Here is a 56,882-nt window from a genome sequence, read left to right as displayed (position 1 = left end):
GGATGCCCTGTTGCGCCTGGAGACCCTGGTGGGCCTGACCGGTCGCCAGATCGCCGAGCGCACCTTGCGGCAGATGATCTGCGCGGCCCTGGATGTGGTGATCCAGTTGACCCGCCTGCCCGATGGCCGGCGCTGCGTCAGCGAAGTGGTGGAGGTGGTGGGCATTCGCGATGACATCTATGTCACCAACACCCTGTTCCGCCTGGATCGCCGCAGCGGCTTTGGCTTCGGTTTCCTGCGCGAGGCGCTGCACCCGGCGGGGGACAAACTGCGCCGCGAGAGCGGGCTGAGCGTCAATTGAACCGGCGAGGTAGCCCATGATCGGCCTGCTGCTTACCTTGATCTGCCTGATTCTGCTGGGGCTTTCCGGCTGGCTGTTCTACCACGGTGTGCGCAAGACCGAGCGTGAGCGAGTGCTCAACCGGCTGGCCGAAGGGCAACCCGAGCTGAGCCCGCAACGCAGTCCATGGATCGGCCTGGAGCGCGCCTTCGCCCGCGCCGGCCTGGGCCAGCCCAGTGAGCGCCTGGGCCTGTGGCTGGCGGTGTGGGCAGTGCTGATGTTGTTGGGCTACCTGCTAGGGGACTGGCTCGGACTGCTGGGCTGCCTCTTCGGCCCACCGCTGCTGTTGCGGCTGTATATCGCCTGGCTGTACCAGCGCCGGCTCAAACGCATGATCGAGCAACTGCCGCCCTTGCTGGATCACAGCGTGCGCAGCCTGAAGTCCGGACGCACCCTGGCAGACGCCGTGCTGGGAGCCATCGAGGCCAGTAACGATCCGCTGAAACAAGCCATGGGGCGTATCCAGCGCAACGTGCAACTGGGGGTCAATCTGCCGGACGCGGTCAACGATTTCGCCGAGTTCTACGAACAGGACGAGTTACGCATGTTCGCCCTGGGCCTTAAGGTCAATCACCGATATGGCGGCAACGCCAGCGAGCTCCTGGAAAACCTGATCAAGCTGATTCGCGAGCGGGAACAAGGGGCCCGACAACTGAGCGCGATGACCGGCGAAACCCGCATGACCGCCTGGGTCCTGGGAACCCTGCCGCTGCTGCTGGTGGGCTACTTCATGCTCACTAACCCAAGCTACATGCTGGGCATGTGGCACGACCCTTCCGGACAGAAAATGCTGATCACTGCCGTGTGCTTGCAGATCTTCGGCTGCCTGGCCCTGTGGCGCATGTTGAGGAGTATCTGAAATGCTTCTGCTGGCCGCTGCGATGCTGTTTTTAGGTGCCTTGCTGCTGCTTGGCAACGGCGTGCTGGAGCAACGCCGGCGCGAGCGCCAGGTTGCCCAGCGCCTGCAAGGCAACCTGACCCGTGACAACCGCCTGGGCAGTTGGCTGCGACAGTTGGGCGACAGCCGCTTCGGCCAGCGCGCCGTCAGCATGGACAGCGAGACCCAGACCCTGCTCAACCGTCTGGGCTGGCGTCGCGCCAGCCAGCGCTCGCTGTTCGCCGCCAGCCAGATCGCGACCCCGGTGCTGGCGGTGTGCCTGGTGATCTTTGTCCAGGAAGTGGCATTCCCCAACGCGCAAAGCAAATGGCTGGTACCGATGCTGGCGGCCGGGGCCGGTTATCTGCTGCCCAAGCGCGCCCTGGCCTACGCCGCTCACCGCCGGCAGAAACAGATCGCCCTGGAGATTTCGACCTTCATTCCCTTGCTGCGCATTCTGTTCGAGTCGGGCATGGCCGTGGAACAGGCCCTGCGGGTCCTGAGCAACGAAGCCGGGAAGCTGCTGCCGGAACTGACCCACGAGTTGCGCCTGATCCTGGCACGGGTCGATTCGGGCCTGGAGCTGGGCCAGGAGCTCAGCCAGACCGCGACCCTGCTGGCGGTGGACGAATTCACCGACACCTGTGTGATTCTCCAGCAACTGGTACTGCAAGGCGGCGGGGCGATGAAATCCCTGCAGGCCCTCAAGCAGTTGCTCGACGACCGGCGCCTGACTCGCCTGCAGGAATACATATCGAAAATGTCGGCCAAAATGTCGGTGGTGATGATGCTGTTTCTCTTCCCCGCCTTGTTGATCGTGCTGGCCGGGCCGGGCTTCACCGCCATCGCCCGGGCCTTTGCTGCCTAGAGGGAATTTGATGAAAGCCATGATTGTCGCCACCAGTTTGTTGCTGCTCGGCGGATGCGCCAGCAACGGCCAGGTGCCGTGGGCAGCCCTGACCCAATCCGCCAGTTGCGCCAAGCTCAGCTCCGAGCAGGAGCTGGCGGTGAACCTCGCCGATGAGATGGCCAACGACGGCAAGCTGCACGCCAGCCTGGCCAACCTGCAGAACCTGCCGGACAACCTCGCCGAAGTGCGGGTGCGCAAGGCCCGGGTCTACCGCCTGTTGGGCCGTAATGAGGCCGAGCCACTGTACCGCAGCCTGCTGGGCTCCTGCCTGGCCGCCGAGGGCGAGCATGGCCTGGGCCAATTGGCGGCGGCCCGGGGGGACAACGGCCAGGCTCAGGCTCACCTGCAAAGGGCGGCGCGACTGGCACCGACCAATGAAAAAATCCGCAACGACCTGGGGGTCGTCTACCTCAACCAGTTGCGCATCGAAGATGCACGCTTCGAATTCCTCACCGCCATCGAGCTCAAGCAGTCCGAGCCGCTGGCGGCCATCAACCTGGTGACCCTGTTGCTTTATCAGGACAACTGGAAGCAGGCCGCCGAAGTGGTCAGCCAGGCCAACCTGAATCCCCAGCAATTTTCCCAGGCCCAGGCCCGCGCCGAGGCGCTGGGGAAACCCGCGACAACCACGGCCTCCGTGCCCCAGGTGGCGAAGGGTTCCACGACCCTGCAGCCCGAGGCCACGCCGTCCAAGGAGCGCTGAAATGAAACTGCCCATGCTCTGCTGCACCGCCCTGCTGACGATGCCTCTGGCTGCCCAAGCCATCGATGCAGGCCCCGCCTCGCCCCAGCAGCAGGAGACCGAAGGCTGGCTGCTGTTGCAAAGCCGCAACCTGGCCGCCTCGCCGCAGCCACAGTCGGCGACCCCCACGGAACGTGAGCTGGCGTTGCAACGCTGGTTGAAAAAATACCACTACGAAATTCCGGACCTGTACGACCCGGATGCCGGTGGCAAGGTGGAAACCAAGTAGCCAGGAGGGAATCGAGCGGCGGTGAGCTCATCACCGCCGCCATGCACTGCTCGTTATCAGTGGGCGGTGACCCGCTGGCGCAGCCCCGAATTGCTCGGTGACAAGGCCAGGGCCAGTTGCGTGCGGTTGTGCATGTGGGTCAGCCGCAGGACCTGGGAAACGTAGAGTTTTACGGTGTTTTCGGTGATCCCCAGTTCACAGGCGATCTGGTAGTTGGTCTGCCCCTTGCCCACCAGTCGCGCCACGTCCAGTTGTCGTGGCGACAGCTGGTTGAAGATGGCCGGAATCTCGATGGCATCAGCGTCTGCGCTGTCGCCCTGAGACTCCTCGCTGCGACTGGCGGCGGGGGTACGCCGGACCTTGTCCAGGTCCTGGTAGAGATCGTCTATGGACTCCGAAAGAAATTGCAGCTTCTGGTTCAGGTGCCCCAGGTGCAGGTTCTTCTGCCGCTCCTGCAAGGCGACTTCCTGACGCTGCAGGCCTTCGAGGAGTTCGTCCAGGTCGATGGGTTTCTGGTAGTAATCGGCAATGCCGGCGCGCAGGGCCTTGATCACGTCCTGTTTGTCCGCCTGCCCGGTGAGCATGATGGCTTCGAACACCCGATGCTTGCCGGCCAGTCGCTGCAGTTCCTGCACCAGCTGGATGCCGTCCATATCCGGCATGTGCAGATCGCAGAGCACCAGGGAGATTTCCGGGTCCTTGTTGAAGCACTCCATCGCCTGGAGGCTGGACTCGCAAGGAACACAACGGTAACCACTGCTTTCAAGAAACTCGCATAGTTCTTCGACAATCAGTGGCTGATCATCGACCACGAGCACTTTCATCTGTGAGGTGAGCTTGTTCACGTGCTACTCCGTGCGGGCCATTCGTCGACTGGCCACTCCTGTCCTGCCTCGCATGATCCAGGCAGCTACACATAAAAACCTAGACCCACTTTCCGACTATGTACATCGCATTAATCAGTCCGGCGACTAATGGATCACGCTCACAGTTAAGACCATTCCAGCCAGTACAAAGGGGGCAAATGGGTATTTTTTTGACAAGCGCCTGCCGGTCCCTCCCGCTTGGGGGTCAAGCCCTTGTTTCTGCTGAAACCAGAGCCTGGGCGCGATCAGCAACCACACCAGGCTGCAGAGCCCAGCGCCGATAAAGGCCCCCAGTAAGTGCTCTGGGTCGCAGAGCAGTCCCAGGGCCGCCATCAACTTGACGTCCCCCGCCCCCATCCGCCCCATGGCATACCCGGGCAAAGTGAATAGCAGGGCCAGCAACAATGCCCAACCACCCTGTGCGGCACTGGCCCCCAGCCAGGTACTGCCGGTCCACAACAGGTACAGGCCGGCCAGCAGCGCGACGCCCAGAGTCAAGCTGTTGGCGATCTGCCGCTGACGCAGATCCTGCAGCGCGCAGATTGCCAACCAGATCCACAAAACCCAGAAATGCATCGCCGAAGAGGGTTCCTTTTGCCGGATTGATCCTATGCTCAATGGACATAGTGGTTGTCAGGGTAGACGCACTCATGAAACCGGGCCTCCCTAGAAAGCAGAAAGGTGCTGTGGCGATCGAATTCGCCGCCGTGTTCGTGATCTTCTTCGCAGTGTTTTACGGCCTGGTCAGCTACAGCCTGCCGCTGCTGCTGATGCAATCCTTCAACCAGGCGACCGCTGAAGCGGTGCGCCGGGCCGTGGCGGTCGACCCCAATATCGACGACTACGCCACCACGGTGCAGGACCTGGCCAACACCGTGGTGCAGAACCAGACCAACTGGATTCCGCCGGCCTTCAACTTCGCCGCCGCCGACCACAGCGCGGTGTACGCCAACGGCGTACTCACAGTACGGATCGACTACCCCACCCAGAAACTCACCCAGGTACTGCCGCGCCTGGTGTTACCGGTGGTCGGCCCGGTGCCCAACCTGCCCACCAACCTGAGCGCCATCTCGAGTGTGCAATTTTGACCTCTGGTGACAAGCTGCTTGGACGCTTGCTGGGCCGTCAGCCACTCCCCGCCGACGAGTCCCGGGTCCCGCCCCAGGCTGTTGGCCTGCAACTGGTACTCGACCCCCAGGGCCGGGTCCTCACCAGCAGCGGGCCATTGCGTCATGGGCTGGCCCAGTTGCCCCCCAGCGCCGAACCACCGCACCTGCTGGACTACATCCTGCCCGGCAGCACCCTGGCCCTCGAAGGCCGTCCCGCCGACTGGAGCGGACAAGTGCTGGACCTGGACCTGCGCGGGCTGGGTGGCAAGACCTTGCACCTGCGCGGCTGGCTCCAACCCTGGGGCTCGCAATGGTTGCTGCATCTACTGGACATCGGCGACCTGATCCAGCAACGCCAACAGGCCCTGAGCCGTGAGCAATGCCAGATCTTCGCCGCGCAGATCAGCGAACAGATCCGCCTGTGCAACCTGACCCGCCTGCCGGACGTGCTGCACGACCAGCTCGCCGACCTGGCCCGCTACTGGCACATCCCCTGCCTGGGCCTGGCCTTGCTCGACGAACAGGAACAAAGCTGGGTCATCCACAGTTGCTACAGTGCCCATGACTCACCCCGGTTGTGGCATGACGACCAGGACCTGGGGACTGGCCTGGATAGCCTGAGCGGCAATACACCGCTGCATCTGAATCAAATCCAGGGCCTGAATGAACACCCGCGATTGCAGGGCATCTTCGGTCATCGCGAAGGTTTTCTGGTGCCCTACCGGGACGACCATGGCGTCGCGGCCTGGCTGCTGTGCGGCTGTTACGCCGTACAGCAACACGCGCCCAACCTGCTGGACCGCGACTGGCTGGCGCTCACTGCGGCCCTGGCCGGGCCACTGCTCAGCCGCCTGCGGGAACAGCGTCATCACCTGCACCTGGAGCGCCTGGAAGCCCTGCAAGGGCTGCTGGGCACCGGTTGGTGGGAGCTGCGCGCCAACACGGCCGAGGTGTTGCTGGCCAAGCCACTGGCCGCCAGCCTGCAACTGCCCGCCGACAGCAACAGACTCAGCGTCCAGGATTGGCTGGAACTGATTCACCCCGCCGACCGCGCCGAACTCAACAGCCGCCTGCAGGCCCTGAAGCTGGGCAAGCCGCTGCTGCTCTGCGTCCGCCTGCACGAAGCTGACCCGAGCGCAGCAACGCGCTGGTACCGTTTGCAGGGCCAGGCCCTGGGACGAGGGGAACAGCAACGGCTGGTGGGGTTCATGCTGGATATCAGCGATATCAAGAACCAACAGCAACAAGCCGCTGCCGCCCATGCCCGCCTGGATAACCTGATCGCCAGCTCGCCGGCGGTGATCTATGTCCAGCGCTACCTGGAAGGCGCCCTGCAACCGAGTTTTTTCAGCGCCAGCCTGCAACCGCTGCTGGGCTGGAGCCTGGAAGACTGCAACGAAGGCGCCGTGGCGGACTGGGTCCATCCCGAGGACCGCGACCTGTACTTCCAGCGCTGTCGCCAACTGCTGCGTGAGGGCAATGTCCATGCCCGCTACCGACTCCGGGATCGCCAGGGGAACTTTCACTGGGTACTGGACGAAGCCCGGCTGCTGCGCAATGACCTGGGCCTGCCGGTGGAAGCGGTTGGCCTGTGGCTGGACGTCACCGAAGCCACCCTGGCCGCCGAGCACGTGCGCCAGAGCGAAGAGCGCTACCGGATTCTGGTGGAAGACTCACCGGCGATGATCTGCCGCTACCGCCCGGACCTGACCCTGACCTTCGGCAACCGGCCGCTGGCGGCCTACCTGGAGTGCGCCGCCGAAGATCTGCCGGGGAGCAATCTCGGACAGTGGCTGTCCGCCGAGCAGCGCGAGGGTTTTGAACGGCGGCTCACGTTGCTGAGCCCGGAGTTTCCGGTCAGCACCGCCGAGATCAACCTGCAACTGCCAGGGCGTGAACACGCCTGGTGGGTCTGGTCGGATCGTGGGGTATTCGATGAACAGGGGCAGTTGCTGGAAATCCAGGCCGTGGGCCGCGACAACACCGAAGTGCGGCGTTCCCAGCAGCAACTGACGCAAAGCGCGAAAATGGCCACCCTGGGGGAAATGGCCACCGGCCTGGCCCATGAAATCAACCAGCCGCTCAACGTGATGCGCATGGCCATCGTCAATGTGCTCAAGCGCCTGAACAGTGGCGATATCCAGGTCGACTACCTGACCGAAAAACTCCATCGCATCGACGCTCAGGTCCAGCGGGCCGCTCGAGTGGTGGACCACATGCGGGTATTCGGCCGGCGCTCGGAGGTGGAGCAACAGCCCTTCAATCCGGCCCAGGCCATCGAGGGGACCCTGTCGCTGCTGGCCGAGGGCATGCGTGGCAAGGGGCTGGAACTGCGTATCAGCGAGCTGGGTTTCGAGGTTCAGGTGCTGGGCTTTGTCGACCAGTTGGAACAGGTGCTGATCAACCTTTTGGTGAATGCCCGGGACGCCCTGCTGGGCAAGCAAGGGCAGCAGAAGGATTTCAAACCCTGGATTGCCGTACATGGCCAGCGCGACGAAGAGTGGGTGCGCCTGTGGGTCGAGGACAACGCCGGTGGCATCGACCCGCGGCTGCTGGAACGGATTTTCGAACCCTTCTTCACCACCAAGCCGGTGGGCGTCGGCACCGGGCTCGGTCTGTCGGTGAGCTACGGCATAGTCCAGAACATGGGCGGTCGCCTGAGTGTCAGCAACGGCCAGGACGGCGCGCGCTTTTGCATCGAGCTGCCAATTGTCCAGGCGGATCAGATCACCAGATAGGCCCTGCCCGTCTGCCCGCAGGTGAGGTTGGCACCGACCTGGACGTCCATCAGGCTGACCCCCAATGCCGCCAGCAGGTTGTTCAACAGCGGATCGAGCAAGGGGCTCAGCAGATTGCTGATCAGCGGCATGATCAGGCTGGTGACACCATTGATCAGCCCCCCCGCGCCCGCCACTACCGAACCCAGGAGGTTGGCGCTGACCGGCTGGTAAACCTGCAGGCTGATCCCGGAGATAGTGCCCGACAGGCTGTTGACGAGGTTGTTGGTCGGGGCAGCGTTCTGGTAGCTCGGCGTCTGGTTGACGTTCGGGGGGACAGCAAAATCCGGCGCACCGCTTGAGTAAGTCAGGTCCCGCCCCACGTTCGGCCCGGTCTGGCTGAGCCCCAGCGAACTGTCGACCTTGATGCCGATGCCCCCGGCGGCGAAGGCTGTGCGCGCCGGCCCGCAACTGCCGATCCCGAGAATCTTGCGACAGGTCCAGATGCCCAGGTCGATGATCGGCAGCGGCGTCACCACAGGTTGCGTCGAGGAAGAGAACGTCGTGTTGGGATCAATCTGCCCGACCTTGATGTCGGCCAGGGACGATTCGCTGTACGCCGTGAGGCTTTTGGTTCCGGTGTTGCCCGTCGGACAGCTGTAGTTGGTGACGTAGGCCTTGGCGCCCCCCAACTCCAGGTTGATGTCGATTCGCGGAGAAGGCAGCACTTGTGGGTCGATTTGCTGGCACCCGGCGCCCAGCAGGCAGCCCACGGAGTTGATGGTGGCCGCCAGGTCCAGGCTCAGGACACTGTTGAGGGTCGGCGTCAGCGAACCCACCAGCCCCAGCACGGCGTTGGCCAGGCCGGTCACCCCGGACAGGCCCGTGAGGTTGACCGAAATCAGCGTCCGTACCTGGGCTGTGCTCACATAGATGCGATTGGGCCCCAACGGATCGAGGATGGCCAGCCGAGGGTCACCGACCGCCGAGAACTGCGGCGGCTCGATGACCTTGACCCTGACCGTCACATTGGCCAGGCCCAGCAGGTTGGCCGGTATTACCGCCGCCACCGCGCTCTTGCTGTTGGCCAGTTGAACCATCGCTTGCAGCAGTTGGAACAGCTGCACGTTGGCATCCAGCGCGGTGGACACGGCACCGGTCTGCAGTTTCAGGATGTCCCCCAGTTCCAGCTCCGGTATCTGAGCACTCACCGCCGCCTGCAGGCTCCCCAGGGCCGCCAGTAGGTCGGCGGTAGCACCATTGGCCTGGACCATGGTGGCGGCAGTCTGGATCAGTTGGGTCAGGCTCGCCTGGGTGTTGAGCAACTGGGTGTAGTTGCCGGCGGCGACGCCCAGGTCGATGGCCAGTTGGTCGAGGTAGCTCAGCAAATTGATATCGCTGTTGAGCAGGCCATTCCAGCCCACGGCACTGATGTTCACGCTGCCGCCGAGCATGTTGCCCACCAGGGCATTGAGCAACGCTGAGTTGGCGCTGTTGACGGTGGCGATGGTGCTGCGAATGCTCAGTTGCGCCAGCGGCGGCGTTGGTGCAGCCGCAACGGCTGTGGCCGTGAGCTGCGTGGTGAGGTTGATCGGACCTGGCGAGAACAGCGCAGCAACCCCCGAGGCCACACTGATGGGGACGGTATTAGTGGCGATTACCTGCACAGCCGCCGACTGCGCCGGGTTGGCATTGAAGGTACGCAAACCGTCGGCTCCGGTGCTCAGGAAGCCGCAGTTGGTGGTCAGGGTATTGCCGGCGGCGACGACGAAGCCATTGCGCACTGCACTCTGCCCGACATAGGTGGCGGCCGTCAGGCCGGCCAGGCAATTGCCGCCACGGCTGACGGCTTCCAGCGCCGCGTTGTCCGCTACCCGCTGCAACTTGCGCTGCTCCATGTAGAGCCGGCCGCTGTCCACCACCAGCAGCATCAGCAACAGCGCCAGGCCCAGGGTCGTTGCCGCCATCAGGCCAATGGCGCCACGTTGACGGGCCGGGCCGGTAAACCGCTTCAGAGGAGACATCGGGGCACTCCTTTACCGGCTCGCAGCCGAGCGCACTCTCCATCGATGCACAGCAGTGTAGTCAAAGGCCCGGGCCTGTGCTGGCAGGCTGCCAGCTCGCCTGACTGTCGGCGCAAAGGCGCGCCACAGGCTGCCTGTGGCGCTTGCCAAAGCCGGTGCTCCTGCCTGGTAAAGGCCTCAGTGCGGCGGGTAGTTCTGCAGGATTCGCATCACCGTAGTACGCACCGCAGTCGTGCGGTCGGCGGGATTGGGCGAGCTGCTGAGCATTTGTTCATCACTGCCACGCCACACCAGCCTGCCGTCCTTACCGTCCAGCAAGTCGATCTGAAGGGTCGCCACCTTGTAGGTGATGTTACGGGTCTCGTTGTACATCGGGCCGCCCCAGTAGCCATTCCATGGGCCACCCCAGCCTCCACCATAGTGGGTGGTGACCTGTTGCTGACGGTCCTCGACGATCAGATACGCCTGGACATTCAGGTCTGCCCGGCTCCCGCCCTGGGCCGGGCGCAGACCCCGCTGGTCCAATTGCTCGGCCACCGCCTGACGGATGCGCTGCTCGGTCAGGTCACTCTTGATGCGCGGATCGTCGGGGAGATATTGCAGGGCGGGTTCTTTCCAGCTCCAACTGCGGTAGGCGCCAAAGTCCCGGCTGGCGTCAAAGTCATGATTGATCTGGTCGGCAGCGCAGGCACTGAGCAAGGCGGCGCACACCAGTAACGCGATTCGATGGAACATGCTGTTTCTCCGCGTGAAGAGCAAAAACGGGCATCGTTCAACTAACTGGGAGGATAGGCGGCCATGGCCTTTTGCACTGCCTCACGCAGCGAATCGGCACGTTCACTCAGGCTGCCCCTGCTGCTGGTCTCGGCGCTGGCGCTCCACACCGGCTGGCCGCTGGCGCCGTCAAACAGATTGACCCGGACCACCACGACCTCCACCTCGTAGGTGCGCACCACCGGCACGCTGCCGTACATGCCGTAACCCGGCCCGTAGCGGTTGTACCCCCCGTACCCGCCATAACCATAATCGTCCCGGACCTGGCGCAAACGCTTCTCCAGGTGCAGGTCAGCGCTGACCCACAGGTCCGCCGGACGCAGGTCTTGCACCGGTCGCAAACCCTGCTGATCCAGGGCATTGCTGACCGCCTCGGCGATCTGCGCCGAGTCGGCCCAGGCCGAGCCGTTGGGCAGGCGCCCATTGAGCCAGGCCCAGTTGCGGTAGCGCCCATAGTCCCGTTGCGGCGCCGGATAGGCGCTGCGGTCGAAGGTGTTGGCCGCTTGCGGCGGCGCCGGTGGCAGGGGCTTGCTACTGGCGACGTAGGGATTGCTGCCCTGACAGGCGGCAAGCCCGGAACACAGGAAGATCAGACCCAGGCGGCGTTTCATTGCGCACTCCGTTAGACCGGCCGGCACAGCCAATGCAGATAACGCCCAAGCCCGGCAAAACCTGGGTGTCGGCGGTGAGCCAATTCCATCTCCAGCAAATCCGTCAGCTCGGCGCGAGCCTGGAATTCCACCGGCATGTAATCGTGGAAAACCCGCACTCCGCTCTGGGTTTCGACTCGCCACAAGCCCTCAAGTTGCGCCGCCAGCTCGCGCGGATCAAGCGGTTGTTGCGGGGTCAGGCTCTGCTTCTCGCCGGCCATGTCGTTCTTGCGCAGCTTGCGGAAGTGGCCCTTGAGCAGATTGCGATAAACCAGGGCATCGCGGTTATAGAACGCCAGGGACAGCCAGCCGTCGGCGCTGGTCAGTTGGTGCAGAACCGGCAGGATCGCGTGGGGTTCGGCCAGCCATTCCAACACCGCATGGCAGAGCACCAGGTCGTAGGGCTCGGTGAGCTGCCCCAACAACTCCTGCCAGGGCGCCTGGATGAAGGTCGCCTGCTGACCGGCCTCGGCAAAACGCTGGCGGGCGCCTTCGAGCATCGGCGCGGCGGGCTCGGCCAGGGTCACCTGATGCCCGTGCTGGGCCAGCCACAGAGACATGTGCCCAAGGCCGGCACCGATATCCAGCACCCGCAGCGGCCGCTCGGGCAGGCATTCCTTGAGGTCGGCCTGGAGCACCGCAAGGCGGATCGCGCCCTTGGCGCCGCCATAGATCTTCTCGGCGAAACGAGTGGCCAGTTGGTCGAAATGCCGATCGCTCATGAGCAGAACCGCCGTTCGCTGTCCGCCAGCTTGCTGCGCACCACCTGGTCCATGTCCAGCCCCAGCTCGCTGCACAGCAACAGCAGGTAAAGGACGATATCGCCTACCTCCTGTCCGGCGTGAGCCAGCTTGTCCGCGGGCAGTTGCCGCGACTGCTCCTCGGTCAGCCACTGGAAGATTTCCACCAGCTCCGCCATCTCGACGCTGGCGGCCATGGCCAGGTTCTTCGGGCTGTGAAATTGCCGCCAATCGTTGTGGTCACGAATGGCGTGCAGGCGTTGGGTCAGTTGCTCTAGATTCATCGGGGTCTCCTGAAGGCGTATAGCTTCCGGGGGATAGCCGTGGGACGCAAGAGTGCTTTCGCCGGCCGGTCGGCTCCTACAGAATGAGCGGCCCCGGCAGCTTCTATGCTTAACAGGGAACTCGCTGCGGGCATTCATGGCCCAAGGTTGAGCTCGGGCACCCGCCCCCTCTTTCATCAGGACGCACACATGCAGGTAGAAAGTTTCTTCGAGTGGCTTGGCCAGGCCATAGGTTCGGTCATCCGGTTTATCGTCGACCTGCTCAGCGGGTTGTTCAATACCCTGACCCACGCCGGTGGCAACTTCGTCGACGGACTGTCCCGGGCCCTGGGGATGGACACCTCCATTGTCAGCATCATTGGCCTGATCATCGGCCTGATGTTCCTCTACTCGGCGATCCGCGCCTTCATGCGCGCCTCGATCATCCTCGGCATCATCTGGCTGGTGCTCGGTCTCTGGCTGCTGAGCTGGATCATTCACTGATCCCCTTCTGAAACCTCGGCGCCTCTCGTCGCCGAGGCTACAATGCCGGCTCTCGCAAGGAGCCCGCATGTCCCCCCTGATCACCGATTGGCATCATCGCCCCACCCATCGCCGCGTCTGGGCCCTGGCCGCGCCGATGATCCTGTCGAATATTTCCGTGCCCCTGGTGGCCCTGGTGGACAGCACCGTGATCGGTCACCTGCCCCACGCCCATCAGTTGGGGGCCGTGGCAGTAGGCGCCAGCCTCTATACCTTCCTGGCCTGGGCCATGGGTTTTCTGCGCATGGGGGCCACCGGGTTTGCCGCCCAGGCCGCCGGCCGCGGCGACGGTGCCGCCCTGCGCCAGATCCTCCTCCAGGGCCTGTTGCTGGCCCTGGGCCTGGCACTGCTGCTGGGGGCCATCGGCGTGCCGCTGAGCGGCGCGGCCTTGCACCTGATGCAACCCTCGGCGGGCCTGGACCAGATGACCCGGGCATTTTTCCACACTCGATTGCTGGGCCTGCCAGCGGCCCTGGCCAGCTTCGCCCTGGTGGGCTGGTTCCTCGGCACCCAGAATGCCCGGGCACCGCTGGCCATCCTGCTCAGTACCAACCTGGTGAACATCGCGCTCAACCTGTGGTTCGTCCTGGGACTGGACTGGGGCGTGGTGGGCTCGGCCCGGGCCTCGGTGATCGCCGAATGGACCGGGGCATTGATCGGCCTGGCCATGACCCGGCCGGCCCTGCGCGCCTATCCGGGACGGATCGTCTGGGCCGCGCTGCGCCGCTGGCAGCGCTGGCGCCCGCTGCTGGCAGTGAACCGTGACATCTTCATCCGCAGCCTGGCCCTGCAATCGGTGTTTTTCCTGATCACCGTACAAGGCGCCCGCCTCGGGGATGCCACGGTGGCAGCCAACGCTCTGCTGCTCAACGGCCTGTTGCTCACCGCCCATGCCCTGGACGGACTGGCCCACGCGGTGGAAGCCCTGTGCGGCCACGCCATCGGCGCCCACGATCGCCAGGCCCTGCGCCGTTCGCTGGTGGTGGCCGGTGGCTGGTCATTGCTGGCCAGCCTGGGATTCGCGCTGATGTTCTTGCTGGGCGGCCACCTGTTCATCGAAATGCAGACCAACATTCCCGAGGTCCGCCAGACCGCCTTCAGCTATTTGCCCTACCTTGCCGTACTGCCCCTGATCGCCGTCTGGAGCTACCTGCTGGACGGCCTGTTCATCGGTGCCACCCGAGCCCGGGAAATGCGCAACGGCATGCTCCTCACTGTGCTCCTGCTACTGCCCTTCGCCTGGGGCCTGCAAGGCTTCGGCAACCACGGCCTGTGGCTGACCTTTCTGCTGTTCATGCTCCTGCGCAGCCTGACCCTGGCAGCCTTCGCCTGGCACCTGGAGCGGCGCGACGGCTGGTTTGCCGGGGCTCACTGAGTCGGCGTCGACTCAACAAAACCACTGACCCGATCCAGTACCGGCGCCAGCCCACGCAAGGGGCGAGACAAGGCGGCCACCAGCGTGGCGTGGCCAGTGCGGGAAAAATAGAACTCCTGCACCGGTACTCCTGCCGCTCGCAGCTTGCTGGCCAGGCCACCGGTATTACGCTGTGGGTTGACCAGCGAATCATCATCGGACGCTATCAGCAGCGCCGGCGGCGCGCCGCGGCTGACGTGGTTGATCGGCTGCGAGTCCGGCGGCGAATCAGGGTAGAAAAACACCGGGCGCACCTCAGGGTTGCGGATCGGCAGAAAGTCATAGGGCCCGGCCAGGCCGATCCAGCCCTTGATGATCTGCGGCGTCAGCCCGACTTGCCCCAGCAAGCGCGAGTCCAGGGCGAGCATGGCCGCGTTGTAGGCGCCAGAACTGTGCCCCATCAGATACAACCGCCGCGGGTCGGCGCCAAACTCACCGATATGTTCATGGGTCCAGGCCACGGCGCGGGCCGCGTCTTCAAGAAAGGCCGGATAGCGCACCTGTGGATACAGCCGGTAGTCCGCCAGGACCGCCACCATGCCCCGCGAGGCCAGGGCCTCGCCGACAAAGTCGTAGTCGTTGCGCGAGCCGCTGTTCCAACTGCCACCGTAAAAGAACACCACCACCGGTGCACCGGGAACCGCCTGCCGGGGCTGATAGACATCCAGCTTCTGCCGTGGATCGCTGCCATAGGCAATGTCCCGGGTCTTGATAAAGGTGCTGTCGGGGGTCAGGGAATTAAGCGCCTTGAGCGGTGAACAGGCCGCCAGCAGGCTGAGCACCAGGGTGCCGAACAGCAGACGCCAGGCGCCTTTCGATGTATTGAGCATCAGCAAGCCTCGTTGCGCCCACCATGGACGCCTCTTTGCAGGCTAGCTGAAATGGAACGGGGCCCCCTCTTGCGTGGCGAACCTGGAAACAGTTCAAAAAAAAGCCGCGCCCTCCATCGCAGGGCGCGGCTTTGTGCCGGAACGGAACAGGCATCACTGGGGATGCCCGGGCCTTCAGGACGACAGGTAGGACGAGCGGGTCAGGCCCAGGCGCAAGGCGTCGAGGAACTGGGTGCGCTCGGCGGCGCTGATCTTGGCGCTGGCCACTTTATCGCGGTAATGAGTCATCAACTCCTCCGGCGACAAGTGCACGTAACGCAGCATGTCTTCGATGGTGTCGTGGGTCTCGATCCCGGCGTGGTACACGCTGCCATTGGGCCGCTGGTAGATGTTCACCGAGTCGGTGTCACCGAACAGGTTGTGCATGTCGCCGAGGATTTCCTGGTAGGCGCCCACCAGGAAGATCCCCAGCAGGTAGTCCTCGCCCTCGTTGAGGCCATGAACCGGCAGGCTGGTCTCGATGCTCTGCTCATCGACGTACTGCTTGATCTTGCCATCGGAGTCGCAGGTCAGGTCTTGCAGCACCGCGCGACGCAGCGGCTCTTCGTCGAGACGGTGCAACGGCAGGATCGGCAGCACCTGGCCGATGGCCCAGGTGTCCGGCAGGCTCTGGAACACCGAGAAGTTGCAGATGTACTTGTCCGCCAGCTTGTCGTTGAGTTCATCCAGCACCTGGCGGTGGGAACGCTGACGTGCCTTGAGCGAGTTGTGCAGGCGACGGCACACGGCGAAGTAGCACTGCTCGGCCAGGGCTTTTTCGGCCAGGGTCAGCTTGCCGTCGGCATACTGGGCCGCCACGTCGCTCATGTAGTGCGTGGCGCGCCAGTAAGTTTCGGTGACCATCTCGATGTCGGTCGGACCCAGCAGGTCCACCAGCCATTGCACGGTTTCCGGCAGCTCTTCCTTGTTTTCGATCTTCGGCACGTCGTCGTTGTGTTTCTCGACGTCGGTCACCTGCACCACCAGCATGGCGTGGTGGGCGGTCAGGGAACGGCCGCTCTCGGAGAAGATGTGCGGGTGCGGCAGGTTCTGCGCATCGCAGAATTCCTTGAGCATGCCCACCACCACGCCGGCGTAGTCGTCCATGTCGTAGTTGATCGAGCTGGCGTTGCGCGAGTGGGTACCGTCGTAGTCCACGCCCAGGCCACCGCCCACGTCGATGTGATCCACCGGCAAGCCGAGGTTGCGCAGTTCGCCGTAGTAGCGGATGGCTTCCTTGAAACCGTGCTGGTAGTCCGCCAGGTTGGCGATCTGCGAGCCCATGTGGAAGTGCAGCAGGCGGATGCCCTGGTCCAGGCCGGCGGCGCGGAAGCGCTCCACCACCGACAGCAGTTGCGCCGCCGACAGGCCGAACTTGGATTTCTCGCCGCCGGTGTCGGCCCACTTGCTCGACGCCAGGGACGACAGACGCACCCGCAGGCCCACCTGTGGCTTGACCTTGAGGGAGGCCGCTTCCTCGATCACCAGGCCCACTTCGGACTCTTTCTCGATGACGATGAACACGTTGTGGCCAAGCTTCTGGCCCATCAGCGCCAGGCGAATGAACTCACGGTCCTTGTACCCGTTGCAGACGATGGTGCCGCCCTTGGGCGCCAGGGCCAGAACCGCCAGCAGCTCCGGCTTGGAGCCGGCTTCCAGGCCGATGGAGACGTTCTGAGTGGCGATGATGTTCTCGATCACCGCTTCTTGCTGGTTGACCTTGATCGGGTACAGGGCGGTGTACTTGCTCTGGTATTCCAGGCGCGCGATGTTGGCGTCGAAAGCGCCGGTCAGCTGGCGTACACGGTCCTGGAGGATGTCCGGGAAGCGCACCAGCAAAGGCAGGGACAAGCCGCTCTTGCGCAGCTCCTCGACTTGTTCGAACAGATCGATGGGCAAACTGCTCGGGCCATTCGGACGAACTTCGACGCGACCGGCGTCATTGATCGCGAAATACCCGGCCCCCCAATGGCGAATCCCGTAGACACTGCGGCTGTCCGCAACGGTCCATTGGCTGCCATCGTCTTTACGTGTGCGTCGTACGGACATCGAAGTCCCCTATAAAGAAGTCATAGAGCGCCGCCCCAATCCGGGGTCGGCGCAGTCTAAAGAATGAAAATGACGATTAGCCTGCAAGCGCAATAGACCGCGCCTGCCGTGCTGAGTTTAGAAACCGTTCATGAACAGGCTCTGTGAAAACCATGGAGACGACACCTGCGTCCTGAGCCAATCAAGACAGCGTCCAGTCAGAGGTGGTTTTCACAGAGGCTGCTAGCCGCCGGACTTCTTCGCCTTGAAACCGTGCTTGACCAGTTCCGCCAAGAGTAGCTCGACATGGTCACCCTGGATTTCAATGACGCCGTCCTTCAAGGCGCCACCGGTGCCACAGCGTTTCTTCAACGTGGTGGCAAGCTCCTTGAGGGCGTCTTCGGCCAGAGGCACGCCGGTGATGGTGGTCACCGTCTTGCCGCCACGGCCCTTGCTCTCGCGACGCACGCGGGCAATGCCGTCGCCGGCCGGAATCACGGTTTGTTTGCAGATACAGGCGGCCACCGGCTGGCTACAGTCCGGGCAATGTCGACCTGCGTCGGTGGAAAACACCAGGCCACCAAGGGCGGCGAAGGATGCGGCTTTTTTGGCCACCGGCAATCCTCTTGGGAGGACAAAGACTGGTCGAAGCACATGGCGGTGCCATCGACCGCGAAGCCCCACTCAGGCAGGGGCAGCGCTACTGAGCCGGGCGCCCTTGTTTAAGAAGCAGCATCGGTTCAGCTTGAAAAGTCGCGCAGTGTAACGGCAAAAAGCCCGGTTGCTAAGAGCCAATCAGCGTCAATTTATGCAACTTTAACGACGTCGGGCCAGATAACGTTGCAAGGCGGCCAAGGAGTCCGGGCAATAGGGCTTTTCGTGGATTTCCCGCAGCACCTGATCCAGGGGAATGAAGTGCGCTTCCAGGACTTCTTCCGGCTGCAAACGCAGCGGACCGTCCCACACGGCAGAGAACGCCGAACACCAGAGACGGTTGCCGGTGTCCTCGAAAAAGAAGTGATCATGGGCAGTCAGTTCGACGCCGCTCACCCCCAGCTCCTCTTCCAGTTCCCGGGCCGCGGATTCGGCATAGCTTTCAGTCGCCAGGACCATGCCACCGGCGGCAACATCCCAATAGCCCGGGTAGATGGCCTTGCTCAGGGTACGCCGGTGCACGCACAGCTCACCGGCAGAATTGAACAGCATGATGTAGGTGCCACGCCCGATCAGGCCGCGCTCGCGCAGCTCCGAGCGGACCATGGCCCCCAGCAGTTGGTCTTCGCCATCGACCCAGGCTATTTCTTCAGCGTCGGAGGCGGCGCGATGGGCCGCCTCATTGGTGGTCGCAACCATGGATCAGCCTTGATTGAGCAGTTGGCGCAAGTCGATGACTGCCGCGTTGGCTCGGGAAATATAGTTGGCCATGACCAGCGAGTGGTTGGCCAGGACGCCAAAGCCGCTGCCATTGAGAATCATCGGGCTCCAGACCGGCTCCTGGGAGGCCTCCAGTTCGCGGATGATCTGACGCACGCTGACCGTGGCGTTCTTTTTCGCCAGCACGTCGGCGAAGTCCACTTCAATCGCACGCAGCAGGTGCGACAGCGCCCAGGCCTGACCACGGGCCTCGTAGAAGACGTTGTCGATCTGCATCCATGGGGTTTCCACCACTTCCTCATCCACCTGCGGGCCCTGGCCCGGGGCCGGCACTTCGGTTTTCAGTGCGGTGTTGAGCTTGACCCGGCCCACACTGGCCGACAGCCGTTGCGACAGCGAGCCCAGGCGCGTCCCTACATCACCCAGCCAGTTGTTGAGGTTGTCGGCACGGGCATAGAACTGCGCGGTCTTCTGGTTTGGATCGGAAAGGCGAGCCTGGTAGCGGCTAAGGGAATTGATGCCGTCCTGATACTCGGACTCGCTGGACGGCAGCACCCAGCTCTTGTTGTCGAAGTTGAAGCGCGGTTCGGCCTTGGCCAGGTCGGAGTCTTCAGCGGACTGCGACTGGGAGCGGGCGAAGTCCTTGCGCAAGGCGCGGGTCAGGTCGCGGACCTGGACCAGCACGCCATATTCCCAGCTTGGCATGTTGTCCATCCACAGGCCCGGTGGAAAACGGTCGTTGGAGATATAGCCACCCGGTTTGTCCAGCAAGGTACCGACCACGGTCTTCAGGGTTTCCACGGTGGTGTAGCCCACCACCATCTGCCGGCCTTCCTTCTCGGCAGCGATCTGGGCGTTCTGCTGGACCGGGAACAGCGCAGGTTCCTGACTCCAGTACCAGCCCAGGCCGCCCGTGACCAGCAGGTACAGGCCCAGCAAGGTGGCCAGGGCACGACTGAACAGCAGGCCACCGAAATAGCTGCGTGTCGCCGACTTGGGTTCGGCAGCACGATCCGGCGCGCTACCTGCGCGATTCTTCCAATCCAGCATGGCTATGTCCTTTCAATCACTTGGGTTCATCGGTTCGACCACAACCCTACTCCATCGTGCCTTGCCTTGACGGGATATATCTTCCGGCAAATGCGCGCCGCGCAATGATTGCGAATCAGGCGGTCACTATAAATGAAGCACACTCCAGAGCCTATGCGACCAGTGGGTCAGGAACTGAATAACCCCGCCTTTCACATTATTGACGTACGACACTCATGGGACACAAAAGTGGTGCTAGCATAGAGCCACCAGTCGACCTCAGCATGCACCCTACCTAGTAGTCAGGATATGACCGAGCCAGAAGACCCCAGCCGTGAGCGCCTCAAGCACCACTTTGCCCAGCGGGTAATTCATCAGGCACGTCAGATTCTTGAGATATGGCAGCGTCTGCAACGCAGCGAATGGTCCACCACCGACATGTCGGAACTGTGCGAAGCCAACCTGCGCCTGCTGCGTTTCGCTGAACGCTTCGAGCAACCCGAACATACCCAACTGGCCCGCAGCATCAGCCAATCGCTGGAGGCCGTGGATGCCAATCGCGGTCGTCTGAGCAGCAACCTGATCACCGACCTCAATCGCTTGATGCAGCGTTTGTCGCGCACCGGCCTGCGCCACGACGACCAGTTGGAACAGACCTTCCTGCCGCCGTTGCGCAAACCTATCTACGTGATGTTGCAGGATCACGACCGGGCCGAGCGCCTGGCCAAGCAACTGGAATTCTTTGGTCTCACGGCCCAGTCCCTGGACAGTATTGCCGCCTTTCGTTCGTCCATGGTCGAGCGCTTGCCGGCGGCCATCGTCATTGATGTGGACTTCTGCGGCCCCGGCATGGGCCTGACCCTGGCAGCCGAAGCCCAGGTCGGCCTGGAGCAGAAACTGCCGCTGCTGTTCTTCAGCCTGCATGAAACCGACACCCCGACTCGCCTGGCGGCAGTACGCGCCGGCGGCCAGGAGTTCCTGACTGGCACCCTGGAAGCTTCCAGCCTGCTGGAAAAGATCGAAGTGCTGACCTGCGTCGCCCAGTACGAGCCTTATAAAGTGCTGATCATCGACGACTCCCGGGCCCAGGCGCTGCATACCGAGCGCCTGCTCAACAGCGCCGGGATCGTTACCCGCACCCTGATCGAGCCGATCCAGGCCATGGCCGAGCTGGCGGACTTCCAGCCGGACCTGATCATCCTCGACATGTACATGCCGGCCTGCACCGGCACCGAGCTGGCCAAGGTGATCCGCCACAACGACCGTTACGTCAGCGTGCCGATCATCTACCTGTCCGCCGAGGACGACCTGGACAAGCAACTGGACGCCATGAGCGAAGGCGGCGATGACTTCCTCACCAAGCCCATCAAGCCGCGGCACCTGATCACCACCGTGCGCAACCGCGCCGCCCGGGCCCGCAACCTCAAGGCACGGATGGTCCGCGACAGCCTCACCGGCCTGTACAACCACACCCACATTCTGCAACTGCTGGAAGACTGCAGCTTCCGCGCCCGCCGCGAGGGCAAGCCGCTGAGCTTCGCCATGCTCGACATCGACCACTTCAAGCGGGTCAACGACAGCCACGGCCACCCCATGGGCGACCGGGTGATCAAGAGCCTGGCGCTGTTTCTCAAGCAGCGCCTGCGCAAGACCGACTTCATCGGCCGCTACGGCGGCGAAGAGTTTGCCATCGTCATGCCCGACACCGATCAGGACGCCGCCTGCAAGGTCCTGGACGAAATCCGCCAGCGCTTTGCCGAGATCCATTACCCGGCCCAGCCTCAAGACCTGTGGTGCACCTTCAGCGCCGGCGTGGTGGAGATGCAGGAAGACTCCGACAGCCTGATGATGGCCAGCCAGGCGGACGAGGCGCTGTACCGCGCCAAGCACGGCGGACGCAACCGAGTGCAGGCCGCACGGCAATCAAGTCAAAGTGCCATCTTTTCATCCGAATCCACAGATTCGGTCATAACCTTGTAATACAAACGCAATAAATTCAGGCGCTTACCATTTTTGCCGTTGGTAGAGCCCTGATGCGCCTGAAGCTGCTGACCAATCTCAATACCCTGTTGTTAGTTGCCGTCTGCCTGGCCCTGGGAGCCACGCTCTGGTGGTCGCAACGAGCCCTGGAGCGCCCCTACCTGCTGATGGAGCGCTACCTGGGACTGTCCCAGCAGTTTCAAAACCAGGTAGCGCGCAATATCGAAGACTACCTGGCCAGCGGCGACGCCCTGCGCCTGAGCAGCGCAGCCCAGGCCATCGAGGCCCTGCAAGGCGAACTGACCGAGCTGCCGCCGCAACTCGCGCAAAGCTTGCGCCCGAGCCTGGCCAGCCTCGATGACTTCAGCAAGACCGACCTGCTGGCCGCGGGCAAGCTGGCCGGCGATCCCCAGGCCCTGCTGTTGCAGGCCGAGCGGGAGCTGGGGGCCAACCTGGAACAGCTCAGCCAGTACGCCAGCGGGACCAAGACCGCAGAAGGCGCCACTTACCTGCCCTTGCTGCTCACCGCGGCGCAGCACCTGGGCAAACTGTCCCTGGCCCGAGACAAGTTGGTGAGCAGCGGCCGCAGCGAACTGGCCGCCGATGTCGAACGCGAAGTCAACAACATCAAGGCCCAGGCCGACCGGCTCGAAGCCCTGCCTTTATTAGGGGTGGCCGCCAGCAGCGAATCGGGCACCGATGACTTTGCCGCCCTGATGGGCCTGGAAAACACCCAGAAAGCCACTGCCGAAGACGCCGGCATCGGCCTCAAGCGCGAACTCCACAGCCTGCTCAACCGCTACCCGGCGGAACTGCAGCGCACCCGCGAGCAGATCCAGAAACGCGCCGACCTGAGTGCCGCGACCCTGCTGAAGATCACCGCCGTGCGCCAGGCCATCGCCGAGCTGGAACCGGCGGTGCGGGCCCAGCACGGCCAGATCCAGGGCGAGGTACGGCTGATCCAGGGGCTGATGATCGGCCTGATCCTGCTGATCGCCCTGGTCATCGACACCTTGCAGCGCAAGCTGGCCCGGGTCCTGACCAACCTGGCCCCGGCGCTGTCGACCTGGGCCGAAGGCGACTTCAGCCGACCGATCCAGCTGGGCAAGACCAACCGCGAACTGCACGCCATCGAAGAATCCCTCAATCGCCTGCGGGCCTACCTGGTGGATCTGGTGGGCACCATTCGCCAGAACGCCGAGCAAGTGGCCGGCAGCAGCCGCGCCCTGGCTGACCTCAGCAGCGGCCTGCACAGCGGGGCCGAGCGCCAGGCCGGCGATACCGCGCAGATCCGCGATGCCCTGGGGGAGCTGGAAGCCACCATCCAGCAGGTTGCCGGCGACGCCAGCCAGGCCGCCGATGCCAGCCGCAGCGCTGGCCTTGCGGTGCAACAGGGACAGAAAGTCATAGGCCTGAGCCTGACCGGGCTGCACGCCCTGGTGGGCGAGGTACAGGGCAACGCGCAGATGATCGAGCATCTGGCCCAGGAGTCCGCCACCATTGGCGGCGTGCTGACCGTGATCCGCTCCATTGCCGAACAGACCAACCTGCTGGCCCTCAACGCCGCCATCGAAGCCGCTCGCGCCGGGGAAATGGGCCGTGGCTTTGCCGTGGTCGCCGAAGAAGTGCGCTCCCTGGCCCAGCGTACCGCCGGCGCTACAGCAGAGATCCAGACCCTGATCGCCGGCCTGCAGGCCGCCGCGCAACAATCGGTGCAAGGCATGCGTGCCCAGGTGGAACACGCCGAAGCCACCGCCAGCCAGGCCCAGGCCGCCGACGGTGCCCTGGACGAAATCGTCGGGGCGATCCAGACCATCGCCGACACCGCCGTGCGCATCGCCGATGTCACCGCCCAGCAAAGCGGCGCGGTCAGCGAGATCCGCGACCACAGCGAGCGCATCCATCAGTTGGGCGGCGACAACCTGCTGCGCATTGGCGAAGGCCGGGCCCAGGGCGAGAACTTGCTGGACCTCGGGGGACAATTGCATACGGCGGTGCAAGCCTTCCGCGTCTAAGCTCTGCCTGTGCCCCGGTTTTCCCTGACAAACGCCCCATCATCGGCGAAACGGCTGGCCGGGAGTGCAGCGCTCTCACCCTGCAGGCAAATGACCGGATTTAAGTGCTTGGTCACATATTTTGCGCAAACATCGGTCATCGTGCTGGCTATTGCAGAGAACTGGACAGTCATAAAGTCTTTCCGGCATAGTCGCCGGGTTCTGACAACAGCACCCCGATAACAAGGAACAACCGATGGCCACCCTACTGGTGCTTCACGGCCCCAACCTGAACCTGCTCGGCACCCGTGAACCGGGGGTCTACGGTGCAACCACCTTGGCCCAGATCAACCAGGACCTGGAGCAGCGGGCCCGTGATGCCGGGCACCATCTGCAGTATCTGCAGAGCAATGCCGAGTACGAATTGATCGAACGTATCCATGCCGCCCGCGATGAAGGCGTGGACTTCATTTTGATCAATCCAGCAGCTTTTACACATACAAGCGTCGCATTACGTGACGCGCTGCTGGCAGTGAGCATCCCATTCATCGAAGTGCATTTGTCCAACGTGCACAAACGCGAACCTTTCCGCCATCACTCCTACTTCTCCGACGTTGCGGTGGGAGTGATCTGCGGCCTTGGCGCCAGCGGTTACCGACTGGCCCTGGAGGCCGCACTAGAGCAGCTTGAACAACAAGCTAAACGCCCCTGACCGACCCTTGGGAGTTGATGATTCATGGATATCCGTAAAGTTAAGAAACTGATCGAACTGCTGGAAGAGTCCGGCATCGACGAGTTGGAGATCAAGGAAGGCGAAGAGTCCGTGCGCATCAGCCGCCACAGCAAGACTCCAGCCCAGCAGTACTACGCACCGGCTCCGGTTGCCGCCCCCGTAGCTGCACCAGCCGCTGCCGCCCCGGCCGCCGCCGCTGCTCCTGCCGCCCCCGCCGCACCTGCGCTGAACGGCACCGTGGCCCGCTCGCCAATGGTCGGTACTTTCTACCGCAAGTCTTCGCCTACCTCGCCAGCCTTCGTTGAAGTCGGCCAGAGCGTGAAGAAGGGCGACACCCTGTGCATCGTCGAAGCGATGAAGATGATGAACCACATCGAAGCTGAAACCAGCGGTGTGATCGAATCCATTCTTGTCGAAGACGGCCAGCCGGTTGAGTACGACCAACCGCTGTTCACCATCGTTTGAACCGCGGAGAGTCTTTGATGTTGAAGCCTGCGAAGTTGGAAAAAGTCCTGATCGCCAACCGCGGCGAAATCGCCCTGCGGATCCTGCGTGCCTGCAAGGAAATGGGGATCAAGACCGTCGCCGTCTACTCCAAGGCCGACAAGGAGCTGATGCACCTGGGCCTGGCGGACGAATCCGTCTGCATCGGGCCTGCGCAAGCCGCGCAGTCCTACCTGCACATTCCGGCCATCATCGCGGCCGCTGAAGTCACTGGCGCTACGGCAATCCACCCTGGCTACGGCTTCCTGGCGGAAAACGCCGACTTCGCCGAACAGGTGGAAAACTCCGGCTTCGCCTTCATCGGCCCGAAAGCTGAAACCATCCGCCTGATGGGCGACAAGGTTTCCGCCAAGCACGCCATGATCGCGGCTGGTGTTCCTACGGTTCCAGGTTCCGACGGCCCACTGCCGGAAGACGAAGAAACCGCCCTGCGCATTGGCCGTGAAGTCGGCTACCCGGTGATCATCAAGGCCGCTGGCGGCGGCGGTGGTCGCGGCATGCGCGTGGTGCACAAGGAAGAAGACCTGATCGCCTCGGCGAAGCTGACCCGCTCCGAAGCCGGCGCGGCGTTTGGCAACCCGATGGTCTACCTGGAGAAGTTCCTGACCAACCCACGTCACGTGGAAGTTCAGGTGCTGTCCGACGGCCAGGGCAACGCCATCCACCTGGGCGACCGCGACTGCTCGCTGCAGCGTCGTCACCAGAAAGTCCTCGAAGAAGCGCCGGCACCGGGCATCGACGAGACTGCGCGCCAGGAAGTCTTCGCCCGCTGCGTCAAGGCGTGCATCGACATCGGCTACCGCGGTGCCGGTACGTTCGAGTTCCTTTACGAGAACGGCCGCTTCTACTTCATCGAGATGAACACTCGCGTGCAGGTAGAGCACCCGGTTTCGGAAATGGTCACTGGCATCGATATCGTCAAGGAGATGCTCAGCATCGCCGCCGGCAACAAGCTGTCGTTCACCCAGGATGACGTGGTCATTCGCGGTCACGCCCTGGAATGCCGGATCAACGCCGAAGACCCGAAAACCTTCATGCCAAGCCCAGGCACGGTCAAGCATTTCCATGCTCCGGGCGGCAACGGCGTGCGCGTCGACTCGCACCTGTACAGCGGTTACGCGGTTCCACCGAACTACGATTCGTTGATCGGCAAGCTGATCACCTACGGGGCGACCCGTGACGAAGCCATGGCGCGCATGCGCAATGCGCTGGACGAAATCGTCGTCGACGGAATCAAGACCAACATCCCGCTGCACCGCGATCTGACCCGTGACGAAGGCTTCTGCAAAGGGGGCGTGAACATTCACTACCTCGAGCACAAGCTGGCCGAGCAACACTGATCGGCACTCGCCACACCGACAAGGCCGCTTTCGAGCGGCCTTGTCGTATCTGTCATTTGCCCCTGCGCCCCCCCTGTTCAAGCGAGCTTGCCCGCCAACCGCACAACAGCCATTGCGTGCACTCCCCGATCAACGGCCAACGCGAGCAAGAACTAGGCGTCCCCCTCGCTCCTGCGGGTCGTCTCGCGTAAACTTGCGCGCTTCTCGCGGCCCGCTAGGCTGCACATCACATATTTTCAAAGGTGCCCGCCATGCCTTGGCTGCAAGTCCGTCTCGCCATCAGCCCAGAACAAGCCGAAACCTATGAAGACGCTTTTCTTGAAGTCGGTGCCGTCTCGGTCACCTTCATGGACGCCGAGGATCAGCCGATCTTCGAACCCGAACTCAATACCACGCCACTGTGGTCCCACACTCACTTGCTGGCTCTGTTCGAAGGCGGCACTGAAGCCGCCAGCGTGCTCGCTCACCTGGAACTGCTGACCGGCAGCCCGTTGCCCGAGCACCACAGCGAAGTCATCGAGGACCAGGACTGGGAACGCAGCTGGATGGACAACTTCCAGCCGATGCGTTTCGGCCAGCGCCTGTGGATCGTTCCAAGCTGGCACGCCGCACCGGAGCCTGACGCGGTCAACCTGCTGCTGGACCCGGGCCTGGCCTTCGGCACCGGCACCCACCCGACCACCGCGCTGTGCCTGGAGTGGCTGGACGGCCAGGACCTCAAGGACTGCAACGTGCTGGACTTTGGTTGCGGCTCGGGAATCCTCGCCATCGCTGCCCTGCTGCTGGGCGCCAAGCAAGCGGTCGGCACCGATATCGATGTCCAGGCACTGGAAGCCTCCCGCGACAACGCCGGGCGCAACGGTATTGCCGACGAACTGTTCCCGCTGTACCTGCCCGAGCAACTGCCACAAGTACAGGCCGATGTGCTGGTGGCCAATATCCTGGCCGGCCCGCTGGTCTCCCTGGCCCCGCAACTGTCCGGCCTGGTGAAGTCCGGAGGACGCCTGGCACTCTCCGGCATCCTCGCCGAACAAGGCGAAGAGGTGGCTGCGGCCTATGCCCAGGACTTCGATCTGGATCCGATCGCCACCCTCGATGGCTGGGTGCGCATCACCGGCCGTCGGCGCTAGAATGGCCGCCTGCATAATCCGGATGGCCGCATGACCGACAGTTTCGTCACCCAGTGCCCGCATTGCCAAACCAGGTTCCGTGTCAGCCATGCTCAGTTGAGCGTGGCCCGCGGGGTGGTTCGCTGTGGCTCCTGCCTGCAGGTGTTCAACGCCGCGCGGCAGTTGCTTGAGCAGCGCGCCGCCAAGGAAAACGCAACGTCCAGGCCGGCGGCGAAACCGGCAACCGCGCCCGCGCCCGCGCCAGCTGCGACGCCTAAACCCGAGCAGCCGCCCGCCCCCGCACCAACGCCGGCGGCGGCACCTCCCCAGCGCGCCATCAGCCAGAAACAATGGTCGGCCGCCGAGATGGACCTGGATCACCTGGACCTCGACGAGGAATTGGCCAAGCTCGAGCAACGGGAGATCCAGCCGGCCAAGGCCTTTGGCCAGGAACGCGAACACCAGGAAGACAGCCTCAGTGCCCGTCGCGACCCTCAGGGCGCCGATGAAGCCCACTGGCCCGACGGCCTGTTCGGCAGCGCCAGTGAACACGATGAGTCCGAGCCCGCCCCCCTCAAGGCCCAGGCGCATCAGGACGACATCGCCCCCGAGCCGGTCCGTCCCAGTCGCACCGAGCCTTCGCTGTCCTTCAACCTGGCGGATCTGGATGACGAGCCAAAGACGCCGAAACTGCGCCATGACGACGACCTGGAACCCTTCGAGGCCCAGGTGTCCACAGACGCCGACGAACACGACGAACCATCGCCAGCAGCCTCCCCCGGCAAGAAGCGCCGCGAACGCAGCGAGCCCGGAGTCAAGGAGGATGTACTGCTGGACCTGGTGGACGATCCGATCCACCTCGATTGGCAGAAACGCCGCTCCCCCTGGGGCCGGCGCCTGCTCTGGCTGCTGCTGATCCTGCTGGCCGCCGGCGGCCTGGTCGGACAATACGTCGCGTATCACTTCGACGAGCTCGCACGCCAGGACCAGTACCGGCCGTGGTTCCAGGAGTTGTGCCCGGAGCTCGGCTGTACGGTGCCATCCCGGGTGGATATCGCCCGAATCAAGAGCAGCAACCTGGTGGTGCGCAGCCACCCGGAATTCAGCGGGGCGCTGGTGGTGGACGCCATCATCTATAACCGCGCGCCCTTCTCCCAACCCTTCCCTCTGCTGGAGCTGCGCTTCGCCGACCTCAACGGCCATCTGATTGCCAGCCGCAGTTTCAAACCCGGGGAGTACCTGGGCGGCGAGATGCAGGATGTGGCGGAAATGCCACCGCAGACGCCGATTCACATCGCCCTGGATATTCTCGACCCAGGACCGAAAGCGGTGAACTACAGTCTGAGTTTCCACTCGCCCGAGTGAATCGGCTGATCAGACTAACGGACAACTCTGGATTGACGACAGATTTATGACTGCATCGCTCAGATTGATCACCGGGCGATAACGGAAGAACTGTTCAGATTTTATCCAATTCAGCCTTTATCCGGTCATCGAGAGCGGGTATCATGCCAACCCTTTTTCGAACTCTCATGATCCGGCCCCACAACAGGGAAGTCCTATGTCGGCGGTACGCATCGGCCCATATACATTGCACAACGGCTTGATTCTCGCCCCGATGGCGGGGGTCACCGACCAGCCCTTTCGTCAGCTTTGCAAGCAGTTGGGCGCGGGCCTTGTAGTCTCGGAAATGGTCACCAGCGACATGAGCTTGTGGAACAGCCGCAAATCGCGGTTGCGCATGATCCACGAAGGCGATCCCGAGCCACGCTCGGTACAGATTGCCGGTGGCGATGCACAGATGCTGGCAGACGCCGCCCGCGCCAACGTCGAGTTGGGCGCACAGATTATTGATATCAACATGGGTTGTCCGGCGAAGAAGGTCTGCAACAAGGCTGCCGGTTCCGCGTTGCTGAAAGACGAAGCCCTGGTCAACGAGATTCTCCAGGCGGTGGTGGCCGCAGTGGATGTACCGGTCACCCTGAAGATCCGCACCGGCTGGGACCGGCAGAACAAGAACGGCCTGACGGTGGCGAAGATCGCCGAGCAGGCGGGCATCACGGCACTGGCGGTCCACGGTCGGACCCGGGCCGACCTGTACACCGGTGAAGCCGAGTACGACACCATTGCCGCGATCAAGCAGGCGGTGTCGATTCCGGTCTTTGCCAACGGCGATATCGACTCGCCCGAGAAGGCCCGGCAGGTATTGCACGCCACCGGGGCCGACGGGTTGTTGATCGGCCGGGCCGCCCAGGGGCGGCCATGGATTTTTCGTGAAATCGAACATTTCCTGCGTACCGGTGAAACCCTCCCGGCACCGGAGCTGTTCGAGGTGGAACGTATTCTGCTAGAGCACCTGGCCGCGCTGCATGCCTTCTATGGGGAGGTCATGGGCGTCCGCATTGCGCGCAAGCATGTGGGCTGGTATCTCGCAACCCTGCCGGGCGCCAGGGAGTTTCGCGCCCACTTCAATCGTTTGGAAGATACGGAAGCACAATGCGCCAACGTTCGTGAGTTCTTTGCCGGACGTTACAAGAGCCTGGAAACAGGGGACGGAGAGGGGGTGGCCGCATGACGATGATGACCGAGACTTTAGTGAGTGGAACTGCACCCGTGAGCGACAACGTGAATTTGAAACAGCACCTCAATACCCCCAGCGAAGAAGGCCAGACCCTTCGCGGGAGTGTCGAGAAGGCGCTGCACAATTATTTCGCCCACCTTGAGGGCGCTGCCGTCACGGACGTGTACAACCTGGTGCTCTCCGAAGTCGAGGCTCCGTTGCTCGAAAGCGTGATGAACTACGTCAAGGGCAACCAGACCAAGGCCAGCGAACTCCTGGGTCTGAACCGCGGCACCCTGCGCAAGAAACTCAAGCAGTACGATTTGTTGTAAGCATTCAATCAAACCAGAAAGGCGCCCGCGTAAAAAACGGTCGCCTTTTTTGCTGACTCCTTTGCTTTTGATGGAAATTGAGATGACCGACCAGACTACCCGCCTGCCGATCCGCCGCGCCTTGATCAGTGTTTCCGACAAGACCGGGATCCTCGAATTCGCCAAGGAGCTGGAAGCCCTCGGTGTGGAGATCCTCTCCACCGGCGGGACCTTCAAACTGCTGCAGGACAACGGCGTGGCCGCAGTGGAAGTCGCGGATTACACCGGTTTCGCGGAAATGATGGACGGCCGGGTCAAGACCCTGCACCCGAAAATCCACGGCGGTATCCTCGGTCGTCGCGGTATCGACGACGCCATCATGAACGAGCACGGGATCAAGCCCATCGATCTGGTGGCGGTCAACCTCTACCCCTTCGAAGCCACCATTTCCAAGCCCGGCTGCGACCTGCCGACCGCCATCGAGAACATCGACATCGGCGGCCCGACCATGGTCCGCTCGGCGGCCAAGAACCATAAGGACGTGGCCATCGTGGTCAATGCCAGCGACTACGCCGGCGTCCTGGAAAGCCTCAAGGCCGGCGGCCTGACCTACGCCCAGCGTTTCGACCTGATGCTCAAGGCCTTCGAACACACCGCCGCCTACGACGGCATGATCGCCAACTACATGGGCACCGTGAACCAGGCCGCCGAGACCCTCTCGACATCCGGCCGCAGCGAATTCCCGCGGACCTTCAACAGCCAGTTCATCAAGGCCCAGGAAATGCGCTACGGCGAGAACCCGCACCAGAGCGCGGCGTTCTACGTGGAAGCCAAGCCTGCCGAAGTCGGCATCGCCACCGCCACCCAGCTGCAAGGCAAGGAGCTGTCCTACAACAACGTAGCCGACACCGACGCCGCCCTGGAATGCGTGAAGAGCTTCGTCAAGCCGGCCTGCGTCATCGTCAAGCACGCCAACCCGTGCGGCGTGGCGGTAAGCCCGGACGCTGAAGGCGGCATCCGCCAGGCCTACGAACTGGCCTACGCCACCGACACCGAATCGGCTTTCGGCGGCATCATCGCCTTCAACCGCGAACTGGATGCAGCCACCGCCAAAGCGATCGTCGAGCGTCAGTTCGTCGAAGTGATCATCGCCCCAAGCGTCAGCGAAGAAGCCCGCGCCATCGTCGCCGCCAAGGCCAATGTGCGCCTGCTGGCCTGCGGCGAGTGGTCGGCAGACCGTGTACCGGCCTGGGACTACAAGCGCGTCAACGGTGGCCTGCTGGTGCAGAGCCGTGATATCGGCATGATCAGCGCCGATGACCTGAAAGTGGTGACCAAACGCGCCCCGACCGAGCAAGAGATCCACGACCTGATCTTCGCTTGGAAAGTCGCCAAATACGTCAAATCCAACGCCATCGTCTACGCCAAGAACCGCCAGACCATCGGTGTCGGCGCTGGCCAGATGAGCCGCGTGAACTCGGCGCGAATCGCTGCGATCAAAGCCGAACACGCCGGCCTGCAAGTCCAGGGCGCAGTGATGGCTTCCGACGCCTTCTTCCCGTTCCGTGACGGCATCGACAACGCGGCCAAGGTCGGCATCACTGCGGTGATCCAGCCAGGCGGCTCGATGCGCGACAACGAAGTGATTGCCGCAGCCGACGAGGCCGGCATTGCGATGGTGTTCACCGGCATGCGCCACTTCCGTCACTGATACGACAACGGTCGCACTGGCAGCGGCATCTGCTGCGTTGGAGCCCACCCCGATGATGCTCATTGCCAACAGGCAACTGCGCTCATCGAGGTGGGCTCCGCCTTGCATCTACCACTGTCATTGCAACCTCCTGAGGCGTGCAGCGCTTCAGGTTCCAAAACAGAATTAGCGTCATCCGAGGTTTTTGAAATGAATGTACTGATCATTGGTAGCGGCGGTCGCGAACACGCCCTGGCCTGGAAAGTCGCTCAGGACCCACGGGTCGAAAAAGTATTCGTCGCCCCCGGCAACGCCGGTACCGCCATCGAAGCCAAGTGCGAGAACGTCGCCATCGACGTCCTGGCCCTGGAGCAGTTGGCGGATTTCGCTGAGAAGAACGTCTCCCTGACCATCGTCGGTCCGGAAGTACCGCTGGTAGCCGGCGTGGTGGATCTGTTCCGCTCCCGTGGCCTGGACTGCTTCGGTCCGACCGCCGGCGCCGCGCAGCTGGAAGGTTCGAAAGCCTTCACCAAGGACTTCCTGGCACGCCACAAGATCCCGACGGCCGACTACCAGAACTTCACCGAGATCGAGCCGGCCCTGGCCTACCTGCGGGAAAAAGGCGCGCCGATCGTGATCAAGGCCGACGGCCTGGCCGCCGGTAAAGGCGTGATCGTCGCCATGACCCTGGCCGAAGCCGAGGAAGCCGTGCGTGACATGCTGGCCGGCAATGCCTTCGGTGATGCCGGTTCCCGCGTGGTCATCGAAGAGTTCCTCGACGGCGAGGAAGCCAGCTTCATCGTCATGGTCGACGGCAAGAACGTGCTGCCCATGGCCACCAGCCAGGACCACAAACGCGTCGGCGACGGCGACACTGGCCCCAATACCGGTGGCATGGGCGCTTACTCGCCAGCACCGGTGGTCACTTCAGAAGTGCACCAGCGGGTGATGGATCTGGTGATCTGGCCCACCGTTCGCGGCATGGCCGAGGAAGGCAACGTCTACACCGGCTTCCTCTATGCCGGTCTGATGATCGACAAAGCCGGCAACCCGAAAGTCATCGAGTTCAACTGCCGCTTCGGCGACCCGGAAACCCAACCGGTGATGCTGCGCCTGCAATCGAGCCTGGTGCTGCTGGTGGAAGCCGCCCTGGCCCAGGCCCTGGACAAGGTCGAAGCCCAGTGGGACCCACGCCCGAGCCTGGGCATCGTCCTCGCCGCCGGCGGCTATCCTGGCGACTATGCCAAGGGCGCGGCCATCACTGGCCTGGACGCCGCCGCTGCACTGGAAGGCAAAGTGTTCCACGCCGGCACCGCACTCAAGGACGGTCAGGTCGTGACCTCCGGCGGCCGGGTGCTCTGCGCCACCGCCATGGGTGACAGCGTCGATGCCGCCCAGCAACAAGCCTACCGCCTGGCGGCCAAGATCGACTGGCAGGGCTGCTTCTACCGCAACGACATCGGCTACCGTGCCATTGCTCGTGAGCGCGGCCAGGAGTAAAGCTGCCAGCGCCCCCCGGCAAGGGCCTCGCGCCCTTGCCGTGCGGTGATCACGCCGCGCATAGTTATAATCAGGCATCAACCAATGAAGGGATTTCGCCGTGCGCTGGCTCAGGACCGCCCTAGGCTTCACCGTCACATTGCTGACCTTGCTCTGCTTGAATCCGGCCCTGGCCGCTCAAGGCAGTGGCTGGGCGGTTTTGCTCGACGAACAGGCCGACCTACAGCTCAGTGATATCCGCTCCCCGCGCTACACCAACCAATTCAGCCCCATCGAACTGGACAAGCTGACCGCAGCCGAACCCGACGGCGCCCTGTGGTTGCGCTTCAAGCTCCAACCGGGAACCCACGAGCAGATCCTGCGGATCTTCGCCCCCGACCTGTCCCACCTGAATCTCTACGTGCTCGACGGCGACAAGCTGATCGAACAAGTGAACACCGGCGCCAGCCAGTCGCAAGCCCAAAAGCCTTTGCCCAGCAGCGACTTCATGCTGCCACTGCCGCAAAGTGCCAAGCCGCTGGACGTCTATCTGCGCCTGGTGTCCGAACATGAACTGCGTCCCTACATCACCCTGCAATCGGCTGTGATGGGCGCCGCCGACCAGAGCCAGACGCTGATCTACGGCCTGTTGTTCGGCTGCCTGGCGATGCTGATCCTGCACAACCTCACCCGCTTCGCCTACACCCGTTCACGCAGCAGCCTGTGGCTGGCAGCCTGTGAAGGCCTGCTGACCCTCAGCCTGTTGATGCTGCTGAACCTGCTCGGTCCCTGGCTACCGGACTGGCAAGCGTTGCAGACACCGGGCGCCTACGTGGCCCTGCTGCTGACCGCGCCCTGCGGGATGATGTTCGCCTACCGCTTCTTCGCTCCACTGGGCCCGCACCCGCTGAACCGCTTGCTGCTGGGCAATATTCTGCTGATCGGCCTGTTCGGTCTGTTGCTGCTGTTCGTCAACACCCTGCCGCTGAACATCATCACCTACGGCCTGGTGGCCCTGGCCGGCCTGAGCATGCTGTTCGTTGGCGCCTACCACTGGCACCAGGGCTATCGTCCGGCCCGGCTGTTCGTCACCGCCATGGTGATTTTCAACCTCGGCACCCTGGTGATTCTCCCGGCGCTGCTGGGCCTGACCCTGGTAGCGCCGCAAGGCTTGATCGTCACCCTGCTGAGCGTGGTGTGCATCGCCGGGTTGCTGATGAGCATTGCCTTGGGCGAACGCCAGCGCAACATCACCGAGAACCGCTTCAGTGTCAGCCGCGACCTGGCCGCCAGCACCGCCGAGATCAATGCCAAGGCCGAGTTCCTGGCCAAGATCAGCCACGAGATCCGTACGCCGATGAACGGTGTGCTGGGCATGACCGAGTTACTGCTGGGCACCCCGCTGTCGGTCAAGCAGCGTGATTATGTGCAGACCATTCACAGTGCCGGCAACGAGCTGCTGACCCTGATCAACGAGATCCTCGACATCTCCAAGCTGGAGTCCGGGCAGATCGAACTGGACGACGTGCAGTTCGACCTCAACGCCCTGATCGAGGATTGCCTGAGTATCTTCCGGGCCAAGGCCGAACAGCAGAACGTCGAGCTGATCAGTTTCATCCAGCCCCAGGTGCCGCGGGTCATCAGCGGCGATCCGACGCGCCTGCGCCAGGCCCTGCTGAGCCTGTTGGAAAACGCCCTGAAGAAGACCGACGAAGGCGAAGTGCTGATCGTCGTCGCCCTCGACGAGCGCAGCAGCAAACCGCGCCTGCGCATTGCCGTACAAGACAGCGGCCAGCCCATGGATACCGAGGAGCGCGAAGCGCTGCTGCACACCGAACTGCACAGCAAGAACTTCCTCGCCACCACCCGCCTGGGGGGCAACCTGGGACTGGTGATCGCCCGCCAGTTGATCCTGCTGATGCACGGTGAGTTCGGCATCAAGAGCGGCACCAACCAGGGCAGCACCCTGTGGCTGACCCTGCCCCTGGACGCCGAGCGCCTGGAACATCCCACCGCCGACCTCGACGGCCCCTTGCAGGGCGCGCGGGTGCTGGTGGTGGACGATAACGACACCTGCCGCAAGGTGCTGGTGCAGCAATGCAGCGCCTGGGGCCTGAACGTCAGCGCCGTGCCTTCGGGCAAGGAAGCCCTGGCCCTGCTGCGGACCAAGGCGCACCTGCGGGACTACTTCGATGTGGTGCTGCTGGACCAGAACATGCCCGGCATGACCGGCATGCAGCTGGCGGCGAAGATCAAGGAAGACCCGAGCCTGAACCACGACATCCTGCTGATCATGCTCACCGGCATCAGCAACGCGCCGAGCAAGGTGATTGCGCGCAATGCCGGGATCAAGCGCATCCTCGCCAAGCCGGTGGCCGGCTACACCCTCAAGACCACTCTGGCCGACGAGCTCAGCCAACGCGACAAGGCCCCCACCGCGCCCTACAACATGCCCCTGAACCCGGCACCGGGTCCGGCGCCGATCACCGTTCCCAGCGACTTCAGCATCCTGGTGGCCGAAGACAACAGCATCTCCACCAAGGTCATCCGCGGCATGCTGGGCAAGCTCAATCTGCAGCCCGACACCGCCAGCAACGGCGAAGAGGCCTTGCAGGCAATGAAGGCCAAGCGCTACGACCTGGTGCTCATGGACTGCGAAATGCCGGTGCTCGACGGTTTCTCCGCCACCCAGCAGTTGCGGGCCTGGGAAGTCGGCAACCAACGGGTGCGCACCCCGGTGGTGGCGCTGACCGCGCACATCCTCGCCGAGCACAAGGAGCGCGCGCGCCAGGCCGGCATGGACGGGCACATGGCCAAGCCGGTGGAGTTGTCGCAACTGCGCGAGCTGGTGGAACACTGGGTCACCCAGCGCGACCTGCGCGAGCGCAGCACCGCGCACACCAGTTGAGCCGACAGCCTGCGCGGCGCCTGTTAAACTCTGGCTCGCCCTCCCTAGTCGTGAGCTCCCGCCATGCTCCACGTGCTGTTCAGCGTTTACCTGAAGATGCTGGTGCTCTATAGCCCGTTCTTCGTCCTCTCATGCTTCATCAGCCTGACCCGCGGCTACTCCTCCAAGGAGCGCCGACGCCTGGCCTGGAAAGTCGCCCTGGCCACCCTGGTTTCCAGCGTCTTGCTGTACCTGTTCGGGCGGGTGATCTTCAGCGTGTTCGGCATCACCGTGGACGCCTTCCGCATCGGTGCCGGCAGCGTGCTGTTCATCTCGGCCCTGGGCATGGCCCAGGGCAAGTCGGCTGTACAGACCGACAACGTGCAACAGGACGTGACCATCGTGCCGCTGACCATTCCCCTGACCGTGGGCCCGGGCACTATCGGCGCCCTGCTGGTGATGGGGGTCAGCCAGCCCCACTGGGACGACAAGCTCACCGCCATTCTCAGCATCGCCCTGGCCAGCCTCACCGTGGGCGTGGTGCTGTACCTGTCCAACCGCATCGAGCGCATCCTTGGCGACCAAGGCTTGCAGATCGTCAGCCGGCTGATGGGACTGTTCGTCTGTGCCCTGGCAGCACAGATCATCTTTACCGGGGTAAGGGGTTACCTGGTCCCTTAGGTCCGCCAGGTCTCGAAACTGTAGGAAACCTTCCCAGCAGGAGCAGGAACCGCACCATGCCCTACAGCGCCGACACGGCCTTTATCCAGGAACAATGGCAGGCCGGGTACTTCCCCCGGGAAAACACCCTGGTCCTCAACAGCGGGTTCTACTGCCTGTTCGACCTGCGCTACGAACATCCCCGGCTGAGCAACAAAGTCTGGATGCCGGCCCTGGACTTCCCAGGCAGGGATGAACCTGATTTCGTCACCACCCTGGGGTTTGCCACCGAAGGCCCGCAGCCCTTTCATGCCCAGTGCGGTGAGACCGCCGGGCACGGCGGCGACGGCTTCCTGGCCTTGCTGGAAAAGGACACGGATGCACTGATCTGGCTGCTTGTCCTCAGCGAAACCAATCCCTTCTGCCGAGTCGAGATCCACGACCAGCAGATCCATGCCGAGTCGACCTCCGGCGTCACCGTGCGGGTCCCTGTCGAGCGCCCCGATCAGTTGACCCTGGTCTGGCCATGAACCGCCCGCCCACACCGAGCCCAATGAAAAAACTGAGCGCCACCGCCGCCATCGACCTCCTGAGCACACACAGGCTGCCCGGCCTCGACCTCGCCGCTCGGGCTTCCCTGCTCCTGGACTGGTGGGGGATCGACAGCGACAACCTTGAATTCGCGACACTGCCACCCGACCTGCAGCAACAGCTCATCTCGCAACCGGAGCCCCCGGACGATGCGCAAGACCCGCGCTACGACGCCCTGCTGCTGGTCGCCCTGCGCGCCGAGTATCGTGGCGTGACCCAGCTGTACCTGAGGCGCTGCCTGCGTGAAGCCGGGCTGGGCGACTACGCCGTCAGCGCGGACATCGAGTACCTTGAGGCCTGTCCCTGCTGCGGTTATCTAACCCTCTCGACGCGGGGCGACTACCAGATCTGCGACCTCTGCCATTGGGAGGACGACGGCAGCCAGGCGCTGGATGTGCTGAGCGGACCCAACCACAAAACCCTGGGCCAGGCCCGGGAACACTTTGCCCAGCAGCAGGGCCGCCTGCCCTTGGATAAGTGGCCACACATCAGCAAGGACAACCCATGATTCCCCCGCAGTTGATCGCCCTGATCGAAGCCCAGCCCCGCTTCCGCCCGCGCCCCGACACCGCCGAGGTCACCCGAGCGCTGGCAACATTGGGGATTGCCCTGGACAGCGAGTTCGCGCAGATCTACCTGACCTGTCACCCCGCCGACTTCTTAGACCGAGTGAGCTACGGAGCGCTGATGAATATCGACGGGCCCAGTGATGAAATCCTGATGAGCACCGAGTTCATTCATGAAGTCTGGGAGTTGCCCAAGAACTTCATCGCCCTCACCTCACTGCAAGGTCAAGGCGGCTACTTGCTGGACAAGGACAGCGGTGGCGTCTGGGATTTCGACCTGGGCGACCGGGAAGCTTTTATCGCCGGCCGCATTCCCGCCAGATGGGCCAGCTTCTTCGAATTCATCACCTGGCTGCTGACCGCCACGGACAAGGATGAGGATGAGGATGAGGATGAGGACCCTGCGCGCTAGAAGCCGCTGCCGGCGATGGCGATCTTGCGAGCGCCTTCGCCGGCAAGCCGGCTCCTACAAGGGTTTATTGCCGTACCAGCGCGGGGTGTAGACCCACTCGCCACCCTCGGCCCGGGGGAAGACGCAGGTGGTGGAAGAGCCCACCAGCACCATGGTGCGCATGTCCACCTGCTCCGGGGTCAGCTCGCCCAGGGTGATCACCCGCAAGGTCTGGCCCGGACGGCCAATGTCGCGCCCCAGCACCACCGGGGTTTGCGGCGTGCGGTGCTGGCGCACGATCTCCAGGGCGCGGCCCAGTTGCCAGGGTCGGGAACGGGAGATCGGGTTGTAGAAGGCCAGGGCCAGATCGGCCTGGGAGGCGAGATCGAGGCGCTTCTCGATGATGTCCCAGGGCTTGAGGTTGTCGGACAGCGACAGCACGCAGAAGTCATGACCCAGCGGCGCGCCGGCCTGGGCGGCGGTGGCCAGTGAGGCGGAGACGCCCGGGAGGATCTCCAGGTCGACACGATGCCAGGCCGGATCGCTGGATTCGTGCAGGGCTTCCAGGACCGCCGCGGCCATGGCAAACACCCCCGGATCACCGGACGACACCACCACCACCGAACGGCCCTGGGCCGCCAGTTCGAAGGCGTGCCGGGCGCGCTGCATTTCTTCGCGGTTGTCAGTGCAGTGCATCACCTGATCGGCGCGAAACGGCCCGGCCATGCGCACGTAGGTTTCATAACCGAGGATGTCGTTGGCCCGGGCCAGTTCGGCTTTCACCGCCGGCACCATGAGTTCGGCAGCACCAGGACCGAGGCCGATGACTGCCAGGCGTCCGCGGGGACGACCGATCCGCTCAGGGTCCAGGGGCTGGCTGGCCACGGCGATGGCGATGTCGTCCCCCACCTTCAGCGGCGGCAGCAATTGCGGCACGGCTTGCTGTGCCAGTTCGACGACACTGCCGGCGGCCGGCAGGAAACGCAGCGGCACACCCAGTTGCGCAGCCGCCTGATGCAGGGCGCGGTCAGCCATGTCACTGTCGGCCGCCAGCAGGCAGGCGACGGACTGCACGGCAATTCGCGCCTGATGCAGGGCCTGACGGATGTGGGTGGCGAGGCCGGTATCGCTTTCGCCAGCAAGCTGGCCGCTACGGCAAGCGACCAGGACGCTGCGGGGGTAGATCAGCAGCTCATTGGCCGCAGGCTCGCGCTCGGCAGAGCCGACCCGGATGGTCAGGCGGGCCTGATCGTTCTCGGGCAGCTTGGCCGCGGCCAGCCAGGGCGCGGCGCCTTCGATGCGCACGCTTTCGCCCCCCAGCAGGTCGGAAACGAAACGCTTGCCCAGCTCCAGGTCGCCCAGGGCATAACCGCTGGGCGGGTTGAGCAGGCAGGTGCCGAAGCGCAGTTCGCCACTGGTGGTAATGGCCGCAGCCACGCCAAGGCCCGCGGCGATTTCCCGGGCCATGACGTTGACGCCGCCCAGGCCACCCAGCAGCGGCACCACGGCGCTGCCATCTTCGGCCACTGCCAGCACCGGCGGTTCGGCGCCTTTTTCCAGCAGCAGCGGGGCCAGGGTGCGGATCACGATCCCAGCCGCGCACAGGGCGATGATGGGCGTGTCCTGTTGATACAGCTGGCGCAAGGTGGCGCCGAATTCGTGGTAGATCCGATCAGCGCCTTCGACCCGTTCCGCCAGACCGTGGATCAACGAATCGGGATACAGCCGCTGGATCTGCCGTGCGGTGTCGAGACTGCCTTGGCCCAGGATGACGATGGCCGGAATTGAACGGGCCATCAGCCTTGCCACCTTTCGCCGGGCACGATGATCAGCGAGAAGTACGGCGAGGACATCGGTTCCACGTCATCCAGCGGCACGATCTTCTGGTTGGCCATGGTGGCGCGCTCGACGTACAGCGCACGCTGCGCCAGCCCCAGCTCTTCCAGGACCTGGCGCACCTTGGGGAAATTGCGCCCCAGCTTCATCACCACCGCCGCGTCGGCGTCCGCCAGACGCCGCTTGAGTTCGTCATGGGGCAGCACGCCCGAAAGCACCGACAGGCTCTGGTTGCGATACACCAGCGGCGCGCCCAGCACCGACGCGCCGCCCAGCATCGAGCACACCCCGGGCACCACTTCGGCCTGGTAACGCTCGGCCAGACGATCGTGCAGGTACATGTAGGAACCGTAGAAGAACGGGTCGCCTTCGCAGATCACCGCCACATCCCGACCGGCATCCAGATGCAGCGCCAGCTCCTGGCTGGCGCTGTCGTAGAAATCGCTGATCACTTGCTCGTAGGACAGCGGCGCCGGCAGCACTTCGGTGGTCACCGGGTACACCAGCGGCAGCAGGGTCTGGGCCTGTTGCAGGTGCCCTTCGATGATGCCGAAGGCGTTGCCTTTCTTGCCCTTGGCCACGAAGTAGGCCACCACCGGCGACTCGCGCAGCAGGCGCAGGGCCTTCAGGGTAATCAGCTCCGGATCACCAGGACCCACGCCAAGGCCGATCAAACGTCCAGGTTGCTGCATCATTCGATCTCCGTGGCCAAGGCGTTGACGGCGGCGGCGGCCATGGCGCTACCGCCCAGGCGACCCTGCATGATCACAAAGGGCACGCCGCGGCTGTCGGCGGCGAGCATCGCCTTGGATTCGGCGGCGCCGACGAAGCCCACCGGGAAGCCGAGGATCAGCGCCGGTTTCGGCGCGCCGGCGTCGAGCATTTCCAGGAGGTAGAACAGGGCGGTGGGCGCATTGCCGATCACCACCACGCTGCCTTCCAGGTGCGGACGCCAGAGCTCCAGAGCCGCCGCCGAGCGGGTGTTGCCCAGCTCTCGGGCCAACTCCGGGACGCTGTCATCACGCAGGGTGCAGATCACTTTGTTGTTGGCCGGCAAGCGTGCCCGGGTAATGCCTTCAGAGACCATCCGCGCATCGCAGAGGATCGGTGCCCCGGCGGCCAGGGCATCACGCCCGGCCTTGCCGGCGCCCGCGGAGAATTGCAGGCCATCGATGGCCTCGACCATGCCGCAGGCGTGGATCACCCGTACCGCGAGTTTTTCCAGGTCGGCGGGAATGCGATCCAGCTTGGCTTCTTCGCGGATGATCGCGAAGGAGTTGCGATAGATCTCCTGACCGTCGCGGATGTAATCAATCATCTAGGTGGCTCCGTGGGCGGGCATCAAGCAGTGCCTCTGCCGCTTCAATAGAAAGGTTGCGTGCGTGCAGCGCGCCGAAACCCGGCTGCGCTGCATCGCGTAGATACAAGTCGTAACGCCCTGGGGCCGTCGCCAGCAGGGTGGCCGGCGCCACATGGGCGGCGGCGCAGGAACGGGAGCAGGCCGACAAATGCACCGCCTGCTGACGGCCATGGCCCTGGAGCAGGGCTGCCAACTTCAGCGCATCGCCCTTGGTGTCGGCCAGGGCTTTGCCGCAGCCACTGGAGCCGGTACAGGCAATCAGGTGGGCCAGGGATTGTTCAGGGCTGCACAACAGGCCCAGTTGGCCCAGACGTGCCGTGACCCCGGGAGCATCCGCCGGGGCAATGCCGGGCAGCAGCAGGCTCTGCCAGGGTGTGAAGCGCAGGCTGGCGTCGCCGTACTGTTCGGCCAGTTGCGCAGCGCCCTTGAGCATGAAGGGATCAAGGCGCCCCAGGGGCGCAACCGCACCGACATAGACCTGTCCGCGTTCACGCTGTGGATAAGTTCCCAGGTGCAGCCCAGCGACCGAGGCCGGACGCTGCCAGCCGTCGATACTCAACAAGGGCCGGCTCAGGCGCAGGTTCAGTTGGGCAAGAAAATCCGCCACCGGCACCTGCGCCAACAGGTGGCGCATCCGCGTCTGCTCGGGCGTGGCCAGCTCGAGAAACAGCTCCAGCACCGCCACCAGCAGTTCATGGCCCAGTTCCTGGGGTACTGCCGCCAAGGGTTTATCCACAGGGCTGCCCGCCAGGCCAAAGGCCAACAGCAACTGCCCCTCCCGCACCAAGGCGGCCAGCCACAGATCGTGATGATGTTCGAGCATGGCCAGGGCTTCGCCGCCATCGAGCTGCACGGCGAACTTGGCCGACAGTTCATGGAAGCGCGAGTGGCTCTGCAAGGTCTCGAGGATCTGCCCGGCCAGGGGCCGGGTGTCCATCAGCAATTGCCGGTCGATGCCGGCGCTGGGGCTGAGCATCAGGTTGCGCACATCGTCGCCGGCGGCGGTGGTCGGTCCCAGGCCGGCCGCCAGCAGTTTGTCGATCAATGCCTGGTGCTCGGCGCCGATCCCGCGAATCTGCAGGTTGGCGCGGTTGGTGGCCTCGATCACACCGCCGGCATAAGCCTGCGCCGCCTCGGCCACCGCCGCTGCCTGAGCTGCACTGATGACGCCGCCCGCCAGCTTGATCCGGCAGATGCCGCCGTCCAGCGCCGGGACAATGCGCAGCAACCCCGGGCAGGCCGAGGGGCGGATGGCGGTGGACATAGGACGTTCGTTCAAAGGGGCGACCGGCAGTGTGGGAAAAGCGCTTCGTCAACGAAGGCGCGGTATTATGCCTGCTTTGTCCGAAGGCATGAAAAGCCTGCCGGTCGGAACCTTAGGTTTGAGGAATATAGATGTCGCCCTGGCTGACAGTAGTGGGAATCGGTGAAGACGGCTTCAAGGGCCTGGGCAGGAACGCCCGCCATGCCCTGCTGGGCGCTTCGCGGATCGTCGGCGGCCAGCGCCAGCTGGATCTGCTGCCGGCGTGCATCCGTGGCGAACGCCAGTTGTGGCCCAGTCCGTTCTCGCTGGAGCCGGTGCTGAGCCAACGCGGCATGCCCGTCTGCGTGCTGGCCAGCGGCGATCCGATGCTGTTCGGCGTAGGGGCCAGCCTGGCCCGGCAACTGCCGGCCGAGGAGCTGCAGGTACTGCCCTTTCCTTCCTCCTACTCCCTGGCCGCCGCCCGCCTGGGCTGGGCCCTGCAAGAGGTGGTCACGCTGTCGGTGGTGGCACGCCCGATTGCCGCGCTCAACGCCCAACTGTTCAGCGGCGTGCGCCTGCTGGTGCTGAGCAATGACCGCCACAGCCCGGCGGCCATCGCCGGACTGCTGCGCGAGCGCGGCTTCGGCCCGAGCCGGATCACGGTACTGGAGCACTTGGGCGGGCCCTTGGAGCGACGCCTGGACAGCACTGCCAATCAATGGAGCGATCCATCGATCGCCGACCTCAACCTGCTGGCCATCGAATGCCGGGCGGCGGCCGATACGCCGCAACTGTCCCGTCTGGCTGGCCTGCCGGACTCGGCCTTCCGCCATGACGGCCAGTTGACCAAGCGGGACGTGCGCGCCATCACCCTGGCCCGCCTGGCCCCGGTGCCCGGTGAACTGCTCTGGGATGTGGGGGCCGGCAGCGGCTCCATCGGTATTGAATGGATGCGGGCCCACCCCAGTTGCCGGGCCCTGGCCATCGAAGCCGATGACGGCCGCCAGCAGTTGATCGAACACAACCGCGACGTGCTCGGGGTGCCCGGGCTGCAACTGATTCGCGGCAGCGCGCCCCAGGCCCTGGCCGGACTGGAGCGTCCGGATGCGGTGTTCATCGGTGGTGGGGTGACCCGCGAAGGCGTGTTACAGACCTGCTGGGAGCAGCTCAAGCCCGGTGGGCGCCTGGTGGCCAACGCGGTGACCCTGCAAAGTGAAATGACCCTGATGCACTGGCGCGACCAGTACGGCGGTGAACTGACCCGCATCCATATCGCCCAGGCCCAGCCCCTGGGGGAGTTCGACACCTGGCGCCAGGCCCTGCCGATCACCCTGCTGGAGCTGCACAAGCCCCGGGACCTGCCATGAACCTTGCAGGAGCGGGCTTGCCCGCAAAAGCGTCCAGCAAAGAGACCGCAGCGCGCCCTTCGCGAGCAAGCTCGCTCCTAAGGGGGCAAGGGCATGCGTGAGGAAACAGCGGAACAACCCGCGCCCCTGCGCAGCGGCCTGACCACCGGCAGCTGCGCCACGGCCACCAGCCTGGCCGCCGCTCGCCTGCTCTTGGGGGGCGTCAATGCGGACGCGGTGGATATCGTCCTGCCCAAGGGTAAACAGGTACAGATGCGCCTGGAGTTCTGTCGCCGCACCCACGACGGCGCCGAGGCCGGAACCCTCAAGGATGCCGGCGACGACCCGGACGTGACCCACGGCGCCCTGCTCTACTCCCAGGTGCGCCTGACTCCCGAGCCGGGAATCCGCTTTATCGCCGGCCAAGGTGTGGGCACCGTGACCCGCCCCGGTCTGGTGCTGGCAGTGGGTGAGCCGGCGATCAATCCCGTGCCGCGCCGGATGATCAGCGAACACCTGCAACGGCTCGCCGAGGAACAGGCCTACCCCGGCGGGTTCGAAGTCACGGTGAACGTCGAGGGCGGAGCGGAACTGGCCCTGAAAACCATGAACCCCCGCCTGGGGATTCTCGGCGGGCTGTCGATCCTGGGCACCAGCGGCATTGTCCGGCCCTTCTCCTGCGCGGCCTATATCGCCTCGATCCACCAGGGCATCGATGTGGCCAAGACCAATGGCTACCTGCACATCGCCGCCTGCACCGGCAACGCCAGCGAAGACACCATGCGCCGGGTCTACGAACTGCCGGAAATCGCCCTGATCGAAATGGGCGACTTCGTCGGCGCAGTGCTCAAGCACCTGCGCAAAGTGCCTGTGGATAAACTCAGCCTGTGCGGCGGCTTCGGCAAGATCAGCAAACTGGCCGCCGGGCACATGGACCTGCACAGCCGCCATTCCAGCATCGACCTGCCACAACTGGCGCGCTGGGCCGCCGCGGTGGGTGCCGACCCGGCGCTGCAACAGGCCATCCGCGAGGCCAATACCAGCCAGCAGGCCCTGGCCATGGCCAGCGCCGCCGGGATCGCCCTGGGCGACGCGGTGTGCCAGCACGCCCTGGACTTCGCCCGCAGCGTGGTGCCGGCCCAGGTTCAGGTGGAAGTCTTCGCCATCGATCGCCAGGGCGGCATCGTTGGCCACGCCGGAGTCTTGTCATGACCCGTATTCTGCTGCTGGGCGGGGTCACCGAAGCCCTGGCCATCGCACGCACCCTGGGCCCAACACATATCTACAGCCTGGCCGGAGTCGGACGGGTGCCCACCGACCTGAACTGCCAGGTACGGGTCGGCGGCTATGGCGGTGCCGAGGGCCTGGCCCGCTTTATCCGCCAAGAGCGCATCGGCCTGCTGCTCGATGCCACCCACCCTTACGCGGCGCAGATCAGCGCCAATGCACAGGCCGCCGCGCAACTGGCCGGGGTTGCCTGCTGGGCCTTGCGGCGGCCGGCCTGGCAGCCGCAGCCAGGGGATGACTGGCGCGAAATAACCGACTGGCCGCACTTGGTGCAGGCCTTGAAACCCTTCAAGCGGCCCTTGTTCACCCTGGGTCGAGAACCCTTGCAGCATCTGGATGAGATTCCTGCCGGCCAGTTCTGGACCCTGCGCGCCCTGGATACCTACCCGGGCAATCCGCGCTGTGAAGTGATCGGGGCCCGCGGGCCGTTCCTGATCGAGGACGAACAAGCGCTGTTCGAGCGTCGGCAGATCGATGTGCTGATCAGCAAGAACAGTGGCAGCAGCGCCACCGAACCCAAGCTGGAAGTGGCCCGCGAGCGGGGCATACCGGTGCTGGTGCTCAAGCGTCCCGAGCTGCCCGAGGTCGACCGCCACTTTGCCAGCGTGGCCGAGGTGTTGAGTGCCCTGGGGCAGCTGTCTCACGCCTGACAGACAAAGTCGCCAAGCCCCACAGACTCTTGGGATTCCCCTGGCAGCGATCGATAAGACAGTGCTTTAGCCTCCTTGGAACGATTCAGTGGCGACCGGCTCATCAATGGCCAGTCGTCGCGCCAATCGACTTCAGTCTGGCAAATGACTTGCCAGCCCGTATCCCAAGGAATACAGTCGCCATGTTCGTCTTTGAGCAGACTCAGGCGTTCACCCACTGGCTGCTACGCCTAAAAGATCCCCAGGGAAAAACCCGCGTGCTGGCCCGGATCAGGGCGGCGCAACTGGGCCGATTCGGCGACTGCGAACCGGTGGGCGAAGGTGTCTATGAAATGCGCATCCATCGCGGCCCCGGCTACCGGGGGTACTTCTCGCGTCGGGGCACCGTGATCTACCTGTTGCTGATCGGCGGTGACAAGGGCACCCAGAGACGCGATATCCAACGCGCCAGGCAACTGGCCCATGACCTCAAGAGCGAGGGCTGAAACATGCGTACCCCAGTGACCCGCTTCGACGCGGCAGAGTACCTCAAGACCCCGGAAGACATGGTGGCCTACCTCGACGCCTGCTTCGAGGAAGATGCCGGCGACGGCAAGCTGATCCGCGCCGCCCTCAACGACATCGCCCGCGCCCGGGGCATGACCCAGGTGGCCCGCGACACCGGCCTGGGTCGCGAGAGCCTGTACAAGGCCCTGGGCAGCCAGGGCAATCCCGAGTTCGCGACTATCATCAAGGTCATGAAGGCACTGGGACTCAAGCTCCACGTCAGCCCGGCCTGAACTGGCACTGCGACACCACACCGCATACGCTGCTTTTTTACTTATCCACAGCGATCAGGCTAAATACCCGCCTGATCGCTCAACCGACGGATCGTCCCCATGTCCCGACAACGGCTCGCATTTGCCTGGATCGCCTGCTTCGCAGTGCTGTTCAACATGCTTGCCATGCCGCTTTCCGGGGCCATGCAACGCAACGATTCGGGGCTGGACGAACAACTGCTGTGGGGCAGCTTCTGCTCTTCCAGCGGCACCAAGATGGTGGCCATTTCCCTGGGCAAGCTTGAACAGAAAGCCCCGCAGAACGACGAGCACTCGAACATGCAGCACTGCTGGTGCTGCTCAGGCTCGGCGCCGCTGGTGGCCCTGCCCGGTCATGTACCCCAGCTGAATTTCATTCGTTTCGCCGTCCAGCCGGGCGCGCCGCAACCGAAGATCGCAATGCTCACCCTGCGCCAGCAATGGCCCAGCCTGAACCCCGGTGCACCGCCTCTGGCATGATTCCCTTTCGCAAGTGATCTGCGTTTTTGAATCGTTCTGGAGAACCGTCATGTCCAAACCGTCCCTGATCAAGCAATCCCTGCTTATTGCCGCACTGCTGCTGCCCGCCTGTTTCGCCACCGCTCACGACTACAAGGCCGGTGAGTTGCAGATCGCCCATCCCTGGTCGCAGGAGCTGCCGCCGAACGCGCCGACCGTCGCGGCTTACTTCGTGGTGCACAACCCAGGCAAGAACGCCGACACCCTGCTCAGTGTCGACTCGCCGATCTCTGGCCGGGCCGAACTGCATGAACACGTCATGCAAGGCGACATGATGAAGATGCAGCAAGTGGCCAAGGTTGCGGTGCCCGCCGGCGGTGAGGTGACCTTCGCCCCCATGGGCTACCACGTGATGCTGATGGAGCTCAAAGACCGCAGCCTGCTCAGCGACGGCAAGCGCTTCCCGCTGACCCTGCACTTTGAAAAGGCCGGCGACGTCACCGTCGAAGTGGCCGTACAGAAGCAGCCACCGGCCGCCATGCACGAGTCCAAGCACGCTCACTAAGCTGACCGGCTCGTTACCGTGAACACCCCGCACGCGCCTGGCCGCAGGCGGTCCGTGCCGCGTCGCAACTCCCCGGGAGTGCGCCGCGGCAGCTGGATCAGCCTGTTCGCCATGCTGATGATCTTTATCGGCCCGCTGATTTCTCAGTCGATGCCGATGGATCACGCGATGCCGATGAACATGTCCGTCTCCATGGACATGGGCGACGGCGCGCCCGGCTGTCACGGTGAAAGCCCGCATCACGCCCAACAGGGCAAGTCCCAGGGCGAACAACACGTACTCTGGGAAAAATGCGGCTATTGCAGCCTGCTGTTCAATTGCCCGGCACTGCCTTCGGGGCTGTCGTTCGCCGCTCTGTCCGCGCCGCCCACACAGCATTTCCTGATCCCCGCCACGCGCCTGGGCCACGCCCGGCAGACCGTGTTCCCCGGCGCCCTGACCCGCGCCCCGCCGATCCTCGTCTGAGTCCCCTGCTCATCTCACACGGCCGACTGTCATTGCGACAGCCGCGTAGTTGCGGCCGTGTCATTCAAGACCGATCGATGGAACATCTATGTTTTCTGCTGACACTCGCCTGGGCGCTGCCCAGCCATCCAAGCCCTTTGCCCTGAACCCGTCGCGCCTGCGTTTCAACCATGCCCTGGCGGTGCTTTGCGGCGTGCTGCTGACCCCCCTGGCCCTGGCCGACGAGGCCCCGACGGACCACTCCCGACACGGCACGCAATTGAGCCCGACGGTGATCACCGCCATCGCCCCCAGCTCGCCGCTGACCGTGGTCACCAATCCCAAGGACCCGCGCCAACCGGTCCCGGCCAGTGACGGCGGCGACTACCTGAAGACCATTCCCGGCTTCGCCCTGGTACGCAATGGCGGCACCAACGGCGACCCGGTACTGCGGGGCATGTTCGGCTCGCGCCTGAACATCCTCACCAACGGCGGCATGATGCTCGGCGCCTGCCCCGGCCGCATGGATGCACCGACCTCCTACATCTCTCCGGAAACCTATGATCGCCTGACCGTGATCAAGGGCCCGCAAACCGTGCTCTGGGGCCCCGGCGCCTCGGCCGGCACGGTGCTGTTCGAGCGTGAGCCGGAACACTTCGGCGAACTCGGCACGCGGGTCAACGCCAGCCTGCTGGCGGGCTCCAATGGCCGCTTCGACAAGACCCTGGATGCTGCCGCCGGTGGCCCCCTGGGGTATGTGCGGGTGATCGGCAACACCGCCCACGCCGACGACTACAAGGACGGCAACAACGACACCGTGGCCTCGCGCTACGACAAGTGGAACGGTGACGTGGCCCTGGGCTGGACCCCGGACGCCGACACCCTGCTGGAGCTCACCGCCGGCAAGGGCGACGGCGAAGCCCGCTACGCCGGCCGCGGCATGGACGGCTCGCAGTTCAAGCGCGAAAGCCTGGGCCTGCGTTTCGAAAAATCCAACATCGGCGAGGTGCTGGACAAGGTCGAGGCCCAGGTCTACTACAACTACGCCGACCACGTGATGGACAACTACAGCCTGCGTACCCCGTCCGGCACCGGCATGATGGCCGGCCCCATGGCCTCCAATGTCGACCGTCGCACCCTCGGTGCGCGGATCAAGGCCACCTGGCGCTGGGCCGACCTGCAGTTGATCGGCGGCCTGGATGCCCAGACCAACGAACACCGCACTCGGGCCAGCAACGGCGTGGATACCTACAAGCAACTGCCCCGTACCAAGGACGCCGACTTCCACAACTACGGCGCCTTCGGCGAACTGACCTGGTACGCCGCCGAGCGCGACCGCCTGATCACCGGGGCCCGCCTCGACCGTGCTTCGGCCAAGGACTATCGGCAGAGCATCGGCTCGGGAATGATGAGCCGGCCCACCCCCACTGCCGGCGATACCCGGGCCGATACCCTGCCCAGCGGCTTCGTGCGCTACGAGCATGACATGGCCGACAGCCCGACCACGCTCTACGTCGGCCTTGGCCACACTCAGCGCTTCCCCGACTACTGGGAGCTGTTCTCGCCGAAAATGGGCCCGGTGGGCTCAGTGAACGCCTTCGATTCGATCAAGCCGGAAAAGACCACCCAACTGGACTTCGGCCTGCAATACCAGAGCGAGGATCTGGAAGCCTGGGCCTCGGGCTATATCGGCCAGGTACGCGACTACATCCTCTTCGACTACAGTCCTGCCATGGGCGGCATGAGCACCTCTCGGGCCGAGAACATCGACGCACGGATCATGGGCGGCGAACTGGGTGCGGCCTACAAGCTGACCTCCAACTGGAAAGCCGATGCGACCCTGGCCTACGCCTGGGGCAAGAACAGCAGCGACGGCAAGGCCCTGCCGCAGATGCCGCCGCTGGACGCGCGCTTCGGCCTGACCTACAGCGAGGACGACTGGAGCGCCGGGGCCTTGTGGCGAGTGGTGGCAGCACAAAACCGCGTCGACCTGAACAAGGGCAACGTGGTCGGCAAGGACTTCGGCAAGAGCGGTGGCTTCGGCGTGTTCTCCCTCAACGGCGCCTACCGGGTCACCAAGAACCTCAAGCTCAGCACCGGGGTCGACAACCTGTTCGGCAAGGCCTACGCCGAACACCTGAACCTGGCGGGCAACGCCGGCTTCGGCTACCCGGCCAGTGATCCCCAGGGGATCAAGGAGCCGGGGCGCACCCTCTGGACCAAGGTCGACCTGAGCTTCTGATCCGCCTTCGCCGGCACGCCGGCTCCTCACCGCAGGAGCTGGGGTGCCAGCGAACAGCCCCTATAAGAAAAGATTCACTGCCCTGCGGAGCGTGCCCCGATGAACCGACCCAAAGTGTCTTTCTACAACCTGGCCTGGCGCTGGCATTTCTACGCCGGGCTGTTCGTGGCCCCTTTCATGGTGATGCTGGCCCTGACTGGCATCATCTACCTGTTCAAGCCACAACTTGACCCGTTGATGTACCCCAGCCTGCTCAAGGTGCCCGCCGGTCATCACCTGCTGAGTGCCGACGACTTGCTGCAAAGGGTGCAATCGGCCTACCCCCAGGGCCATATCAAGCAGTACCTGCCACCGATTGATGCCGAGCGCAGCGCGCAGTTCGTGGTGCAGGACAAGGGTCAGGAGCTGAATGTCTTCATCGACCCCTACCACGGCGATGTGCTCGGCGAGCAGGACGCCAAGGCCAACCTGCAGGCCGTGGCCCGGGCCATTCACGGTGAGCTGATGATCGGCACCGTCGGTGACCGACTGGTGGAACTGGCCGCTGGCTGGGGCATTGTCCTGGTGGTGTCCGGCCTGTACCTGTGGTGGCCACGGGGCAAGTCGTCGGCGGGCGTGCTGTGGCCGCGTTTCAGCGTCCGCGGCAGGCCGTTCTGGCGCGACCTGCACAGTGTGCTGGGCTTCTGGGGCGCGGCATTCCTGCTGCTGATGCTGCTCAGCGGCATGACCTGGACCGGCTTCTGGGGCAAGCAGTACGCCGACCTGTGGAACCGCTTCCCGGCGGCCATGTGGAACGACGTGCCGACCTCCGACCAGCAGGCCCGGGAGCTCAACAGCGCCACGCGCCAGACCGTGCCCTGGGCGGTGGAAAACACCCCGATGCCGATGTCCGGCGACCACGCCGAGCACATGGCCCACAACGCCGCGGACACGGCGCCGGCAGCCCCGTCCATCAGCCTGCAAGCGGTGCAGGACATCGCCCGCGAGCGCCAGGTCGAACCGGGCTACAGCATCACCTTGCCGAAGACCGCCACCGGCGTGTTCACCATCGCCGTGTTCGCCGACGATCCGCGCAACGATGCCACCCTGCATGTCGACCAATACAGCGGCAAGGTCCTGGCCGACGTGCGCTGGCAGCATTACAGCAACGTGGCCCGGGCCACGGAGCTTGGGGTGATGCTGCATGAAGGCAAGATGTTCGGCCGCGTCAACCAGATCCTGGTGCTGGTGGTGTGCCTGATGATCCTGCTCAGCGCCGTGAGCGGCATCGTCATGTGGTGGCAGCGTCGTCCCCAGGGCCGACTCGGCGTGCCCCCGCTGCGCCACGACCTGCCGAAATGGAAAACCGCAATGCTGATCATGGCGCTGCTGGCCTTGGCATTTCCTTTGGTTGGAGCCTCGCTGATTGGGGTGTGGCTGCTCGATCGCCTGCTGCTTTCACGCTTCAACCGCGGGCCTGAATCTGCTTCATCTTCAACATGAATCAGCCGAGATGCGCGTTCCAGAGGGCTCTGTAGAATCTCGGCGCCTTAGCCATGCACAGTTATAATGTTACTTTATAACACTAAAGTGTAAGATCCCTGCCCGCAGTCCCCCACTGCGGGCAACCCCCTCGAAGAAGTGATTCACCGTCCCGATGAACAAGTACTTGCTGCCCAGCCTTTGCCTGATGGCCTTGCCTTCCCTGGCTCAGGCGGATGATTCCGCCGTCTCCCTGACCCTGCCCACCGGCACCATTTCGGCTCCCGCCAGCGCGGCCGACGACAGCGTCAGCCTGAAGACCCCCACCAGCGCCGGCTCGCGCTTGGGCCTCAGCGCCCTGGAAACCCCGGCCAGCACTGACAGCCTGAGCGGCGAACGGATTCGCGCCCGGGGTGACCGCAGCATTCAGGACGCGGTCTCCCGCAGCGCCGGCATCAGCCGCACCGGCACCCCAGGCGACGGTGGCACTTCGTTGTCGGCACGGGGTTTCACCGGGCAGAGTTCGGTGATGCAGCTGTATGACGGCAACCGCATGTACACCGGCATGGGCACCGTGACCTTCCCGGTGGACAGCTGGGCGGTGGAACGGGTCGACGTGCTGCGCGGCCCGGCCTCGATGCTGTATGGCGAAGGCGCCACCGGCGCGGTGATCAACACCCTCCCGAAAAAGCCCTTCAGCGGCGCAATCGAAAACCACCTGCGCCTGGGCTACGGCTCCTTCGATCGCCAGCAGCAGGCCCTGGACAGCGGTGGCTCCCTGAGTGACACCTTGAGCTACCGGCTCAACCTCAACCGCGAGCGCAGCAACGGCTGGATCGACCGTGGCGACTCCTCCGGCGATTTCGTCAGTGCCGCCCTGCGCTGGCAGGCCCGCGACGACCTGGCCTTTACCCTGGCCCACGACTACGGCGACCAGAACCCGATGAACAACTTCGGCACGCCGCTGATCAACGGGCGCTTCCACAAGAGCCTGCGGGACAAGAACTACAACGTCCGCAATGACCAGCAGCACTACAACGACCAGTGGACCCGCCTGACCAGCGAATGGCAGATTTCCGACCAGGTCAGTGCCAGCAACGAGCTGTATTACCTCAAGGCCCAGCGTCGTTGGCAGAACGCCGAGAACTACAACTTCAACCCGACCACCGGCCAACTGAGCCGCAGCGGTTACTACGCTATCGGCCACCAGCAGGAACAGGTCGGCGACCGCCAGACCTTCACCTTCAAGCACTCGCTGCTGGGCCTCGACAGCCAGACCCTGACCGGCGTCGACTACAACCGCATTCGCTTTCACCTGAAAAGCAATTCGCCCTTCACCGACAGCTTTACCAACGGTCAACCGCTGGACCTGTATCACCCGGCCCCGGGCGACTTCACCAGCAACAGCCCCTACCGCGATCAATTCAAGACCACCACCAAACAGATGTCGGTGTTCGCCGAAAACCGCCTGCAGCTCAGCGAGCGCTGGTCCCTGGTGACCGGTGTGCGCCGCGACTATGCGCACATTGATCGGGATGACTTGAAGGACGACAGCCGCAGCGACAAGACCCTGACCGGCAATAACTGGAAGGCCGGGCTGGTGTTTGCCGTCACTCCGGATACGTCCGTGTACGGTCAGTACTCCACCAGCACCGACGGCGTCGGCGGCCTGATTTCCCTGAGCAAGAGCCAGCAGCAATTCGACCTGTCCAGCGCCAGGCAGAGCGAGATCGGCCTCAAGCAGGCGTTCTGGGACCAGCGTGGCGAATGGACCCTGGCCGCCTACCACATCGTCAAGAAGAAGCTGCTGACCGATGTTCCCGGCGACCCGGGCCAGAAACAGCAGGTGGGCCAGCAATCCTCCAACGGCCTGGAGGCCAGCCTGGACCTGCAACTGCCCCACGCCTGGCAACTGCAAGCCAACGCCGCCCTCGTTCGCGCCCAGTACGACGACTTCAAGCAGGACGTCAACGGCGTGCAAGTCTCCCGCGATGGCAAGCGCCCGGTGGACGTGCCCCGGCGCACGGCCAACCTGTGGCTGAGCAAAGCCCTCAACGATGACCTGCGGGCCGGCGCCGGAGTGCGCTACGTGGATGCGCGCTACGCCGATATGGCCAACCGCAATCAGTTGCCCAGCTACACCGTGGTCGATGCCAACCTGTCGTGGAAAGCCTTGCCCAATACCACCCTGGGCCTGCAATTGAACAACCTGTTTGACCGCCAGTACGCACAAAGCCAATACAATGACGGCCAGCAATGGATACTCGGCGAGCCACGCTCGTTCTTCGTCACCGCTGACTACACCTTTTAACCCCACCTGGCGCTACGGCACGGGGATTACACGGACACCGCATGACCTCGCTGAACCTCACCAACCTGGCCTGGACACCCCTGGGCCAGGGCCACTGCCATCACCAGTTCCAACTGCGTGAGGCCAGCCTGCACGTGGCGGCCGGCGAGTTCGTCGGCCTGATCGGGCCCAACGGCAGCGGCAAGACCAGCCTGCTGCGCTGCGCCTATCGCTTCAGCAAGCCGCAGCAGGGTGAGGTGCAGCTTGAGCATCAGAATGTGTGGAAGCAATCGCCACGCTGGTGCGCGCAACGCATCGCCGTGGTGCTCCAGGAGTTCCCCGACGCCTTCGGCCTGACGGTGGAGGAAGTGGTCGCCATGGGCCGCACGCCGCACAAAGGCCTGTTCGACGGCGACACCGAACAAGACCGGCGCATCGCCCGCGAGGCCCTGGAATCGGTGGGCCTGCTGGGCTTCGAGGACCATGCTTTCGCCACCTTGTCCGGGGGCGAGAAACAACGGGTGATCCTGGCCCGGGCCCTGGCCCAACGCCCGCAACTGCTGATCCTCGATGAACCGACCAACCACCTCGACCCGCGCTACCAGCTGGAGCTGTTGCAACGGGTCAAGCGCCTGGGCATCGGCACCCTGGCGAGTATCCATGACCTGAACCTGGCCGCGGCCTTCTGCGACCGGCTGTATGTCCTCGATCACGGACGCATCGTCGCCAGCGGCACTCCCACCGAAGTGCTCACGGTCGATCTGCTGCGCAACGTCTTCGGCGTCGAGGCGCTGATCGACGCCCACCCCCTGTCCGGCTACCCACGAATCACCTGGATCACTCAACCATGACCTTGCGCTCCCTGCTCCGCTCCGGCCTCGCCCTGACCCTGTTCCTGGGCACCGCCCAAGCCTTCGCCGAAGCGACCCACTACCCGCTGACCATCACCAGTTGCAACCGTGAAGTGACCTTCAAGCAAGCGCCGCAACACGCCCTCAGCCATGACATCAACATGACCCAGATGATGCTCGCCCTGGGGCTCAAGTCGCGGATGGTGGGCTACAGCGGCGTCAGTGGCTGGAAGGCCGTGACCCCGCAAATGAGCACCTTGCTCGACGGTCTGCCGGAACTGGCGGCCAAGTACCCGTCGGTGGAAACCCTGCTCAACGCCAACGTCGACTTCCTGTTCGCTGGCTGGGACTACGGCATGCGCGTCGGCGGCGACCTCACGCCGCAGACCCTGGCGCCGCTGGGGATCAACGTCTATGAGCTGACCGAGTCCTGTGCCTTCGTGATGAAGCGCCCGGCGGCCAGCCTCGATGACACCTACAACGACCTGCGCAACCTGGGGCGGATCTTCGACGTGCAGGACCGGGCCAACGCGCTGATCGCGCAGATGCAGGAGCAGGTCGCCGAGGTACAGAAGGACCTGCCCAAGGACCCGCCCCGGGTGTTCCTCTACGACAGCGGCGAAGACCGGGCCATGACCTCGGGCCGCCTGGGCATGCCCCAGGCGCTGATCGATGCGGCGGGCGGGCGCAACATTCTCGATGACGTCGAGGCCAGTTGGACCCGGATCAACTGGGAGACGGTGGTCGAGCGCAACCCGCAGGTGATCGTCATCGTCGATTACAGCGAAGTCACAGCCGAGCAGAAGCAGCAGTTCCTGCTGAACAACCAGGCCCTGCAAGGAGTCGACGCGATCAAGAACCAACGCTTCATCGTCATTCCTTATGTGCAAGCCACCCCGGGCATCGACAACGTGCTGGCGGTGGAAACCCTGGCCAAGGGTTTCCACGGCGAATGATCAAGGGTCGTTATGCCTGTCTGTTACTGACCCTCGGCGCCCTGCTGCTGGTGTCCTGCGTGCTGTCCCTGGGGTTTGGCCCGGCGCGGGTGCCGGCGGAGGTGGTCTGGCGGATTCTCCTGCACAAGGCCCTGGGCCTGGGTACGGTGGACTGGAGCCCGGGCCAGGAGCATATCGTCTGGCTGATCCGCGTCCCGCGCATGCTCCTCGGCGCTTTGGTCGGCGCCGGGCTGGCGCTGATCGGCGCGGTGCTGCAGGCCGTGACCCGCAATCCCCTGGCCGACCCGCACCTGCTGGGGGTGACCTCCGGCGCCACCCTCGGCGCGGTGATCGTGGTGCTGCACCTGGGGCAGGTCATCGGCCTCTTGACCCTGCCCCTGGCGGCCTTTATCGGCGCCCTGGCGAGCATGCTCCTGGTGCTGGGCATCGCCGCGCGCAACGGGCGCCTGGACAGCGACCGCCTGCTGCTGTGCGGGGTGGCGGTGTCCTTCGTGATGATGGCGGTGGCCAACCTGCTGCTGTTCATGGGGGATCACCGGGCCAGCTCGGCGGTGATGTTCTGGATGCTCGGCGGCCTGGGCCTGGCGCGTTGGGAACTGCTGGCGATTCCTGCCGCCAGCGTGCTGCTGGGGCTGGGGTTGCTGCTGGGCATGGCACGGCCGCTGAATGCCTTGATGGCCGGGGAACAGACCGCCGTGACCCTGGGCCTGAACGCACGCAACGTCCGCCTGAAGGTGTTCCTGATCGCCTCGCTGATGACCGGGGTGCTGGTGTCCATCAGCGGCTCCATCGGCTTTGTCGG

At 64.2% G+C, this 56,882-nt stretch carries 55 protein-coding genes (2 of these 55 running past the window's edge); 39 read left to right on the top strand and 16 right to left on the bottom strand.

The window, feature by feature from the left end:
* The 5 genes in view from KHO49_RS04495 to KHO49_RS04475 are tightly spaced (at most 16 nt apart) and all read left to right on the top strand, a layout consistent with a single transcriptional unit that may run on beyond the window.
* Positions 1–301: the 3' end of a TadA family conjugal transfer-associated ATPase gene (locus KHO49_RS04495; protein ID WP_102863014.1), read on the top strand. The gene continues 980 nt to the left of window position 1, outside the view; 301 of the gene's 1,281 nt are visible here — the last part of the coding sequence; its start codon lies off the left edge, out of view; its stop codon occupies positions 299–301.
* Positions 302–317: 16 nt separating this feature from the next.
* On the top strand, positions 318–1,199 hold the full coding sequence (locus KHO49_RS04490; RefSeq protein ID WP_213664671.1) for a type II secretion system F family protein: 882 nt from the start codon (positions 318–320) through the stop codon (positions 1,197–1,199).
* Position 1,200: 1 nt separating this feature from the next.
* Positions 1,201–2,085, top strand: coding sequence for a type II secretion system F family protein (locus KHO49_RS04485; RefSeq protein WP_102863012.1), 885 nt, complete (start codon positions 1,201–1,203; stop codon positions 2,083–2,085).
* A 10-nt stretch (positions 2,086–2,095) separates the two neighbouring features.
* Positions 2,096–2,830 carry a tetratricopeptide repeat protein gene (locus tag KHO49_RS04480; protein WP_110595490.1) on the top strand — a complete coding sequence of 245 codons (735 nt, stop codon included), beginning with the start codon at positions 2,096–2,098 and terminating at the stop codon, positions 2,828–2,830.
* 1 nt (position 2,831) lies between these two features.
* Positions 2,832–3,098 (top strand): DUF3613 domain-containing protein, encoded by a 267-nt coding sequence (locus KHO49_RS04475; RefSeq protein ID WP_102881936.1) that lies wholly within the window; start codon positions 2,832–2,834, stop codon positions 3,096–3,098.
* A gap of 56 nt (positions 3,099–3,154) precedes the next feature.
* On the opposite strand, the gene KHO49_RS04470 is transcribed toward KHO49_RS04475, so the two are convergent.
* Both KHO49_RS04470 and KHO49_RS04465 read right to left on the bottom strand, forming a co-directional pair.
* A complete protein-coding gene (locus KHO49_RS04470; RefSeq protein WP_110595489.1) occupies positions 3,155–3,943 on the bottom strand; it encodes a response regulator transcription factor in 789 nt (262 codons plus the stop codon).
* A 126-nt stretch (positions 3,944–4,069) separates the two neighbouring features.
* Complete coding sequence (locus KHO49_RS04465) at positions 4,070–4,540, bottom strand: A24 family peptidase (RefSeq protein ID WP_110595488.1); 471 nt, start codon at positions 4,538–4,540, stop codon at positions 4,070–4,072.
* Positions 4,541–4,614: 74 nt separating this feature from the next.
* Between KHO49_RS04465 and KHO49_RS04460 the strand changes: the two genes are divergently transcribed.
* Entirely contained in the window at positions 4,615–5,052 is a 438-nt protein-coding gene (locus KHO49_RS04460; protein ID WP_110595487.1) for a TadE/TadG family type IV pilus assembly protein, read from the top strand.
* Positions 5,049–7,811 (top strand): PAS domain-containing sensor histidine kinase, encoded by a 2,763-nt coding sequence (locus tag KHO49_RS04455; RefSeq protein WP_213664670.1) that lies wholly within the window; start codon positions 5,049–5,051, stop codon positions 7,809–7,811. Before KHO49_RS04460 ends, KHO49_RS04455 begins: the two co-directional genes overlap by 4 nt.
* Here the strand turns inward: KHO49_RS04455 and KHO49_RS04450 are convergent.
* The 5 genes from KHO49_RS04450 to KHO49_RS04430 form a co-directional block, all read right to left on the bottom strand.
* Positions 7,796–9,814, bottom strand: coding sequence for a pilus assembly protein TadG-related protein (locus tag KHO49_RS04450; RefSeq protein ID WP_213664669.1), 2,019 nt, complete (start codon positions 9,812–9,814; stop codon positions 7,796–7,798). The genes KHO49_RS04455 and KHO49_RS04450 overlap by 16 nt on opposite strands.
* 177 nt (positions 9,815–9,991) lie before the next feature.
* Positions 9,992–10,549, bottom strand: a complete 558-nt coding sequence (locus tag KHO49_RS04445; RefSeq protein ID WP_213664668.1) for a DUF4136 domain-containing protein — start codon at positions 10,547–10,549, stop codon at positions 9,992–9,994.
* A 41-nt stretch (positions 10,550–10,590) separates the two neighbouring features.
* Positions 10,591–11,199: a DUF4136 domain-containing protein gene (locus tag KHO49_RS04440; RefSeq protein ID WP_102863003.1), complete on the bottom strand. Its 609-nt coding sequence runs from the start codon at positions 11,197–11,199 to the stop codon at positions 10,591–10,593.
* A gap of 11 nt (positions 11,200–11,210) precedes the next feature.
* On the bottom strand, positions 11,211–11,960 hold the full coding sequence (locus KHO49_RS04435; RefSeq protein WP_110595483.1) for a methyltransferase: 750 nt from the start codon (positions 11,958–11,960) through the stop codon (positions 11,211–11,213).
* A complete protein-coding gene (locus KHO49_RS04430; RefSeq protein WP_102863001.1) occupies positions 11,957–12,262 on the bottom strand; it encodes a MazG-like family protein in 306 nt (101 codons plus the stop codon). The genes KHO49_RS04435 and KHO49_RS04430 overlap by 4 nt, the downstream gene beginning before the upstream one ends.
* Before the next feature lie 189 nt (positions 12,263–12,451).
* Here KHO49_RS04430 and KHO49_RS04425 point away from each other — a divergent pair, with 189 nt between their 5' ends.
* The gene (locus tag KHO49_RS04425; protein ID WP_102863000.1) at positions 12,452–12,745 is read left to right on the top strand and encodes a hypothetical protein; all 294 of its coding nucleotides are present in this window, start codon (positions 12,452–12,454) and stop codon (positions 12,743–12,745) included.
* A 67-nt stretch (positions 12,746–12,812) separates the two neighbouring features.
* Positions 12,813–14,159 carry an MATE family efflux transporter gene (locus KHO49_RS04420; protein WP_213664667.1) on the top strand — a complete coding sequence of 449 codons (1,347 nt, stop codon included), beginning with the start codon at positions 12,813–12,815 and terminating at the stop codon, positions 14,157–14,159.
* On the opposite strand, the gene KHO49_RS04415 is transcribed toward KHO49_RS04420, so the two are convergent.
* The 5 genes from KHO49_RS04415 to KHO49_RS04395 form a co-directional block, all read right to left on the bottom strand.
* Entirely contained in the window at positions 14,153–15,028 is an 876-nt protein-coding gene (locus KHO49_RS04415; protein WP_102881945.1) for an alpha/beta hydrolase, read from the bottom strand. The two genes, KHO49_RS04420 and KHO49_RS04415, sit on opposite strands and share 7 nt — an antisense overlap.
* A gap of 174 nt (positions 15,029–15,202) precedes the next feature.
* A complete protein-coding gene (speA, locus tag KHO49_RS04410) occupies positions 15,203–17,116 on the bottom strand; it encodes an arginine decarboxylase (RefSeq protein WP_102862997.1) in 1,914 nt (637 codons plus the stop codon).
* Between the two features lie 222 nt (positions 17,117–17,338).
* Positions 17,339–17,710, bottom strand: coding sequence for a translation initiation factor Sui1 (locus KHO49_RS04405; RefSeq protein ID WP_015634001.1), 372 nt, complete (start codon positions 17,708–17,710; stop codon positions 17,339–17,341).
* A gap of 201 nt (positions 17,711–17,911) precedes the next feature.
* Positions 17,912–18,448, bottom strand: coding sequence for an NUDIX hydrolase (locus KHO49_RS04400; RefSeq protein ID WP_092319250.1), 537 nt, complete (start codon positions 18,446–18,448; stop codon positions 17,912–17,914).
* Between the two features lie 3 nt (positions 18,449–18,451).
* Positions 18,452–19,519 (bottom strand): DUF2333 family protein, encoded by a 1,068-nt coding sequence (locus KHO49_RS04395; protein WP_102862996.1) that lies wholly within the window; start codon positions 19,517–19,519, stop codon positions 18,452–18,454.
* A 288-nt stretch (positions 19,520–19,807) separates the two neighbouring features.
* On the opposite strand from KHO49_RS04395, the gene KHO49_RS04390 reads away from it, so the two are divergent.
* The 16 genes from KHO49_RS04390 to KHO49_RS04315 all read left to right on the top strand — a co-directional run bounded on the left by KHO49_RS04390 (position 19,808) and on the right by KHO49_RS04315 (position 38,314).
* Complete coding sequence (locus KHO49_RS04390; protein ID WP_213664666.1) at positions 19,808–21,478, top strand: response regulator; 1,671 nt, start codon at positions 19,808–19,810, stop codon at positions 21,476–21,478.
* Positions 21,479–21,531: 53 nt separating this feature from the next.
* Positions 21,532–23,493, top strand: a complete 1,962-nt coding sequence (locus KHO49_RS04385; RefSeq protein ID WP_213664665.1) for a methyl-accepting chemotaxis protein — start codon at positions 21,532–21,534, stop codon at positions 23,491–23,493.
* A 235-nt stretch (positions 23,494–23,728) separates the two neighbouring features.
* Positions 23,729–24,184, top strand: coding sequence for a type II 3-dehydroquinate dehydratase (gene aroQ, locus KHO49_RS04380; RefSeq protein WP_025130565.1), 456 nt, complete (start codon positions 23,729–23,731; stop codon positions 24,182–24,184).
* Between the two features lie 24 nt (positions 24,185–24,208).
* Positions 24,209–24,670 (top strand): acetyl-CoA carboxylase biotin carboxyl carrier protein, encoded by a 462-nt coding sequence (gene accB / locus KHO49_RS04375; protein ID WP_015633997.1) that lies wholly within the window; start codon positions 24,209–24,211, stop codon positions 24,668–24,670.
* 17 nt (positions 24,671–24,687) lie between these two features.
* A complete protein-coding gene (gene accC / locus KHO49_RS04370) occupies positions 24,688–26,049 on the top strand; it encodes an acetyl-CoA carboxylase biotin carboxylase subunit (protein WP_015633996.1) in 1,362 nt (453 codons plus the stop codon).
* Positions 26,050–26,300: 251 nt separating this feature from the next.
* Complete coding sequence (gene prmA / locus KHO49_RS04365) at positions 26,301–27,179, top strand: 50S ribosomal protein L11 methyltransferase (protein WP_102862993.1); 879 nt, start codon at positions 26,301–26,303, stop codon at positions 27,177–27,179.
* A gap of 30 nt (positions 27,180–27,209) precedes the next feature.
* A complete protein-coding gene (locus tag KHO49_RS04360; protein ID WP_102881948.1) occupies positions 27,210–28,523 on the top strand; it encodes a DUF3426 domain-containing protein in 1,314 nt (437 codons plus the stop codon).
* A gap of 196 nt (positions 28,524–28,719) precedes the next feature.
* Positions 28,720–29,733, top strand: a complete 1,014-nt coding sequence (gene dusB / locus KHO49_RS04355; protein ID WP_016968220.1) for a tRNA dihydrouridine synthase DusB — start codon at positions 28,720–28,722, stop codon at positions 29,731–29,733.
* The gene (gene fis, locus KHO49_RS04350) at positions 29,730–30,050 is read left to right on the top strand and encodes a DNA-binding transcriptional regulator Fis (RefSeq protein WP_007921650.1); all 321 of its coding nucleotides are present in this window, start codon (positions 29,730–29,732) and stop codon (positions 30,048–30,050) included. The genes dusB and fis overlap by 4 nt, the downstream gene beginning before the upstream one ends.
* Positions 30,051–30,132: 82 nt before the next feature.
* Complete coding sequence (purH, locus tag KHO49_RS04345) at positions 30,133–31,740, top strand: bifunctional phosphoribosylaminoimidazolecarboxamide formyltransferase/IMP cyclohydrolase (protein WP_213664664.1); 1,608 nt, start codon at positions 30,133–30,135, stop codon at positions 31,738–31,740.
* A gap of 189 nt (positions 31,741–31,929) precedes the next feature.
* Positions 31,930–33,219 carry a phosphoribosylamine--glycine ligase gene (gene purD, locus KHO49_RS04340; protein ID WP_102862990.1) on the top strand — a complete coding sequence of 430 codons (1,290 nt, stop codon included), beginning with the start codon at positions 31,930–31,932 and terminating at the stop codon, positions 33,217–33,219.
* Positions 33,220–33,319: 100 nt separating this feature from the next.
* Positions 33,320–36,106 (top strand): hybrid sensor histidine kinase/response regulator, encoded by a 2,787-nt coding sequence (locus KHO49_RS04335; RefSeq protein WP_102881949.1) that lies wholly within the window; start codon positions 33,320–33,322, stop codon positions 36,104–36,106.
* 63 nt (positions 36,107–36,169) lie between these two features.
* Positions 36,170–36,766, top strand: a complete 597-nt coding sequence (tspR, locus tag KHO49_RS04330; protein ID WP_003171467.1) for a type III secretion system genes modulator TspR — start codon at positions 36,170–36,172, stop codon at positions 36,764–36,766.
* Positions 36,767–36,822: 56 nt separating this feature from the next.
* Positions 36,823–37,275 (top strand): hypothetical protein, encoded by a 453-nt coding sequence (locus KHO49_RS04325; protein ID WP_213664663.1) that lies wholly within the window; start codon positions 36,823–36,825, stop codon positions 37,273–37,275.
* A gap of 23 nt (positions 37,276–37,298) precedes the next feature.
* Positions 37,299–37,844 (top strand): CPCC family cysteine-rich protein, encoded by a 546-nt coding sequence (locus KHO49_RS04320; protein ID WP_213664662.1) that lies wholly within the window; start codon positions 37,299–37,301, stop codon positions 37,842–37,844.
* Positions 37,841–38,314: an SMI1/KNR4 family protein gene (locus KHO49_RS04315; RefSeq protein ID WP_213664661.1), complete on the top strand. Its 474-nt coding sequence runs from the start codon at positions 37,841–37,843 to the stop codon at positions 38,312–38,314. Before KHO49_RS04320 ends, KHO49_RS04315 begins: the two co-directional genes overlap by 4 nt.
* Positions 38,315–38,368: 54 nt before the next feature.
* Here the strand turns inward: KHO49_RS04315 and cobJ are convergent, their stop codons facing one another.
* Genes cobJ through cobG form a run of 4 tightly spaced genes read right to left on the bottom strand, consistent with a single transcriptional unit; the run spans position 38,369 to position 42,753 of the window.
* Entirely contained in the window at positions 38,369–40,090 is a 1,722-nt protein-coding gene (gene cobJ / locus KHO49_RS04310) for a precorrin-3B C(17)-methyltransferase (protein WP_110595475.1), read from the bottom strand.
* Positions 40,090–40,821, bottom strand: coding sequence for a precorrin-2 C(20)-methyltransferase (locus KHO49_RS04305; protein ID WP_102862984.1), 732 nt, complete (start codon positions 40,819–40,821; stop codon positions 40,090–40,092). Before KHO49_RS04305 ends, cobJ begins: the two co-directional genes overlap by 1 nt.
* Positions 40,821–41,447, bottom strand: a complete 627-nt coding sequence (locus tag KHO49_RS04300) for a precorrin-8X methylmutase (RefSeq protein WP_102862983.1) — start codon at positions 41,445–41,447, stop codon at positions 40,821–40,823. Before KHO49_RS04300 ends, KHO49_RS04305 begins: the two co-directional genes overlap by 1 nt.
* Positions 41,440–42,753 carry a precorrin-3B synthase gene (cobG, locus tag KHO49_RS04295; RefSeq protein ID WP_213664660.1) on the bottom strand — a complete coding sequence of 438 codons (1,314 nt, stop codon included), beginning with the start codon at positions 42,751–42,753 and terminating at the stop codon, positions 41,440–41,442. Before cobG ends, KHO49_RS04300 begins: the two co-directional genes overlap by 8 nt.
* 131 nt (positions 42,754–42,884) lie before the next feature.
* On the opposite strand from cobG, the gene cbiE reads away from it, so the two are divergent.
* From cbiE to KHO49_RS04225, 14 genes are all read left to right on the top strand, one after another.
* Entirely contained in the window at positions 42,885–44,099 is a 1,215-nt protein-coding gene (gene cbiE / locus KHO49_RS04290) for a precorrin-6y C5,15-methyltransferase (decarboxylating) subunit CbiE (RefSeq protein WP_213664659.1), read from the top strand.
* A 93-nt stretch (positions 44,100–44,192) separates the two neighbouring features.
* Complete coding sequence (locus tag KHO49_RS04285) at positions 44,193–45,290, top strand: cobalt-precorrin-5B (C(1))-methyltransferase (protein ID WP_102862980.1); 1,098 nt, start codon at positions 44,193–44,195, stop codon at positions 45,288–45,290.
* Positions 45,287–46,015 (top strand): cobalt-precorrin-6A reductase, encoded by a 729-nt coding sequence (locus KHO49_RS04280; protein WP_213664658.1) that lies wholly within the window; start codon positions 45,287–45,289, stop codon positions 46,013–46,015. Before KHO49_RS04285 ends, KHO49_RS04280 begins: the two co-directional genes overlap by 4 nt.
* A 182-nt stretch (positions 46,016–46,197) precedes the next feature.
* Entirely contained in the window at positions 46,198–46,500 is a 303-nt protein-coding gene (locus KHO49_RS04275) for a type II toxin-antitoxin system RelE/ParE family toxin (protein WP_213664657.1), read from the top strand.
* A 3-nt stretch (positions 46,501–46,503) separates the two neighbouring features.
* A complete protein-coding gene (locus tag KHO49_RS04270; RefSeq protein WP_102881959.1) occupies positions 46,504–46,794 on the top strand; it encodes an addiction module antidote protein in 291 nt (96 codons plus the stop codon).
* Between the two features lie 99 nt (positions 46,795–46,893).
* Entirely contained in the window at positions 46,894–47,292 is a 399-nt protein-coding gene (locus tag KHO49_RS04265; RefSeq protein WP_102881960.1) for a DUF2946 domain-containing protein, read from the top strand.
* Positions 47,293–47,341: 49 nt separating this feature from the next.
* Positions 47,342–47,836, top strand: coding sequence for a copper chaperone PCu(A)C (locus KHO49_RS04260; protein ID WP_102881961.1), 495 nt, complete (start codon positions 47,342–47,344; stop codon positions 47,834–47,836).
* Positions 47,837–47,890: 54 nt separating this feature from the next.
* Positions 47,891–48,301 carry a DUF2946 domain-containing protein gene (locus KHO49_RS04255; RefSeq protein WP_213664656.1) on the top strand — a complete coding sequence of 137 codons (411 nt, stop codon included), beginning with the start codon at positions 47,891–47,893 and terminating at the stop codon, positions 48,299–48,301.
* A gap of 88 nt (positions 48,302–48,389) precedes the next feature.
* Positions 48,390–50,522, top strand: a complete 2,133-nt coding sequence (locus KHO49_RS04250) for a TonB-dependent copper receptor (RefSeq protein WP_213664655.1) — start codon at positions 48,390–48,392, stop codon at positions 50,520–50,522.
* Between the two features lie 99 nt (positions 50,523–50,621).
* Positions 50,622–52,004: a PepSY-associated TM helix domain-containing protein gene (locus KHO49_RS04245; protein WP_213664654.1), complete on the top strand. Its 1,383-nt coding sequence runs from the start codon at positions 50,622–50,624 to the stop codon at positions 52,002–52,004.
* A gap of 154 nt (positions 52,005–52,158) precedes the next feature.
* Positions 52,159–54,294 carry a TonB-dependent receptor gene (locus tag KHO49_RS04240; protein WP_213664653.1) on the top strand — a complete coding sequence of 712 codons (2,136 nt, stop codon included), beginning with the start codon at positions 52,159–52,161 and terminating at the stop codon, positions 54,292–54,294.
* 41 nt (positions 54,295–54,335) lie between these two features.
* The gene (locus KHO49_RS04235; RefSeq protein WP_102881966.1) at positions 54,336–55,124 is read left to right on the top strand and encodes an ABC transporter ATP-binding protein; all 789 of its coding nucleotides are present in this window, start codon (positions 54,336–54,338) and stop codon (positions 55,122–55,124) included.
* Positions 55,121–56,080, top strand: coding sequence for an ABC transporter substrate-binding protein (locus KHO49_RS04230; RefSeq protein ID WP_110595464.1), 960 nt, complete (start codon positions 55,121–55,123; stop codon positions 56,078–56,080). The genes KHO49_RS04235 and KHO49_RS04230 overlap by 4 nt, the downstream gene beginning before the upstream one ends.
* Positions 56,077–56,882, top strand: partial view of a FecCD family ABC transporter permease gene (locus KHO49_RS04225; RefSeq protein WP_102881968.1) — the 5' portion only. Its footprint extends 205 nt past the window's final position; the window shows 806 of its 1,011 coding nt (coding positions 1–806); its start codon is at positions 56,077–56,079; its stop codon lies off the right edge, out of view. Before KHO49_RS04230 ends, KHO49_RS04225 begins: the two co-directional genes overlap by 4 nt.

The organism is Pseudomonas sp. RC4D1 (genome assembly GCF_018390395.1).
GTDB lineage: Bacteria > Pseudomonadota > Gammaproteobacteria > Pseudomonadales > Pseudomonadaceae > Aquipseudomonas > Aquipseudomonas danubii.
This window is presented reverse-complemented; position numbering and strand designations above follow the sequence as displayed.

Coding starts and splice junctions, on each gene's coding strand:
- KHO49_RS04260 (WP_102881961.1), top strand. CDS start 47,342: ATGTCCAAACCGTCCCTGATCAAGCAATCCCTGCTTATTGCCGCACTG.
- dusB (WP_016968220.1), top strand. CDS start 28,720: ATGTCGGCGGTACGCATCGGCCCATATACATTGCACAACGGCTTGATT.
- KHO49_RS04300 (WP_102862983.1), bottom strand. CDS start 41,447: ATGATTGATTACATCCGCGACGGTCAGGAGATCTATCGCAACTCCTTC.
- KHO49_RS04315 (WP_213664661.1), top strand. CDS start 37,841: ATGATTCCCCCGCAGTTGATCGCCCTGATCGAAGCCCAGCCCCGCTTC.
- KHO49_RS04450 (WP_213664669.1), bottom strand. CDS start 9,814: ATGTCTCCTCTGAAGCGGTTTACCGGCCCGGCCCGTCAACGTGGCGCC.
- cobG (WP_213664660.1), bottom strand. CDS start 42,753: ATGTCCACCGCCATCCGCCCCTCGGCCTGCCCGGGGTTGCTGCGCATT.
- KHO49_RS04465 (WP_110595488.1), bottom strand. CDS start 4,540: ATGCATTTCTGGGTTTTGTGGATCTGGTTGGCAATCTGCGCGCTGCAG.
- KHO49_RS04430 (WP_102863001.1), bottom strand. CDS start 12,262: ATGAATCTAGAGCAACTGACCCAACGCCTGCACGCCATTCGTGACCAC.
- KHO49_RS04390 (WP_213664666.1), top strand. CDS start 19,808: ATGACCGAGCCAGAAGACCCCAGCCGTGAGCGCCTCAAGCACCACTTT.
- KHO49_RS04415 (WP_102881945.1), bottom strand. CDS start 15,028: ATGCTCAATACATCGAAAGGCGCCTGGCGTCTGCTGTTCGGCACCCTG.
- KHO49_RS04445 (WP_213664668.1), bottom strand. CDS start 10,549: ATGTTCCATCGAATCGCGTTACTGGTGTGCGCCGCCTTGCTCAGTGCC.
- KHO49_RS04240 (WP_213664653.1), top strand. CDS start 52,159: ATGAACAAGTACTTGCTGCCCAGCCTTTGCCTGATGGCCTTGCCTTCC.
- KHO49_RS04320 (WP_213664662.1), top strand. CDS start 37,299: ATGAAAAAACTGAGCGCCACCGCCGCCATCGACCTCCTGAGCACACAC.
- KHO49_RS04325 (WP_213664663.1), top strand. CDS start 36,823: ATGCCCTACAGCGCCGACACGGCCTTTATCCAGGAACAATGGCAGGCC.
- KHO49_RS04285 (WP_102862980.1), top strand. CDS start 44,193: ATGCGTGAGGAAACAGCGGAACAACCCGCGCCCCTGCGCAGCGGCCTG.
- KHO49_RS04480 (WP_110595490.1), top strand. CDS start 2,096: ATGAAAGCCATGATTGTCGCCACCAGTTTGTTGCTGCTCGGCGGATGC.
- KHO49_RS04360 (WP_102881948.1), top strand. CDS start 27,210: ATGACCGACAGTTTCGTCACCCAGTGCCCGCATTGCCAAACCAGGTTC.
- KHO49_RS04245 (WP_213664654.1), top strand. CDS start 50,622: ATGAACCGACCCAAAGTGTCTTTCTACAACCTGGCCTGGCGCTGGCAT.
- fis (WP_007921650.1), top strand. CDS start 29,730: ATGACGATGATGACCGAGACTTTAGTGAGTGGAACTGCACCCGTGAGC.
- KHO49_RS04275 (WP_213664657.1), top strand. CDS start 46,198: ATGTTCGTCTTTGAGCAGACTCAGGCGTTCACCCACTGGCTGCTACGC.
- prmA (WP_102862993.1), top strand. CDS start 26,301: ATGCCTTGGCTGCAAGTCCGTCTCGCCATCAGCCCAGAACAAGCCGAA.
- KHO49_RS04490 (WP_213664671.1), top strand. CDS start 318: ATGATCGGCCTGCTGCTTACCTTGATCTGCCTGATTCTGCTGGGGCTT.
- KHO49_RS04265 (WP_102881960.1), top strand. CDS start 46,894: ATGTCCCGACAACGGCTCGCATTTGCCTGGATCGCCTGCTTCGCAGTG.
- KHO49_RS04385 (WP_213664665.1), top strand. CDS start 21,532: ATGCGCCTGAAGCTGCTGACCAATCTCAATACCCTGTTGTTAGTTGCC.
- KHO49_RS04305 (WP_102862984.1), bottom strand. CDS start 40,821: ATGCAGCAACCTGGACGTTTGATCGGCCTTGGCGTGGGTCCTGGTGAT.
- accB (WP_015633997.1), top strand. CDS start 24,209: ATGGATATCCGTAAAGTTAAGAAACTGATCGAACTGCTGGAAGAGTCC.
- accC (WP_015633996.1), top strand. CDS start 24,688: ATGTTGAAGCCTGCGAAGTTGGAAAAAGTCCTGATCGCCAACCGCGGC.
- KHO49_RS04485 (WP_102863012.1), top strand. CDS start 1,201: ATGCTTCTGCTGGCCGCTGCGATGCTGTTTTTAGGTGCCTTGCTGCTG.
- KHO49_RS04235 (WP_102881966.1), top strand. CDS start 54,336: ATGACCTCGCTGAACCTCACCAACCTGGCCTGGACACCCCTGGGCCAG.
- KHO49_RS04395 (WP_102862996.1), bottom strand. CDS start 19,519: ATGCTGGATTGGAAGAATCGCGCAGGTAGCGCGCCGGATCGTGCTGCC.
- KHO49_RS04250 (WP_213664655.1), top strand. CDS start 48,390: ATGTTTTCTGCTGACACTCGCCTGGGCGCTGCCCAGCCATCCAAGCCC.
- KHO49_RS04435 (WP_110595483.1), bottom strand. CDS start 11,960: ATGAGCGATCGGCATTTCGACCAACTGGCCACTCGTTTCGCCGAGAAG.
- KHO49_RS04440 (WP_102863003.1), bottom strand. CDS start 11,199: ATGAAACGCCGCCTGGGTCTGATCTTCCTGTGTTCCGGGCTTGCCGCC.
- KHO49_RS04270 (WP_102881959.1), top strand. CDS start 46,504: ATGCGTACCCCAGTGACCCGCTTCGACGCGGCAGAGTACCTCAAGACC.
- KHO49_RS04460 (WP_110595487.1), top strand. CDS start 4,615: ATGAAACCGGGCCTCCCTAGAAAGCAGAAAGGTGCTGTGGCGATCGAA.
- tspR (WP_003171467.1), top strand. CDS start 36,170: ATGCTCCACGTGCTGTTCAGCGTTTACCTGAAGATGCTGGTGCTCTAT.
- KHO49_RS04475 (WP_102881936.1), top strand. CDS start 2,832: ATGAAACTGCCCATGCTCTGCTGCACCGCCCTGCTGACGATGCCTCTG.
- KHO49_RS04425 (WP_102863000.1), top strand. CDS start 12,452: ATGCAGGTAGAAAGTTTCTTCGAGTGGCTTGGCCAGGCCATAGGTTCG.
- KHO49_RS04400 (WP_092319250.1), bottom strand. CDS start 18,448: ATGGTTGCGACCACCAATGAGGCGGCCCATCGCGCCGCCTCCGACGCT.
- KHO49_RS04230 (WP_110595464.1), top strand. CDS start 55,121: ATGACCTTGCGCTCCCTGCTCCGCTCCGGCCTCGCCCTGACCCTGTTC.
- aroQ (WP_025130565.1), top strand. CDS start 23,729: ATGGCCACCCTACTGGTGCTTCACGGCCCCAACCTGAACCTGCTCGGC.
- cobJ (WP_110595475.1), bottom strand. CDS start 40,090: ATGGCCCGTTCAATTCCGGCCATCGTCATCCTGGGCCAAGGCAGTCTC.
- speA (WP_102862997.1), bottom strand. CDS start 17,116: ATGTCCGTACGACGCACACGTAAAGACGATGGCAGCCAATGGACCGTT.
- KHO49_RS04280 (WP_213664658.1), top strand. CDS start 45,287: ATGACCCGTATTCTGCTGCTGGGCGGGGTCACCGAAGCCCTGGCCATC.
- purH (WP_213664664.1), top strand. CDS start 30,133: ATGACCGACCAGACTACCCGCCTGCCGATCCGCCGCGCCTTGATCAGT.
- cbiE (WP_213664659.1), top strand. CDS start 42,885: ATGTCGCCCTGGCTGACAGTAGTGGGAATCGGTGAAGACGGCTTCAAG.
- purD (WP_102862990.1), top strand. CDS start 31,930: ATGAATGTACTGATCATTGGTAGCGGCGGTCGCGAACACGCCCTGGCC.
- KHO49_RS04420 (WP_213664667.1), top strand. CDS start 12,813: ATGTCCCCCCTGATCACCGATTGGCATCATCGCCCCACCCATCGCCGC.